The 57,671-nt window shown below is 51.6% G+C and carries 56 protein-coding genes, 1 tRNA gene and 1 rRNA gene (1 of these 58 running past the window's edge); 13 read left to right on the top strand and 45 right to left on the bottom strand.

Annotated features, from left to right (window positions below; genetic code table 11):
• The 25 genes from ACH6EH_RS17120 to rpsF form a co-directional block, all read right to left on the bottom strand.
• A protein-coding gene (locus ACH6EH_RS17120) for an MBL fold metallo-hydrolase (protein WP_138227506.1) crosses the window boundary here: on the bottom strand, positions 1-320 show its start. 484 nt of this gene lie to the left of the window's left edge; only the first 320 of its 804 coding nucleotides appear in the window; it begins with the start codon at positions 318-320; its stop codon lies beyond the left edge, outside the window.
• A 25-nt stretch (positions 321-345) separates the two neighbouring features.
• Positions 346-1,083, bottom strand: coding sequence for a two-component system regulatory protein YycI (yycI, locus tag ACH6EH_RS17115; protein WP_138227507.1), 738 nt, complete (start codon positions 1,081-1,083; stop codon positions 346-348).
• Positions 1,084-1,148: 65 nt separating this feature from the next.
• Positions 1,149-2,435 carry a YycH family regulatory protein gene (locus tag ACH6EH_RS17110; RefSeq protein ID WP_208203707.1) on the bottom strand — a complete coding sequence of 429 codons (1,287 nt, stop codon included), beginning with the start codon at positions 2,433-2,435 and terminating at the stop codon, positions 1,149-1,151.
• Positions 2,432-4,261 carry a cell wall metabolism sensor histidine kinase WalK gene (walK, locus tag ACH6EH_RS17105; RefSeq protein ID WP_483875085.1) on the bottom strand — a complete coding sequence of 610 codons (1,830 nt, stop codon included), beginning with the start codon at positions 4,259-4,261 and terminating at the stop codon, positions 2,432-2,434. Before walK ends, ACH6EH_RS17110 begins: the two co-directional genes overlap by 4 nt.
• Before the next feature lie 8 nt (positions 4,262-4,269).
• Positions 4,270-4,992: a response regulator YycF gene (gene yycF, locus ACH6EH_RS17100; RefSeq protein WP_397333219.1), complete on the bottom strand. Its 723-nt coding sequence runs from the start codon at positions 4,990-4,992 to the stop codon at positions 4,270-4,272.
• 235 nt (positions 4,993-5,227) lie between these two features.
• Entirely contained in the window at positions 5,228-6,814 is a 1,587-nt protein-coding gene (locus ACH6EH_RS17095; protein WP_397333218.1) for a peptidoglycan DD-metalloendopeptidase family protein, read from the bottom strand.
• Between the two features lie 207 nt (positions 6,815-7,021).
• Entirely contained in the window at positions 7,022-7,678 is a 657-nt protein-coding gene (locus ACH6EH_RS17090) for an ICP22 family protein (protein ID WP_397333217.1), read from the bottom strand.
• A 245-nt stretch (positions 7,679-7,923) separates the two neighbouring features.
• Entirely contained in the window at positions 7,924-9,210 is a 1,287-nt protein-coding gene (locus tag ACH6EH_RS17085) for an adenylosuccinate synthase (RefSeq protein WP_138227512.1), read from the bottom strand.
• Positions 9,211-9,451: 241 nt separating this feature from the next.
• Positions 9,452-10,816, bottom strand: a complete 1,365-nt coding sequence (gene dnaB / locus ACH6EH_RS17080; RefSeq protein ID WP_138227513.1) for a replicative DNA helicase — start codon at positions 10,814-10,816, stop codon at positions 9,452-9,454.
• Entirely contained in the window at positions 10,816-11,259 is a 444-nt protein-coding gene (rplI, locus tag ACH6EH_RS17075; protein WP_397333216.1) for a 50S ribosomal protein L9, read from the bottom strand. The genes dnaB and rplI overlap by 1 nt, the downstream gene beginning before the upstream one ends.
• Positions 11,256-13,247, bottom strand: a complete 1,992-nt coding sequence (locus ACH6EH_RS17070; protein WP_138227515.1) for a DHH family phosphoesterase — start codon at positions 13,245-13,247, stop codon at positions 11,256-11,258. Before ACH6EH_RS17070 ends, rplI begins: the two co-directional genes overlap by 4 nt.
• 11 nt (positions 13,248-13,258) lie before the next feature.
• The gene (locus tag ACH6EH_RS17065) at positions 13,259-14,185 is read right to left on the bottom strand and encodes a DUF2232 domain-containing protein (RefSeq protein ID WP_397333215.1); all 927 of its coding nucleotides are present in this window, start codon (positions 14,183-14,185) and stop codon (positions 13,259-13,261) included.
• Positions 14,182-14,484, bottom strand: coding sequence for a MazG-like family protein (locus tag ACH6EH_RS17060; protein ID WP_138227517.1), 303 nt, complete (start codon positions 14,482-14,484; stop codon positions 14,182-14,184). The genes ACH6EH_RS17065 and ACH6EH_RS17060 overlap by 4 nt, the downstream gene beginning before the upstream one ends.
• Positions 14,485-14,645: 161 nt before the next feature.
• Positions 14,646-15,086 (bottom strand): CBS domain-containing protein, encoded by a 441-nt coding sequence (locus ACH6EH_RS17055; protein WP_138227518.1) that lies wholly within the window; start codon positions 15,084-15,086, stop codon positions 14,646-14,648.
• A gap of 237 nt (positions 15,087-15,323) precedes the next feature.
• Complete coding sequence (locus ACH6EH_RS17050) at positions 15,324-16,337, bottom strand: LCP family protein (protein WP_397333214.1); 1,014 nt, start codon at positions 16,335-16,337, stop codon at positions 15,324-15,326.
• A 260-nt stretch (positions 16,338-16,597) separates the two neighbouring features.
• Positions 16,598-17,551 carry a D-alanyl-D-alanine carboxypeptidase family protein gene (locus ACH6EH_RS17045; RefSeq protein ID WP_397333213.1) on the bottom strand — a complete coding sequence of 318 codons (954 nt, stop codon included), beginning with the start codon at positions 17,549-17,551 and terminating at the stop codon, positions 16,598-16,600.
• A 161-nt stretch (positions 17,552-17,712) separates the two neighbouring features.
• The gene (locus ACH6EH_RS17040; protein WP_138227521.1) at positions 17,713-18,678 is read right to left on the bottom strand and encodes an ABC transporter ATP-binding protein; all 966 of its coding nucleotides are present in this window, start codon (positions 18,676-18,678) and stop codon (positions 17,713-17,715) included.
• On the bottom strand, positions 18,675-19,652 hold the full coding sequence (locus tag ACH6EH_RS17035) for an ABC transporter ATP-binding protein (RefSeq protein WP_397333212.1): 978 nt from the start codon (positions 19,650-19,652) through the stop codon (positions 18,675-18,677). Before ACH6EH_RS17035 ends, ACH6EH_RS17040 begins: the two co-directional genes overlap by 4 nt.
• An 11-nt stretch (positions 19,653-19,663) precedes the next feature.
• Positions 19,664-20,587: an oligopeptide ABC transporter permease gene (gene opp4C / locus ACH6EH_RS17030; protein WP_208203700.1), complete on the bottom strand. Its 924-nt coding sequence runs from the start codon at positions 20,585-20,587 to the stop codon at positions 19,664-19,666.
• Positions 20,588-20,599: 12 nt separating this feature from the next.
• Positions 20,600-21,562 (bottom strand): ABC transporter permease, encoded by a 963-nt coding sequence (locus ACH6EH_RS17025; RefSeq protein WP_397333211.1) that lies wholly within the window; start codon positions 21,560-21,562, stop codon positions 20,600-20,602.
• Between the two features lie 71 nt (positions 21,563-21,633).
• Positions 21,634-23,394, bottom strand: a complete 1,761-nt coding sequence (locus ACH6EH_RS17020; RefSeq protein ID WP_397333210.1) for an ABC transporter substrate-binding protein — start codon at positions 23,392-23,394, stop codon at positions 21,634-21,636.
• Positions 23,395-23,989: 595 nt separating this feature from the next.
• Positions 23,990-24,670 (bottom strand): SOS response-associated peptidase, encoded by a 681-nt coding sequence (locus ACH6EH_RS17015; protein ID WP_397333209.1) that lies wholly within the window; start codon positions 24,668-24,670, stop codon positions 23,990-23,992.
• Positions 24,671-25,145: 475 nt separating this feature from the next.
• Complete coding sequence (gene rpsR / locus ACH6EH_RS17010) at positions 25,146-25,418, bottom strand: 30S ribosomal protein S18 (RefSeq protein WP_138227527.1); 273 nt, start codon at positions 25,416-25,418, stop codon at positions 25,146-25,148.
• A 20-nt stretch (positions 25,419-25,438) separates the two neighbouring features.
• On the bottom strand, positions 25,439-25,927 hold the full coding sequence (ssb, locus tag ACH6EH_RS17005) for a single-stranded DNA-binding protein (RefSeq protein ID WP_138227528.1): 489 nt from the start codon (positions 25,925-25,927) through the stop codon (positions 25,439-25,441).
• Between the two features lie 43 nt (positions 25,928-25,970).
• Positions 25,971-26,255, bottom strand: a complete 285-nt coding sequence (gene rpsF, locus ACH6EH_RS17000; protein WP_138227529.1) for a 30S ribosomal protein S6 — start codon at positions 26,253-26,255, stop codon at positions 25,971-25,973.
• A 279-nt stretch (positions 26,256-26,534) separates the two neighbouring features.
• Here rpsF and ACH6EH_RS16995 point away from each other — a divergent pair, with 279 nt between their 5' ends.
• Positions 26,535-26,732 carry a YjzC family protein gene (locus ACH6EH_RS16995; RefSeq protein WP_397333208.1) on the top strand — a complete coding sequence of 66 codons (198 nt, stop codon included), beginning with the start codon at positions 26,535-26,537 and terminating at the stop codon, positions 26,730-26,732.
• 474 nt (positions 26,733-27,206) lie between these two features.
• Here the strand turns inward: ACH6EH_RS16995 and ACH6EH_RS16990 are convergent, their stop codons facing one another.
• The 6 genes from ACH6EH_RS16990 to ACH6EH_RS16965 all read right to left on the bottom strand — a co-directional run bounded on the left by ACH6EH_RS16990 (position 27,207) and on the right by ACH6EH_RS16965 (position 30,167).
• Complete coding sequence (locus ACH6EH_RS16990) at positions 27,207-27,680, bottom strand: type II toxin-antitoxin system PemK/MazF family toxin (protein WP_397333207.1); 474 nt, start codon at positions 27,678-27,680, stop codon at positions 27,207-27,209.
• Between the two features lie 25 nt (positions 27,681-27,705).
• Complete coding sequence (locus tag ACH6EH_RS16985) at positions 27,706-27,903, bottom strand: hypothetical protein (RefSeq protein WP_397333206.1); 198 nt, start codon at positions 27,901-27,903, stop codon at positions 27,706-27,708.
• A gap of 611 nt (positions 27,904-28,514) precedes the next feature.
• Positions 28,515-28,605 (bottom strand) — tRNA-Ser (locus ACH6EH_RS16980).
• Positions 28,606-28,711: 106 nt separating this feature from the next.
• Positions 28,712-28,930 carry a DUF951 domain-containing protein gene (locus tag ACH6EH_RS16975; protein WP_138227531.1) on the bottom strand — a complete coding sequence of 73 codons (219 nt, stop codon included), beginning with the start codon at positions 28,928-28,930 and terminating at the stop codon, positions 28,712-28,714.
• A 77-nt stretch (positions 28,931-29,007) separates the two neighbouring features.
• Positions 29,008-29,874, bottom strand: a complete 867-nt coding sequence (locus ACH6EH_RS16970) for a mechanosensitive ion channel family protein (protein ID WP_397333205.1) — start codon at positions 29,872-29,874, stop codon at positions 29,008-29,010.
• Positions 29,875-29,918: 44 nt separating this feature from the next.
• The gene (locus tag ACH6EH_RS16965) at positions 29,919-30,167 is read right to left on the bottom strand and encodes a putative Se/S carrier protein (protein ID WP_138227533.1); all 249 of its coding nucleotides are present in this window, start codon (positions 30,165-30,167) and stop codon (positions 29,919-29,921) included.
• Positions 30,168-30,302: 135 nt separating this feature from the next.
• Here ACH6EH_RS16965 and yyaC point away from each other — a divergent pair, with 135 nt between their 5' ends.
• A complete protein-coding gene (gene yyaC / locus ACH6EH_RS16960) occupies positions 30,303-30,908 on the top strand; it encodes a spore protease YyaC (protein WP_138227534.1) in 606 nt (201 codons plus the stop codon).
• Here the strand turns inward: yyaC and ACH6EH_RS16955 are convergent.
• From ACH6EH_RS16955 to rpmH, 13 genes are all read right to left on the bottom strand, one after another.
• A complete protein-coding gene (locus ACH6EH_RS16955) occupies positions 30,880-31,380 on the bottom strand; it encodes a DUF4446 family protein (RefSeq protein ID WP_397333204.1) in 501 nt (166 codons plus the stop codon). The two genes, yyaC and ACH6EH_RS16955, sit on opposite strands and share 29 nt — an antisense overlap.
• 35 nt (positions 31,381-31,415) lie before the next feature.
• On the bottom strand, positions 31,416-32,564 hold the full coding sequence (locus ACH6EH_RS16950) for an aminotransferase class V-fold PLP-dependent enzyme (protein WP_397333203.1): 1,149 nt from the start codon (positions 32,562-32,564) through the stop codon (positions 31,416-31,418).
• Positions 32,565-32,667: 103 nt separating this feature from the next.
• The gene (locus tag ACH6EH_RS16945) at positions 32,668-33,513 is read right to left on the bottom strand and encodes a ParB/RepB/Spo0J family partition protein (protein ID WP_138227536.1); all 846 of its coding nucleotides are present in this window, start codon (positions 33,511-33,513) and stop codon (positions 32,668-32,670) included.
• On the bottom strand, positions 33,506-34,267 hold the full coding sequence (locus ACH6EH_RS16940; RefSeq protein WP_138227537.1) for a ParA family protein: 762 nt from the start codon (positions 34,265-34,267) through the stop codon (positions 33,506-33,508). Before ACH6EH_RS16940 ends, ACH6EH_RS16945 begins: the two co-directional genes overlap by 8 nt.
• Positions 34,268-34,483 (bottom strand): hypothetical protein, encoded by a 216-nt coding sequence (locus ACH6EH_RS16935; RefSeq protein WP_397333202.1) that lies wholly within the window; start codon positions 34,481-34,483, stop codon positions 34,268-34,270. It lies immediately after the preceding gene.
• Between the two features lie 33 nt (positions 34,484-34,516).
• Positions 34,517-35,335 (bottom strand): nucleoid occlusion protein, encoded by an 819-nt coding sequence (gene noc / locus ACH6EH_RS16930; protein ID WP_397333201.1) that lies wholly within the window; start codon positions 35,333-35,335, stop codon positions 34,517-34,519.
• Between the two features lie 464 nt (positions 35,336-35,799).
• The gene (rsmG, locus tag ACH6EH_RS16925) at positions 35,800-36,522 is read right to left on the bottom strand and encodes a 16S rRNA (guanine(527)-N(7))-methyltransferase RsmG (RefSeq protein WP_397333231.1); all 723 of its coding nucleotides are present in this window, start codon (positions 36,520-36,522) and stop codon (positions 35,800-35,802) included.
• Positions 36,523-36,525: 3 nt separating this feature from the next.
• Positions 36,526-38,418, bottom strand: coding sequence for a tRNA uridine-5-carboxymethylaminomethyl(34) synthesis enzyme MnmG (mnmG, locus tag ACH6EH_RS16920; RefSeq protein WP_397333200.1), 1,893 nt, complete (start codon positions 38,416-38,418; stop codon positions 36,526-36,528).
• A gap of 118 nt (positions 38,419-38,536) precedes the next feature.
• Positions 38,537-39,913: a tRNA uridine-5-carboxymethylaminomethyl(34) synthesis GTPase MnmE gene (mnmE, locus tag ACH6EH_RS16915; RefSeq protein WP_397333199.1), complete on the bottom strand. Its 1,377-nt coding sequence runs from the start codon at positions 39,911-39,913 to the stop codon at positions 38,537-38,539.
• A 148-nt stretch (positions 39,914-40,061) separates the two neighbouring features.
• Positions 40,062-40,841, bottom strand: a complete 780-nt coding sequence (jag, locus tag ACH6EH_RS16910) for an RNA-binding cell elongation regulator Jag/EloR (protein WP_397333198.1) — start codon at positions 40,839-40,841, stop codon at positions 40,062-40,064.
• Positions 40,838-41,710 carry a YidC/Oxa1 family membrane protein insertase gene (locus ACH6EH_RS16905; protein ID WP_397333197.1) on the bottom strand — a complete coding sequence of 291 codons (873 nt, stop codon included), beginning with the start codon at positions 41,708-41,710 and terminating at the stop codon, positions 40,838-40,840. The genes jag and ACH6EH_RS16905 overlap by 4 nt, the downstream gene beginning before the upstream one ends.
• A gap of 74 nt (positions 41,711-41,784) precedes the next feature.
• Complete coding sequence (gene rnpA, locus ACH6EH_RS16900) at positions 41,785-42,135, bottom strand: ribonuclease P protein component (protein ID WP_397333196.1); 351 nt, start codon at positions 42,133-42,135, stop codon at positions 41,785-41,787.
• A 186-nt stretch (positions 42,136-42,321) separates the two neighbouring features.
• Positions 42,322-42,456 (bottom strand): 50S ribosomal protein L34, encoded by a 135-nt coding sequence (rpmH, locus tag ACH6EH_RS16895; RefSeq protein ID WP_138227544.1) that lies wholly within the window; start codon positions 42,454-42,456, stop codon positions 42,322-42,324.
• A gap of 509 nt (positions 42,457-42,965) precedes the next feature.
• Between rpmH and ACH6EH_RS16890 the strand changes: the two genes are divergently transcribed.
• The 8 genes from ACH6EH_RS16890 (at position 42,966) to gyrB (ending at position 52,194) form a co-directional block, all read left to right on the top strand.
• Complete coding sequence (locus ACH6EH_RS16890; RefSeq protein WP_397333230.1) at positions 42,966-43,640, top strand: GntR family transcriptional regulator; 675 nt, start codon at positions 42,966-42,968, stop codon at positions 43,638-43,640.
• A 140-nt stretch (positions 43,641-43,780) separates the two neighbouring features.
• Complete coding sequence (gene gntK / locus ACH6EH_RS16885; RefSeq protein WP_397333229.1) at positions 43,781-45,316, top strand: gluconokinase; 1,536 nt, start codon at positions 43,781-43,783, stop codon at positions 45,314-45,316.
• A 552-nt stretch (positions 45,317-45,868) separates the two neighbouring features.
• A complete protein-coding gene (gene dnaA, locus ACH6EH_RS16880) occupies positions 45,869-47,215 on the top strand; it encodes a chromosomal replication initiator protein DnaA (RefSeq protein ID WP_138223893.1) in 1,347 nt (448 codons plus the stop codon).
• A gap of 196 nt (positions 47,216-47,411) precedes the next feature.
• The gene (dnaN, locus tag ACH6EH_RS16875; protein ID WP_397333195.1) at positions 47,412-48,554 is read left to right on the top strand and encodes a DNA polymerase III subunit beta; all 1,143 of its coding nucleotides are present in this window, start codon (positions 47,412-47,414) and stop codon (positions 48,552-48,554) included.
• Between the two features lie 39 nt (positions 48,555-48,593).
• Entirely contained in the window at positions 48,594-48,809 is a 216-nt protein-coding gene (yaaA, locus tag ACH6EH_RS16870) for a S4 domain-containing protein YaaA (RefSeq protein WP_397333194.1), read from the top strand.
• A 54-nt stretch (positions 48,810-48,863) separates the two neighbouring features.
• Entirely contained in the window at positions 48,864-49,976 is a 1,113-nt protein-coding gene (recF, locus tag ACH6EH_RS16865; RefSeq protein WP_397333193.1) for a DNA replication/repair protein RecF, read from the top strand.
• Between the two features lie 13 nt (positions 49,977-49,989).
• Positions 49,990-50,241, top strand: coding sequence for an extracellular matrix regulator RemB (gene remB, locus ACH6EH_RS16860; protein ID WP_397333228.1), 252 nt, complete (start codon positions 49,990-49,992; stop codon positions 50,239-50,241).
• Between the two features lie 42 nt (positions 50,242-50,283).
• The gene (gyrB, locus tag ACH6EH_RS16855) at positions 50,284-52,194 is read left to right on the top strand and encodes a DNA topoisomerase (ATP-hydrolyzing) subunit B (RefSeq protein ID WP_397333192.1); all 1,911 of its coding nucleotides are present in this window, start codon (positions 50,284-50,286) and stop codon (positions 52,192-52,194) included.
• A 66-nt stretch (positions 52,195-52,260) separates the two neighbouring features.
• On the opposite strand, the gene ACH6EH_RS16850 is transcribed toward gyrB, so the two are convergent.
• Positions 52,261-53,046 carry a YheC/YheD family protein gene (locus ACH6EH_RS16850; protein ID WP_397333191.1) on the bottom strand — a complete coding sequence of 262 codons (786 nt, stop codon included), beginning with the start codon at positions 53,044-53,046 and terminating at the stop codon, positions 52,261-52,263.
• 350 nt (positions 53,047-53,396) lie between these two features.
• Between ACH6EH_RS16850 and gyrA the strand changes: the two genes are divergently transcribed.
• The 3 genes from gyrA to ACH6EH_RS16835 form a co-directional block, all read left to right on the top strand.
• Positions 53,397-55,892 (top strand): DNA gyrase subunit A, encoded by a 2,496-nt coding sequence (gyrA, locus tag ACH6EH_RS16845; RefSeq protein WP_397333190.1) that lies wholly within the window; start codon positions 53,397-53,399, stop codon positions 55,890-55,892.
• A gap of 168 nt (positions 55,893-56,060) precedes the next feature.
• Entirely contained in the window at positions 56,061-57,173 is a 1,113-nt protein-coding gene (locus ACH6EH_RS16840; RefSeq protein WP_397333189.1) for an HD-GYP domain-containing protein, read from the top strand.
• Positions 57,174-57,471: 298 nt separating this feature from the next.
• Positions 57,472-57,671 (top strand): 16S ribosomal RNA (locus ACH6EH_RS16835); the annotation flags it as partial.

Below are 57,671 nucleotides of genomic sequence, written 5' to 3'. Positions count from 1 at the left end.
TCATCGCTCTGCAGCACAATCCGGTTCTCCTCCGCAATGTTGCCAATCGAGCGGTTCATGGCCTCCCAGGTCTTCTCATTGGCATAGATCGGCAGATTGTATTTCCGCGCGACTGCGCCGAGACCCTTAATATGGTCAGAATGCTCATGCGTGACCAGAATGCCGTCGATCTCCTCCCCGGACATCTCCCGCTCCTTCAGCAGCTCATCAATGCGCCGGGCACTGAGGCCGGCATCAATAAGCAGTGTCGTATCCTCGTTCCGGACGATCGTCGCATTGCCTGTAGAGCCGCTCGACAGTACGGAAAAAGATATCGCCATTTCTTCCACTCCCTTTATGTTTGCTTTATGGCTTCTTCGGTGTAAACACATCCCCGCTGATGCCCTGAACGTAAATCATTTCCCCGTTATCCAGCGTAAACCGCCATGCAGGAGCTGCCAGCTCCACTTCCGTATCGAACATCTGCCCGTAGTATCCCAGCTGGATGTCCTTCACGGACGAACGCGGCGGGATCACATTCCGCTCAATCAGCGTACTGAGCGCCTTGGAGGCCGAGAGCACCTTCTGCTCCTCCACATCTCCTGTCGGCTCGATCTCCAGCACCGGCTCACGGTAGAACTCAATCTTCTGGCTCTCGTGAAACAGCTCCAGCTCTACATTGAACAGCGGCCACTGGCCATGTACGAGCGGCCGGTAGACGAATGTACTCTCCCGGTCTGACTGCGGATCATGGCGGTATTGCTCCAGATCCGCAATCTGATTCCCGATCGCACTCTGCAGCTCCTTCGGCTCACCGTAGATGAGCCGGGTATCCACCGGCTGCTCCAGCGGCACCGGATCACCCTGTGCGCCGGGACGGTAGGTATATGATATTTTGGGCAGCTGCGGCGTTTCAGCCGGGATGGGACTGAGCACCTGAATCCGGTTCTCCTCCATCATGCGCTGGGTCGCCCCGGACAAGGAGGTAAAGTCCGGACTCGCGCCCGCCCGATCGCGCATATCCATCCAGAGCTGGTAGCCCAGCACCAGATTGAGCAGCAGAAAGGCGTAAATCAATACGTTTTTGGCCCGTCCCCAATCCATCCTCCGTCCTCCTTCTCGCTAGGTGTGTTCAAGGCTACTGCGCAGCAGGGTGCTGACCGCTGCCGTTACAGTCCACTAAGATCCGTCAAGCTGCCATCGGGCTGTACAACGGCCCAGACGGGCGTCAGCACGAGGGTGTTCCCGGTCAAGGCAGGCCGGTAGGCGGGCTGCAGGCCGGCAATGGACACATTGTCCGGCAGCTGTGACAGCACCTGCCTTAAATCCTCACCGCCAGGCAGATGATCCAGACGCTTCTCCTTCTCTACCGGCTCTGCATACAGGAGTGAGCGCTCATAAGAGGTCACCGTCCCCTGCTGCAGCTCCAGCGTCATAAGGCCGTAGTTCAGTCCCGGGGTGTCCAGTACGGGAAGACCGAGATCGTACCGCTGAAACTCGACCCGGCGGCTGTCCTGAACGTCTTGCGTCCGGCTCAGCCGATAGCTGCCGCTCCAGCCTCCGTGCTGATTGACGAAGCTGATCGCCGTCAATACGTCCCGTCCGGGATTGTTCTCGCCGGTAGGCGGCGCGGCGGGATCTGTATAGTTAATCCGGTATTGGCTCTCATCCACCTGGAGGCTCCGTTTGCCGTCTGTGTAGATTTCCGAGCCGTCCCGCTCCCGAATGTTCCGCGTAATGCCAGGGTCAAAGAACAGGCTTCGCTGCATCTGCTCTACCGTATAGCTGTTCATCGTCAGCTCCAGCGAGACGATCGGCAGCGGCTCCTCCGGAATATAGTAGGCAGCATCCTCGCTTAGCGTATACGGCACCCAATCCTGCCCGAAATCCACGAGCTGTCCGATATCCTGCGCTGTTAAATCGGCCTGGGCCGCTTCATACACAACATTTCCTTCCGTACTGAAAAAGAGCACATGCACCTTCGGCTCACCTTCTACGCTGTACAGCCACATTTTGTGGATGCTTTCTCCCTCGAACAGGGAGTCCGGCGTAATCTGCATCACCCGCTGCAGCAGCGTAACCGGCATGCCGGAGCCGAAGTTCAGCTCAATCCCCTGTGTCGCACGGCGAAGGGCAGACCAGTCCATATTGCTGACGCTCCGCCGCTGAAAGCTGTCAAAGGTGCGTCCCTTAATCCGGTTATAGATCAGGTCATAGAACATTTGGCCGGGATAGAACACCGTATGCTTGTCCTCCCCGAGGTGAACGACCATATTTTTCGGATAGATCAGATTCTCGGTCCGCTCCTCCGGTCCCATCTCGTCTGTCTCGATGTAGGAGCTTCCCGATTGCACGACCGATTCACTACCTGGCAGGCGGTAGATGAGGAAATAGCTCTGGATCAGACTACACAGCACCAAAAAAGCCAAAAATGCCGTCTTCACGCGCTCCATCATGCGCTCTTGCCTCCTTCCACCACCAGCGGCAGCGTAAAGGTTACCTTGGTGCCTTGCTCCAGCTCGGAGTGAAGCGTAATATGGCCCCCGTGGGCCCGTACAATTTCCCGGGCAATGGAGAGACCCAGACCCGTTCCGCCCATATTGCGGGTACGGGCTTTATCCACCCGGTAAAAGCGTTCAAAAATCCGCTCCAAATCCTTCTTCGGAATCCCGATCCCGGTATCGCTGACTGACAGGGACAGCATACCCTGTCCTGTTAAAGCCGCTTCCATCGTAATCTTGCCCCCGTCCGGGGTATATTTCAGCGCATTGGAAATGAGGTTGTCGAGCACCTGGTCAATGCCATCGCGGTCCAGCATGGCGTGAGAGATACCCTCCTTCACATCAATAACGGCTGTAATGTCCTTCTGCTGCATTTGAAACGAGAACCGGTCCTCTACATCCTCCAGCATTTCCACAATGTCCACCTTTTGCTTGCGCAGCGCGGCTTCTTTGGAATCCAGGCGGGATAGATGCAGAAGATCCGTGACGAGCCGGATCATCCGCCCCGTCTCGTTCTGAATAACGTTCACGAACCGGGACGCCAGCTGGGTATCCTCCAGCGCGCCGTCTCCCAGCGCTTCCGTGTAGCTCTTGATCGTCGTCAGCGGTGTGCGCAGCTCATGCGATACATTCGCTACGAATTCCCGGCGGGAGGACTCCAGCTGCTCCTGCTCCGTCACATCCTGCAGCACCGCAATCGTGCCGGTAATGCCGGTGTCGCGCCGGTGAATAGGTGTAAAAGTCACCCGCATTGTCAGCGCCGGGTCCCCTTCGCGCGGCGCAATCTCCAGCAGCCGGGAATCGAGCCCTTCTCCCCGGGAGAGCGCATCTCCCTCCGGCTGGGCAAGGCCCAGCAGGGCTGATATTTCCTGTCCGGCAAGCTCCTCGCCCTCGACGCCGAGCATTTGCCCCGCCCGCCGATTCATCAGAATGACGCGCCCAGACTCATCGGTTGCAATCACGCCATCGCTCATGTTGGTCAGAATGGACGCCAGCTTCTCCTTCTCCTCCTCGTTCTGGGAGAGCGCCTCCCGCAGGCGGCTCGTCATATAGTTGAAGGCCTGGCTAAGCTGTCCGATTTCGTCGCTGCCGAACACCGGTGTTTTCTCGGTAAAGCGTCCTTCTGCCACCGCCCGTGCATGCTTTGTCAGCTCTTTGATCGGGTGGGTGATCGTATGCGACAGAATGACACCGAGCACCGCCGTCAGTCCCAATGCCAGCAAGATCCCGGATATAAAAATATTATTAATCCACTGCATCGTCTCATACAGCTCGTTCATACTCGCTACAATATAGATGGCTCCGACGATCTTGCCATTGTAAATGACCGGCTTCGCCACAACCTTCTTGCGAATACCGTCATCATCCAGAATGTTCTCTTCATTATCACGAATCCCCTGCAGCGCGCGGCTGACCACCGTCTGGGTGTTCTTGTTGCCGACATACTCCGCCTGGGAGGAGAGGGAAGTCGTAAGCACGCGCCCCGTCGCATCCAGCACCTGAATTTCAGCGCCATCGAGATTAAACAGGTTGTTGACCATAATTTGCAGGCTCTCTACGGGATCCTCCTCACCATCGGTTCCGCCGGCCAGCGTCTTCGCGGCCAGGACAGACATCAGCTCCGCCCGCTCCTGCAAATCCGTCGTAAAATTGCTTGTCAGTGAATTTTTCATCGCGCTGACAAAATACACACCGATCAGCTGCATCGCAATCAGAATGAGCAGCACATAAATAATAATGACCTTCGCCTGAATCGTGCGGAAGAAGGAGAGCCACTTCATGGACAGGCTCACTTCTTGGGACTGCGCATCACGTAGCCCAGCCCCCGCCTGGTCAAAATATACTCCGGCTTGCTCGGATTCTCTTCGATTTTCTCCCGCAGACGGCGGATGCTGACATCCACGGTACGGACATCGCCAAAATACTCAAAGCCCCATACCGCCTGCAGCAGATGCTCTCGTGTCATCACCTTGCCGGCGTTCTTCGCCAGGTAATAGACCAGCTCATACTCGCGGTGGGTCAGATCCAGCGCTTCCCCGCTCTTGTAGACCATATACATGTCGGTATCAATGAACAGCTCCAGCAGCCGCAGCCCCTGCTCTTCTCCGCCCGGTGCCGTGCCGTTCTGCTCTGTCGAGGGGCTCTTGTGCTGCCGCCGCATCTGGGCCTTCACCCGGGCCAGCAGCTCTCTTGTGCTGAACGGCTTGGTCACATAGTCGTCCGCACCCAGCTCCAGCCCCAGCACCTTATCAATCTCCCCGTCCTTCGCGGTGAGCATAATGATCGGTGTCTGCAGGCCGGCAGCCCGTACCTCGCGGCATACGTCCATGCCATCCTTGCCCGGCAGCATCAGATCCAGCAGCATCAGATCCGGATGACGGGACAGCGCCAGCTCCACAGCACTGATGCCATCGAACGCGCAGATGACGTCATAGCCTTCTTTTTCCAGATTAAACTTTAAAATATCAGCGATGGGCTGCTCATCATCCACCACCAGAATCGTTCCCTGCATGTGCTTGTTCACCCCAACCCTTCACTTGAGCCGTAGTTGACCCTATTTTACCATACCTGCTTGTCCCTGACATCAGGGAGGGCGGGGATCCCTTCTGCTCAGAGCGCAGTCACTCAGAAAGCTTCCTTACAATGAGAAAACCGCCCCTGGCGGGAGCGGTTGTCTCTGGTTAAGTTATGATATATAAAACCAAAAATGGCTTATGTCGTGTTTGGTAGTGTCAGTATATCACAAGTTATAGGTACTGCATAGGGTTTAGTTGATTTCCGTTCTTGCGAATTTCGAAGTGCAAATGTACGCCGGTGGAGCGCCCTGTACTGCCCATTATGCCGACCTTGCCGCCCTGTCTTACAGATTGGCCGACCGAAACGGAGATGCTGCTCAGATGTCCATATAGAGTCTGATAGCCATTGCCATGGTCGATCAAGACGGCCTTGCCGTAGCTGCCTTGGGTCCCTGCAAAAATAACCTTACCAGGCGCCGAGGCCATAATCGTGCTGCCGCCTACCAAATCAATGCCCTCGTGCTTGCTTCCCCATCTCGGGCCGTAAGCGCTCGTAATGCGCGCACCGCTCACCGGCCAGGCGAACATCTTGCTTGAAGACGCGGAAGCTGCGGCCACGGTCTTCTTCTCGACCTTGGTGCCTTTATATACGACCTCCGGCAGAGCCGGCTCCGTCACCTCCTGGCTCACCCACTGCTTGGAAACAACTTCGCCATTCTCCTTCGTGACGATATAGCTCACTTCCTTGACGCCATCCCGTCCGGGACGCACGACCTTCCGCTTGCCAAGCGGCAGCTCGTCACTGGTACGCACAATCGTCTCCGGCTTGCTCGGCATGTCCTCTGTCACGGTCTCTACCGTGCGGACGGTGAGCGGTGCCTTCGGCGAGGTCAGCTTCAGCTCCATACCGATCCCCACATATTTCTCCTTGAGGCCGGGATTCAGCTGGAATACCTCCTGGCTGCTCATGCTGTGCGCCTGGGCGATGGAGGAAACGGTATCTCCCTCCCGCACCGTGTACGTGATCGGCTGCTCCTTCGCTGTCGTCAATGCAGCAACAGCCGCTTCGACATCCAGCACCTTGTTAGGGTCCGCCTTGACGCCGGATACCGAGAACTCCTCCATAATAGAGACAGAGGCGTTAGCAGCGCTGGAGCCGGCGCTCGTCTTCTGCAGCGGCAGCGCCGCCTTGGCAGAGCTGCCGGCCTTCTCTTTAGCAGCGTTAGCTGCAGGCGCATATTTGGCCTTCGCTGCCTCCAGCACAGCCTGTGCGGCAGCCTGATCCTTCACAATAGCGACCGTCTGCCCATCCAGCTTCAGCTCCACGCCGCGGGCGTATGCTTTCAGCATCCCGTCCAGCTTCGCCAGCGTCTCCTCGGCGTGGATCTCCGGCTTGTAATCCCGTTCCATCCGGGTCGTTATGGCATCCGTATGCAGCACCATATCTACCTCGGGGTATTTCTCATCATAATATTGCTGCTTCAGCCCCAGCAGCTTCTCCAGCTCGTCATCGCTGTTGATGGCACCCACCAGATCTCCATGAACGTAGACCTGATAAAAGGGAACCGTATTCGCATTGACATACTCCCGGCCCCCCAGAAACGCTCCGCCTGCGGCCAGCAGAATCCCAGCTGTAATATAAATAACCTTTAGCTTCCGGCGCTTTGAGCTTGAAGCCGGAGTAGCCGGGCTGTTGTCAGGCTTCGCCTTTGATACGGGTAGCCCATGCTGCTCCTGCAGCCCCTCTGATGGAGCGGATGACGTCTTCAAACGGTCCTGAAGACGCTGAACCCACTTGAATATCTGGAAACGCTTCATACTGTTCTCCTTTATTCCTTGTACATCCCGTGTAAGAAACCGTTATATTCTATCATTAAGCTGCGTCTCTGCAACGATTGCTTTAAAGGTGTCAAAATTTTAACTTTTTACTGCCTCGTTAACTGTACCACAGCACGAAGTTTCGAAGCAAGTCTGCAAAAAACGACAAAAAGCCTGCGTTTTCAGCAGGCTTCCTTCTTCATCAGGCTATTTCAGCATATCCATCAATCTCTTGAATTCCTCTGGGCTCAAATACGCCGAGATGCCCTTCTCGATCTCCTCCAGCTCCAAAGCCGTTAATCCATTCTCCATCGCGGCAGAAATCCGCTGCATCTCGGACTGGGGCAGCTTGGTCATCAGCAGCGTGAAGATCTCTTCCTTCTCGTCCGGCGTCAGGCTGCTCTTCTTCTCTCCTAAATCATCCGGGCTCATGACAATTTCCTGATCCTCCAGTGTGCCCGGCTCCTTCTCCACGCTGCCCATGACGGGCAGCGAGCCTTCCGGTGCCTCATCATGATCCCCCGCCTCACTGCCGCTGCCGGCAGGAACATCTGCTCCCGGCCCGCCACCAGGTTCCGCCGGTTCCCCATCTGTTGCCGGGGATCCGTCAGGTACGCTGTCGGCATGAGCTTCGGCCTCGGCTCCGCTGCCACCCTGCTCTTGATGGTCTCTGTCACTCCCGGAGCCGAACATCGAGCTGACGATTCCTCCGAAGCCCAGCGGCTGTCCTTCCAGCTCGATATTGAAGCTGGTCAGCACGGCTTGAAGATACGTGCTGACGATCCATCCTGTCGTCAGGATCGTCAGACTGCTGATGAGTACCGCAGCCACGCTGATTTTGATCAGCCATCGCAGCATGCGCATAGATAACTCCCCTCCTTCCCGTGTACTTCTTGTACACGGCTCGTCCTTCCTCTCTACTCAGTATGGACGGACGACTGAAGGTTCAACCTCTTAAGTTGTCTAGGGGAGTGTTTTTTTATGCGCAATCGACGGCCAAAAAAAGACCCGCCGGAAGCATAAGCATCCGAAGCAGGCCTTTTACATTTAGATCTTGATTGATGCTGCCATGACCCTAGAAGCTCACGTCCACGGCAGTGTTACCGTCATTATACGTAGATCGGTGCAATCTGGTTCGTCTGCTCCCGGTTACGGCCCACGGAGAAAATAGCAATCGGAATACCGGTCAGCTCGGCGACACGCTCAACATAGCGGCGAGTGTTCTCCGGAAGGTCATCCATCGTCTTCGCACCGGTAATGTCCTCGCTCCAGCCTGGCAGCTCCTCATATACCGCTTCACACTCGGCGAGCATGTTCAGGCTTGCCGGATAATGCGTGATCTCTTCACCGCGGTATTTGTACGCGATACAGATTTTCACCGTTTCCAGTCCGCTCAGGACGTCGAGAGAGTTCAGCGACAGTCCGGTGATGCCGCTGACGCGGCGGGCATGGCGGACGACTACGCTATCGAACCAGCCGACGCGGCGGGCACGGCCGGTCACGGTGCCGTACTCATGTCCTTTTTCCCGGATAAAGTCACCGATCTCGTTGTTCAGCTCTGTCGGGAAAGGTCCATCGCCCACACGCGTCGTGTAGGATTTCGCAACCCCGATCACCTGCTGAATCTTGGACGGGCCTACCCCCGAGCCGATGCATACGCCGCCAGCCGACGGGTTGGAGGACGTCACATACGGGTATGTACCCTGGTCAATATCGAGCATAACGCCTTGAGCGCCCTCGAACAGCACCTTCTTGTCATCGTCAATCGCATCGTTCAGGACAACAGAGGTGTCCTTGACATAGCGGCGAATCTGCTCGGCATATTGCAGGTAGGTTGTCAGTACCTCTTCCACGTCCAGCGCCTGACCGCCGTACACCTGGGTAATCACCTGATTCTTCTCGTTCATCAGATGGCGGAGCTTCAGCTCGAATTCCTTCGCATCCATCAGATCTGCAATCCGAATGCCGTTACGAGCCGCCTTATCCATATAGCACGGGCCGATCCCTTTACGGGTCGTTCCGATCTTGTTCGGTCCCTTACGGTCCTCTTCCAGCGCATCCAGCACCATATGGTACGGCATAATAACATGCGCGCGGTCGCTGATCACCAGATTGTCTGTGCTGAAGCCGTTCTCGTGAATGTACTGAATTTCCTCCAGCAGCGCCGCCGGGTTAATTACCATGCCGTTGCCAATGACGCAAATCTTATCCGTATAAAATACCCCGGATGGGATCAGGCTCAGCTTGAATTTCTTATCATTAATCAGAATGGTATGGCCGGCGTTATTACCGCCCTGGTAGCGGGCCACCACGTCAGCGCTTTCCGCCAGATAATCCGTGATCTTCCCTTTTCCTTCATCTCCCCATTGTGTTCCCACAACGACTACCGTTGACATATTCATTCCTCCGCCCGGTGATGTTCACCATATATTATTTATTATTTCATATCATATACACATCTACATAAAAATCTGAACGTAGCCGCAGCAGCCGGTCTCTTGGGACCGTATTCAACCTGCCGCAGATCTGCCGCCCTTGGGCAGCAATACCAGTGTAACAGCCTCTTTTTTTTATGTCAAATCAAAAACGAACAATCGCACATTTACATGTACGATTGTTCGGAATTGGGACAGGCCGCTATCCGGCTGCAAAGGCGTCGGCATGCGTGCGCTCATAATTGACGAACTTGTTGAAATTTTTGAGGAACACGAGCTCGACCGTGCCGACCGGGCCGTTACGCTGCTTGGCGATAATAATCTCGATAATGTTCTTTTTCTCGGTCTCCTGATTGTAGTAATCATCCCGGTACAGGAAGGCGACAATGTCGGCATCCTGCTCGATGGAGCCGGATTCCCGCAGATCACTCATCATCGGACGCTTGTCCTGCCGCTGCTCGACACCCCGGCTGAGCTGGGAGAGGGCAATGACCGGAACCTCCAGCTCCCGCGCAATCTGCTTCAGTGTACGGGAAATTTCAGATACCTCCTGCTGGCGGTTCTCTCCGGCCTTGCCGCGGCCGTGAATCAGCTGCAGGTAGTCGATCAGAATCATGCCGAGCCCTTTTTCCTTCTTCAGGCGGCGGCACTTGGCGCGGATATCCGCCACCGTTACCCCTGGTGTATCGTCGATATAAATCTCCGCCTCCGACAAGGCTGCAATGCCCATCGTCAGCTTCGACCAGTCCTCATCGCCCTTGAAATCTCCATTCCGCATGACGCCCGCATCCAGGTTCGCCTCGGCGCAGATCATCCGCTGCACCAGCTGCGGTGCAGACATCTCAAGACTAAAGATGGCGACGGTCTCTTTGGCACGAATGGCGACATTCTGCGCAATGTTCAGCGCAAAGGCAGTCTTGCCGACGGACGGCCGCGCAGCGACGATAATAAGGTCGTTTCGCTGAAAGCCGCTCGTCATCTTGTCCAGATCCACGAACCCGGATGGAATGCCGGTCGTATTCCCGCGGTTCTGGTGAAGCGTCTCTACCTTCTCGAACACTTCCATCAGCACATCCCGGATGGCAATAAAGCCGCTGCCCGACTTGCGGTTGGAAATTTCGAGAATGCGGCGCTCCGCCTCGCTCAGCATGCCCGACACATCTTCCCCGCCGGTATAGCCCTCGCTGACGATCTGAGTCGCCGTGCGGATCAACCGCCGCAGCATCGATTTCTCCTCAATCATCTGGGCGTAGTAATCTACGTTCGCAGCGGTGGGTACCCCGTGTGCCAGCTTCGCCAAATAGCTGACGCCGCCGATCTCCTCCAGCTGCCCTTTATCCTGCAGCCTGGAGGTGAGGGTTACCAGGTCGATCGGCTGGCCTTCCTCGCCCAGCTGCACCATGACCTCATAGATCATCTGGTGCGACTTGTCGTAGAAGTCCTCACTCTGAACCCGCTCCATCGCGGTGATGAGCGCTTCACTTTGCAGCAGCACCGCGCCGAGCACCGCCTGCTCTGCTTCCAGATTCTGGGGAGGTACCCGATCGAAATAAGCTTCTCCGCTCATTATTCCTCCGTAATCTGTACCTTGAGGGTCGCCTTCACCTCAGGGTGAAGCTTCACCGGTACCTGGGTAACGCCCAATGTCCGGATGGGATCGCTTAGCTCAATCTTGCGCTTGTCAATTTTCAGCTTCTGGGCTGCCAGCGCCTCTGCAATCTGCTTGCTCGTAATTGCGCCGAACAAGCGGCCGCCTTCCCCGGATTTCGCCTTTAGCACAATCGTCATATCCTCCAGCTTCTTGCCGAGCGCTACCGCCTCGTCCTTCTCCTGCTGCTTGCGCTTCTCCTCGGACAGGTTCTGCTGCTCCAGCGTCTTCATGTTGCCGTCCGTCGCCGGACGCGCCACACCGCGTGGAAACAGGAAATTCGTTGCATACCCTTCAGATACTTCCTTCACTTCGCCTTTCTTGCCTTGGCCCTTCATATCTTTTATAAAAATAACCTTCATTCAAATAACCCCTCTTTCGCTTCAATATCAGCCAGCACGTCCATCAGCTGCACCTCTGCCTGCTCCAGCGTTGTATCCAGCTGTACCGCTGCATTGGTGAGATGGCCGCCGCCGCCCAGCCGCTCCATCACCATCTGTACGTTCATGCGTCCCATCGACCGGGCGCTGATGCCAATCCGTCCGTCGGTCCGCTCGCTAATGACAAAGGAAGCCTGGACATCGGTCATATTCAGCAGCATATCGGCGGCCTGGGCAATAAGCAGCTGTGAAATCTGCTGCCCGGAATGCGTCACGGCGAGCGCGATATGTCCATATACCATTCTAGCATGTTTGATGATCTCTGCCTTAGCGATAAATTCTGTCAAATCTTCTTTTAACACCCGTTGAATCAAAGCGGTGTCCGCTCCGTGGCGCCGCAGGAACCCGGCGGCCTCAAAGGTCCGCGAGCCTGTATGCAGCGAATAATGCTTCGTATCCACGGTAATGCCGGCCAGCAGCACGGTCGCCTCCAGCGGCGTCAGGGACACCCGCTCATGAATATACTGCAGCACCTCGGTCACGAGCTCACAGGCCGAGGAGGCGTAAGGCTCAAGGTAGACCAGTACGGCATCATTAATAAATTCCTCGCCCCGCCGGTGATGGTCGATGACAACGACCCGGCTCGCCTGCTTCACAAGGCGCGGCTCCATCGTCATGGACGCTTTATGAGTGTCTACCACCACCAGCAGGGAGTGCGGCGTCAGCAGCTGCAGCGCCTGCTCCGGAGAAATAAAGCGTCCGGAGAGCTTCTCCTCCTTGCGCACCTCGTTCATAATGCGCTGCACGGCAGGATTCAGACCCTCCAGCACGATATGCGCCTCCACATTGTACAGCTGCGCCGCCTTCAGCACCCCGATGGACGCTCCAATCACGTCCATATCCGGCAGCTTGTGGCCCATAATAATGACGCGGTCGCTCTCCTGCATCAAATCGCGAAGCGCGTGTGAGATGACTCGGGCGCGGACCCGGGTCCGCTTCTCCACGGCGTTCGATTTGCCGCCGTAGAAGGATAGGCGCTGACCTGCTTTTACCGCGGCCTGATCGCCGCCGCGCCCCAGCGCCATATCCAGACTGGACTGCGCCAGCTGACCCAGCTCTGTGACATCATCGGCGCCAAAAGCCAGCCCGACGCTCAGCGTCAGCGGCACCTTCAGATCCGCGGTCATTTCCCGCACCTCATCCAGGATCACGAACCGGCTGTTCTCCAGCGCATCCAAAGACCGCTTGTTCAGCATCATGAGAAACCGCTCGGAGGAGAGCCGCCGGAGATACACATTGAACTCACGCGCCCAATCCGTGACCTGGCTGCTAACTCTGGCGAGCAGTGCGGTCCGCTGCTGATCATCCATGCCCTGGCTGGCCTCATCCACGTTATCCATCATCATAATCCCGATGGCGAGCCGTTCCTCTTCATAGGTCTGGCGCAGATTCACAAGCTCCGTAATTTCATCCAGGTAAATCAGCCGCTCGTCCGGTATGACAGTAGCGCCGTAGTATTCCTCATCATGCGACAGCTCCAGCCGAACCTCCTTGGGCAGGCCTTCCTTGGATTCCTTTTTCTCGCGCAGCGTATCCACCAGCTCCGGAAACAGCTCTGCAAGCGGCATTCCGACCAGATTGCGGTGCGGAAACATCCCCCCGACGAACTGATTGCTCCATTCTACCGTCTTGTCCTCACTATAAAGGATAATGCCAAAGGGAAGGGAGCTTACAGCCTCCCCTTCCACCCTGCGGATGCGAAAGGATAAATCTCCGATGTATTCCACCAGATCCCGCCGCGCCTTCATCTCCGCCTTCAGCATGCCGTAGCCGCTGGCCAGGGAAAGGAACAGGCCGATCAAGCCCAGCCAGGTATTATAAGCCGATATGAAAATCACGAGCAAAAGGACCAGAGCAAACGCCCAGACGGTATAATAGCCGTGCCAGCGTTTCTGTAGAAATTTAGGCATGACTGATCACCCTATCTTTTGTTTTTACTAAATGCCTGGCGCAGCGGAAACACCAGATCCAGAATGCCGATAATCTGCATCGGCGGGAACAGAACAATCGGAATGGCTGACAGGATCGGCAGGATCGGATGCCACTTCCGGTTATCGGCCAGAAAGAAGAAGAAGCCCAGCGCCTGAATCATAAAGCACAGCTGCAGCAGCGGCGTGGCGTTAACGACAATGACCTCCAGGAACCGGCTGTCCGAATCCTGACTCGCAAAATCCAGAATGACGACCAGAAGGTAATACCAGATCAGCGAGCGCGGCAGTCTCCAGTCCTTGGCACGCTTCAGCGCCGGTACCGAAACCCCCATCCGGTTCAGCACCGGGCGAGCGATCGCATGCGTAATAGCAACAATCAGAAGCGAGCTGAGAATCATGGCAAACGGCAGCATCATCTGGGTCATGCGGCTAATAGCTTCGCTCTGCTCGGCGGTCCAAGTCAGGCCTCCAGTCAAAGCGCCGCTGCTGCCCATATCCTCCAGAGGCTGCGTGGTCATGGTGACGATATCATCTACATACTGGTTCACATCCAGCTGGAAAAACGCCGTTCCGACTACTAACAGCAGCACCAGCTCCAGCAGCAGCGCCGCAAGGCCGTAGCGGAGCACCTTCATCGCCGGCTCCTGCTTACGGTACAGCTGTCCCATAATGACGCCCGGAACCAGGAAGAACGCAGCCATAACTAGAAAAATCGGGTGAATCAAAGCCACTGCGAGCCAGACCGGCACGATGTGGAGCATGAATAATTTTAGAGGCAGTGCAGCGAATAGAACGGCAACCGGCACAACGAGCAGAAATGCAGTTACCATGGAAAACGGTGTAAGTAACGACAGCAGCAAGAGTAAATAAATGATGCTCCAGACTGCAGGCGCAAAGCGCTGTTTCAATAGGTTCACCTCTTACGCAAATGTTCTTGGAGTGCTGAAATATCCTGATACCAGTCCTCCAGCTGATGGCCTTCCTGCTGGTGTTTTTTTAGCTTTTCAAGTAGGAGCCCATCCAAATCCTTGTAGGACATTCCCAGTCTGCGCCCCAGTATGTAAGAGCTCATCATGAGGCTGGCCAGACTATCCCCAACCTTACCGGTGCTTCCTTCCCACAAGGCCTTGAACAGCCGGGACACATTGTCAACGACCTCCGTCTTCAGCCACTCAATGACCTTGGCTCTCTTGGCAACATCCAAATCCTTTGGCAAGCCTCATCTCTCCCGTGAAAAAGCTTTATTGCTGATTATAGCATAAAAGCGCCTTCCCCACACCAAGCGAGCGGGGAGCAGCAGTCTCGAACATACAGCACGAGCCTGCGCCGCTTGAATTTCAAAGTGCGGTCGCAGGCCCGATTCTTGGCTCATGGTCTTCAGGACGAGGCCCCGCTGGATTCAGCGGCAGGCTCCCGGGAAACGAATTTTTCACAATATTCAATGACCTGGCTGCGGCGGACGATGCCGATAAAACGGTTCATATCATCCACTACCGGTACAAAGTTCTGCACCTTCGCCAGGTTGATCAGATCCTCCATATTCGCCTCGATCGAGACCGGCTTGATCTCCATCCGCAGCGGAACGTCCCGCAGCGAGAATCGGGAGGAATTCTCAAACGTGATCTGGCCATCCGAGTTTTTCATGTACCACAGCAGATCTCCCTCCGTCACCGTCCCCGCATACTGTCCGTCCTTATCCAGAATCGGCACCGCCGTATATCGGTGGTACTCCATCCGCTCCAGCGTTTGCCGCAGCGTGGAATCCCAAGTCAGGCAGACAACCTCCTGCTTCGGCAGCAAAAAAAACGCGATATTCATAATTCCTGAATCCTCCTTCTAAACACGGACGCTCTTGTTCAGATGTCCGCCGTCGCTCTTTTTTCAATCTATGCGACCGTACGCCACCGTATGGCGTGAATTTGCAAGCGCTTTATTATTGCAATCTTTCTCCAACACATTTCGGCTTACAGGACACAAAATCAGCAGCCAGACAATCCGGACTGCTGATTTAACTCATCCTGCACTATATCAGTCCGTATGATCCGGCCTGCTTCATTATTCTTCCGCTTCTACAGTTTTCTGCTGCTGAGGCTGTTCCTCCGCTTCTGCTTCCGGCTTCATGAGTTGGGACTCTGGCGTGTCCGGATTCATCCAGTTGTCGATCATATCCTTGGCAAGCTGAACATCCTCTTCATAAGCTTCATTATAAAAAACGCCGCCATAGCGCACACCTTCACCCATAATCGTCATTGTGGTCATTTCCGGCTTGCCGCCAGCCATGAGCTGCTTCGCCAGGTCCACCATAAATTTAGGCTGCATATCCGTCTGGAAGTTCTCTCCCATAACCTCGATATACTCCGGCACTCTGCTGATCTGATCCAGCTCCTTCAGCCGCTTGGCTACGGCATCGAGGAATACCTGCTGCCGCTTCGTCCGGTTATAATCACTATCCTCACGGTAGCGCACGTAATTGAGCGCATCCTCTCCGTAATAGACAGGCTGATTCGCCTTGATCGTGAACTTATCGTGATTCCAGCCTTTGTTCACAATGTCCTTGCCAATCGGCAGCTCCACGCCGCCCATAGCGTCAATGACGTCCTTCAAGCCCTGAAAGTTAATCGAAGCATAATAGTTAATGTCTTCATCCAGAAATGCTTCCATCGTGTCCAGCGCCATCTGATGGCCGCCAAAGGCAAAGGCATGCGTGATCTTGTCTTTATGTCCGCGGCCGACCATTTCCACATACGTATCCCGCGGGACCGAGATCAGCAATATATTCGATTCCTTCGGACGTACCACCGCCATAATCATCGTGTCGGAGCGTGCCGGTTCATCCTCCCGCTGATCGCTTCCCAGCAGCATGACGCTAAACGGCTCGCTTTGCAGCACCGCCGGCTCCGGGGCCTGCTCGCTCTGCAGCGGCTTGTATGAGTGCTGCAGCGAGTTCTCCACCTTATCAGCCATGAACAGGTCAAAAGCCAGCACGGTCAGTTGGGAGCGAAACAGAAACGCCAGCCCGCCGAGCAGCATAACTGCGGCCAGGGTGATATATATCATTTTCCTCTTCATGAGTTATATTCCTTCTTTTTTTATAAAATAATAGCTTGGGGCTGACTGATTTCCATGTTTGCGGAAGCTACTCTTTCGCCGCCTCCTTTCATTCATTAAACGAATATGCGCCCTGATGACGCATCATGACCGGCGTGTTCATTGCAGGCTGCAAGACCGTCCGCCGGGGCATCACTTTTATTGTAAACGATGTTGAGTCTTCCTGTGAAGGGATCGGTAAAACTTCCATAATTCATCCACAATTACGTACCTGCCATAGATTAAAAAAGAGCAGCCGTCGCCTTCTCCGGATGGAGCCAGTCGTTCAGCCGCTCTTGCAATGTCATATTCTTGCTGAAGCCATAATCAAACAGCCTCCGCGTCTCTTCAAACCGCTGCTCCCTACTGCCCGTACCGAGCACGACAGCGATCAGGCGGGTGCCGCCTCTCTGGGCTGTGCCTGTGAAGCAATACCCCGACTGCTCTGAGTAGCCGGCCTTCAGTCCGTCTGTTCCTTCATAGGCATAGGGACCAGCCATGGATGGAAGCATCCAGTTGTTGCTGCTTAAATATAAGTCCTTGCCCGCGATCTTGATCTGGGTCTGGCTTGAGGTGTCCAGAATTTCGGGGTACTGCGTAATGAGATGAGCCGCCAAAAGGGCTGTATCTGCCGCAGTCATTCGGGTGCTGCTTGCAGCCGGCTTACTTCCGTCTTTGCCGGGGTGCTTCTGCTGTGCCTGTGCGGATGGATAAAATACCGTTTGCGGCGATAATCCCAGCTCCCGGGAGCGCTGATTCATCAGGTGAACAAAATCCTTCTCCGTGCCAGACATATGCTCCGCCAGAGCCATTGCTGCATCCTCGGCAGAGTAGAACGCGACGCCTTGAAACAGCTCCTGCACCGTCACGACCTCACCGGCTTGAAGCCGCAGGCGGTTGCCCTGGGACTGACTCGCTGCCAGGCTGACCTTTACCTTGTCCTCCCAGTGAATAACACCTGAACGGACGCCATCGAGCACGAGCAGCTGTGTCATCAGCTTCGGCATGCTCGCTGAAGGCAGTGGAGCATTCTGATTATGGCTATACAATATTCGGCCGCTCTGTAGATCCAGCAGTACGACGGCCTTGGCCTGCGTCTGTGGCCGTTTGCCGGAATCGGCACCGGCAAGCATCAGAGAGCCTGCCGGGAAAGCAATCAACATCATCATCACTACCCAAAACCACTTTTTCCTCATCGCGTAACCCTCCATACTATATAGACGGTTGAAAAGCGGTTTTGGTCTTCTTTTTTTCACATTTTTTTAAAGTTTTTTTGGACAGCAGGAGCATGGGCGCTGCCAGAACACAAAAAACAGCGGCGAGGATTCGCCGCTGCTCTCAAAACCTATGAATATATTTATGCAAAATGGCAGGCTACAAAATGATCGTCGCCCATGTTCCGGTATTCCGGCACCTGCTGTTTGCAAATGTCCGACGCCAGCGGACAGCGGGTGTGGAACTTGCAGCCGGACGGCGGATTCGCCGGGCTCGGGATATCGCCTTTCAGCACGATGCGTTCCCGCTTCAATGTGGGATCCGGCACCGGAATCGCTGACAGCAGCGCTTTGGTGTACGGGTGCAGCGGATTGCGGAACAGCTCATCCTTGCTCGCCATTTCCACCATAGAGCCCAAATACATAACGCCGATCCGGTCACACAGATGCTCTACCACGCTGAGATCGTGAGAGATAAACAGATACGTGAGCTGCTTATCGCGCTGCAGATCACTGAGCAGGTTAATAATCTGTGCCTGGATGGATACGTCCAGCGCAGATACCGGCTCGTCCGCTACGATAAATTCCGGGTTCATAATAAGCGCGCGGGCAATCCCGATCCGCTGACGCTGACCACCGGAGAATTCATGCGGGAACCGGTCGTAGTGATAATCGGCCAGTCCGCAAATTTGCAGGGTCTCAATGACCTTCGCCTTCAGGTCCTTGCGGCTAACCAGCTTGTGGTCCAGCAGCGCCTCGCCAATCGCTTCCCCGACCTTGATTCTCGGGTTAAGGGAACTGAACGGATCCTGAAATACGATCTGCATCTTCGTACGCATCTCGCGCATTTGTTCCTTCGACAGGCTGTGCAGATCTTTGCCGTCAAAAATGACCTTGCCTTCCGTCTTCTCCAGCAGGCGAAGAATCGTCCGCCCGATGGTGCTCTTGCCGCAGCCGGATTCGCCAACCAGGCCGAAGGATTCGCCCTTGCGAATCGAGAAGCTGACGTCATCAACGGCTTTTACGTCACCGACTTTACGCTGAAACACGCCGCCGTGGATGGGGAAGTATTTTTTAAGATGATCGACCTCGAGCAGTACTTCACTCATTGTGCTTTCCCCTCCTCTTCATACAGCCAGCAGGCGACTTTATGACCACTAGGGTCTGTACCAAGCGGCGGCTCCTTCTCCACGCAAATATTCATGCAGAACTCGCAGCGGTCATGGAAGTGGCAGTTGTTGCCAAGATCGACCGGATTCGGTACGGAGCCCGGAATGGAGTACAAGCGCTCCTGGCGCTGGTTAATAATCGGCTTAGCCTTCAGCAGACCCTTGGTGTACGGATGCTTCGGATTCTGGAACAGCTCGATCATCGGTGCCTGCTCAATGACCTTGCCGGCATACATAACTACCACGTAGTCTGCCATTTCGGCCACAACACCCAGATCATGCGTAATCAGCATAATGGATGTGTTAAATTTCTTCTTGATATCACGCATCAGATCCAGAATCTGAGCTTGAATCGTCACGTCAAGAGCCGTTGTCGGCTCATCCGCGATGAGAAGCTTCGGATTACAGCTCAGCGCAATCGCGATCATGATCCGCTGTCTCATACCGCCGCTCAGCTCATGCGGATAGGACTCATAGATCTTCTCCGGACGCGGAATGCCGACCAGGTTGATGAGCTCGATGGCACGAGTGCGAGCTTCTTTCTTGCTCACCAGCTCATGCAGCATGATCGGTTCAATGATCTGCTCCCCGATCGTAAGCACGGGATTCAGGGACGTCATCGGCTCCTGAAAGATCATCGCAATCTCGTTCCCGCGAATCTGGCTCATATCACTTTTATTTAATTTCAGAAGGTCTTTGCCTTCGAACAGGATTTCTCCACCCGTTGGCGGTGTATCAATCAGCCGCATCAGTGACATGGCCGTTACACTTTTGCCGCAGCCGGATTCACCGACCACACATACGGTTTCGCCTTCTCGTATCTTGAAGCTGACATCGTCAACGGCTTTGACAGTGCCCGCAGATGTATGAAAATGCGTTTTTAAATTGCGAAATTCTACTAAATCTTTTGCCATGAGCGCATCTCCTACTTCTTCATTTTTGGATCCAGAGCGTCACGGAGACCGTCACCGATCAGGTTGATCGCCACCACGGTAATGAGGATACACATACCGGGCGGAATCCAAAGCCAAGGTCTTTTGCGGAAATCAATCAGGCTGTTGGCAGCCGAGATCATATTTCCCCATGACGGCGTCGGAGGTACCACGCCAATACCCAGGAAGCTGAGCGCCGATTCGGAAATAATGGCCCCCGCGACACCCAGTGTAGCTGTAACGATAATAATCGGAATTGTATTCGGCATCAAATGACGGAAGATCTTCCGGCGGTCCCGCAGACCGAGCGCTTCTGTCGCCTGCATGAATTCCTGCTCCCGCAGGGTCAGAATTTGTCCGCGCACGAGGCGGGCAATCGTCGTCCAGCCCAGAATACCGAGAATCAGCATCAGGAAGTAGATCCGGTCAGCCGGGTCTACCTTCAGGTCAGACAGAATCGCACCCAGGATAATCAGGATCGGGAGCGATGGAAGCGCCATAAAAATATCCGCAAGACGCATGATCACGGTGTCCGCCAGCTTGCGATAGAAGCCAGCCAGTGCGCCCAGTGTAGCGCCGATGAGGATGGAAATCCCCGTCGCTACCAAGCCTACGGTCAGAGAGATTCTGCCTGCCAGCATCAGGCGCAGCAGGATATCCCGGCCCAGCTTGTCTGTACCGAGCCAGTGCTCGGCATTAGGTGCCAGGTTCTTGTTCTTGACGTTATAATCATTCAGCTCATATGGTGAGAACCACGGTCCCACGAAGCTGAACAGAAACATAAACACTAATATCAAAAGTCCAATCACAGCCAAACGATTGCGCGCAAAACGGCGAAACGCAATTCTCCACGGAGAATCCGGCTGCTTTACAGGGACTTGGGTTTTCGTATCAAGAGGTGCAGCCTCCAGGGACAAAATAATCTCCTCCTACTTTAAACGGATTCTTGGGTCTGCGGCGCCATACAATACATCGGAAATCAGGTTTCCGATCAAAGTCAGCACGGCCAAAAAGATGGTGAAGCCCAGCATGAACGGATAGTCACGCACGTTGATGGATTCCAGATAAACCTGGCCAATACCCGGCCATACGAAGACTCTCTCCAGAATAATCGCACCGCCAAACAATGCAGGCAGCTCGAAGCCCATCAGCGTAATTGCAGGCAGCATGGCATTACGCAGCGCATGCTTGAATATCACTGTCCGTTCCTTTAAGCCTTTCGCGCGCGCGGTACGAATGTAGTCCTGACGAATAACCTCCAGCATGCTTGTCCGGAAATAACGGGTCAAGCTTCCTGTACTAAGCATCGTCAATACCAGAACCGGCAGGAAGGCATGCTCAACAACGTCCCAAATATACCCGAAGCCCGTCGCTTTGGAGCCAGCCGTTGTCATTCCGCCGACAGGGAACCAGCCCAGTTCCAGCGAGAACACCTTAATGAGCAGAAGACCGATAAAGAAGGATGGTAGAGACATAAATAAGAAGACTAGCAGCGTTACAATTTTATCAAAAAAGGAGTACTGAAATCTAGCCGAGAACACCCCGGCAAATATAGCCAAGATCCAGCTTAACACCAAGCTGGCAAATGCAATAATGAATGAGTTCCATACATAGTTATCAATTACTTTTGTTACAGGCTGTTTGTGCTGGAGTGAGTCTCCAAAGTTTCCTGTTGCCATGTTTCCGGCCCAGGTGAAATAACGCTCAACCGGCGGCTTATCCAAACCATAAATAGCCCGAAGCTCGGCTTTTTTCTCAGCCGTCATACTCGGACTGTTCTTTGCAGTGATATAGTCGCCTGGCACCATAGCGGATATGGCGAAGACAAGTATGGAAATCCCGATCAGTGTCGGGATCATCTGCAGCAGCCTCCGGATGATATACTGCTTCATAATCTTTCCTCCCGGCATATAAGTGGATATGCTCAGTCCTCGCGGACTGAGCATATCCTTCCTAGATGTTATTATTCAAGTGTTGCTTGGTACAGGCTGTAAGGGAAATCCTTATAAGCGGTAATGTCCAGACCGTTTACACGGCTATTGATCGCCCAGCCATCACGTCTTTGATACAGGAACAGGTTCGGAAGATCCTTGTTCATTTCTTGGTACATTTGCTTGTAGATCTCAGCGCGTGCTTCAGGACCGCCAAGCTCCATTTTACCTTTTTGCATCAGCTCATCCACTGTAGCATTGGAGTATCCAGTATCATTCTGTGCACCGTCTGTAATGTAAACGGTGTTGTCTGGATCTGGAGTCAGTCCCCATGCTGCGAAGAACATTTCAAAGTTGCCTTGGTCTTTCTTATCCATGATGGCGTTGAAGTCCAGCGTTTCCGCTTTGATTTCGATGCCCAGGTCTTGATAGTTTGCAGTCATGATTGGAAGCAGTGCTTCTACAACCGGGTTGTCTGCTGTTGCAGAGAAGTCGATGGTGAATTTCTGTCCGTCTTTCTCCAGCACGCCGTCTGCACCTGCAGCCCAGCCTGCTTCTGCAAGCAATTCTTTCGCTTTTTCCGGATCGAAGTCATAAGTTTCTACGTTCTCATCTGTGAAAGCCCAAGATACGCTGGATTCCGGAATGTTCAGCGGGTTGGCATAAATGCCGTAGATGCTTTCAACGATCTCTGCACGGTTCAGGCCGTACATCAGAGCTTGACGAACCTTTTGGTCTTGGAACTTCTCTACATTGTGGTTAAATGCTACATAGCCGTAACCGTTCGTAGGGAAGATGTTCAGATCCAGGAAGCCCATCATCTTCACTTCTTCTACGTTATCTTCACTTACTGTAATCATGTCCATATCGATTTCACCGGACTGCAGCATTGGAAGCATAGTTTCATCCGTTGTTGTTTTGTAAACCAGGTTCTTGATCTTCGGAGCGCCTTTGAAGTAGTTCTCGTTCGCTTCGAATACAACCTCTTGTCCTGGGGAGAACTTGGTCATGATGTAAGGACCGCTGCCCAGTGGCTTGTCATGCAGGGTTTTCAGGGAATCCATGTCGCCTTTTTTGAAGTCCTTGCCATAGTAGTGCTCAGGAATCAGGGCAACATCACCCAGGTAGTCACGAGTCAACGCTGTAGCTTCTTCTACAGTAACTTCTACAGTCAGATCGTCAATGACTTTAATACCGGAGATTTCAGTAGCATCTCCTTCTTTATATTCCTTGGAGCCCACGATTTTCATAGACATCATGTCGGACTCACCATCGTAAGCTGGATCAAGCATAATTTTCATTGCGAATACATAGTCGTTCACGGTCATTGGCGTGCCATCGGTGTACGTTACACCTGGCTTCAGCTTGAAGGTGTACTTCAGGCCGTCCTCGGACACGTCCACGCTCTCTGCCAGGCTCTCTGTGTAAGTACCGTCACCGGATACTTCGAGGAAAGTGTCAAAGATGGTGTTGACAACGTACTTGTCATACGCCGTTTGCCAGAAGTATGGGTTGAATACCCCTTTTGGAGAAGTCATACCAACGATCAGCGTATCTGTACGATCCGTAGCGGTAGTCGGGTTTGCAGAAGGATCTTCTGCTTCGAAATAACCATAGCTTTCTTCTTCGCCTTCTGAAGGTTCCTCTGTGTTTTCCCCTTCGTTGTTAGCAGGCGCCTCTTGCTGTGTTCCAGTGTCCCCTGACTCTTCAGCACTGTTGCCGCCGGAGCATGCAGCCAATACAGAAACAGCCATCAACAGCATTACCAGCAGCAGCGACATTCTTTTCTTCATGCTTAATCCTCCTTCAAAATAATGGTGCTTATCAATTATCAGGATAATTTGGAAATTACCCATACATAATGACAAAGCGAAAGCTTGACGACGATGGAATCATGACTCCCCTTACAGTTCAGAAAATATACCAATGGTCAATTAGTTGCAACGACATTCACATATCTTCTCTTCTGTAAAATTAATGTTATGATACGTGTAAAATTAGATGACGTCAATCACTTTTTTGAAATTTGATATAAAAAATGTTTCCCAGCGCGACTTTAAGACCTCTTCGATCGGCTTTAAGCTCCATGAATAGCCTTCATAATTTCAGAAATGTCTGCTAATACTTCGCAAATACATCTTCCTTTCATTTCATTTCGGTTTTTTTTGAAGGTTTACGTTAACTAATATAACATAAGGTGCCTGGTAAATTGCTTATTATTTTGACGATGTAAAGAAAGATTAAGCTTTACGTAAAATTCAGGTGTGGATTTTTATCGTTTACGCGGTAAAGGTTCTCTTTTGTATCTGTCGGTGTAACGTTTAATTCATTATTCTGAAAAAAGAAGCCCCAATGCCGCTGGAGCTCCTCCTCATCTGAAGCTGAGTCCTACACCGATTTCACCCATGCTGCCTTTAGGTCCATCTCCTCAATGCACTGCTGATGGTCATGCAAATCATTGGCGATCAGTGGAGTTACCGGATACATGCTCATCGGTGCCTCGTACGTTCTGAGCTGGCGCTGCAGCCGCTGAATGCTGGCGTTCTCCGGCTGCAGCCAGGCCGCGATGCCTTCGCTTGACAGAATCGCCGGCATACGCGGCTCAAACTCGCGGATCGCCACATTCGCATCTGTCATCAGCATGGTGGAGGTGCGGGTCTCCTCGCCCTTCGCGTTTCTCCATACCTCGTACAAGCCGGCTACACCAAAGGGCTCGTGATTCTCAGTCACAACGCGCACCGCATATCTTCGCTTGCCTACCGTTCTCCAGTAGTACAGTCCGTTACAAGCGATGACGCAGCGGCGCTGCTCTACCGTCTTCTTGCTATAGGTGGGGTTGGCATAGACCGTCTGAAGGTCCGCATTAACCGCATCCCTCCCCCAATAGGGCACCAGCCCCCAGCGATACTCATCAAGCACCAGATTACCCAAGTGATCCAGCATCATCACCGGCATGCTCTGCATCGGGCTAATATTATACCGGCTCTTGTAAGGGTAAATGACCCGTCTGATGTCAAAATGATTCTGTATCTCGTCCAGCGACGCGGACATGGAAAAGCGTCTGCACATGATGTTGTCCTCCTTTTTTCCATAGCATTTGGATAAATGAGGAATTCTATGCATGTGCTGTGAATGTCCTTCCTGAGTGGACACTTATGATGCATTCGAAGGTGTGGGTCAGAGACCATGCTCATGGCATGAATGCCAGCATTCAGATTGAGGTTAGTTTAGGAGCATATATAAGAAGGAAAATTTTTGACGGTACTCCTATCTCATCTTTGGGAATCCCCATTCTTCCTTTAATGGAGCCGATTTTCGTCCTCGGACGTCTACTGATTTCTATACTTTGTTTACGATCGCTAAGCATCTGCCAGGGATGCCATGAGTTGCGGCTATGTATAGGGTACTGCCCCGGCGTGACATGGCATGTCCGGTTGTCTACTTGGGATAGACAAGAGAGGAATGGAACCCGGATGGGCGTCTTCAAAAAGAAATAAAAAAACAGCCTGCCGCAATGGCAGACTGTTTCGTTCTGCAGAGTCTATTACTCTGTAGTGTATGGAAGCAATGCGATTTGACGGGAGCGTTTAACCGCAATCGTCAGTGCACGCTGGTATTTCGCGCTAGTTCCAGTCACACGACGTGGCAAAATTTTGCCGCGCTCGCTGATGAACTTCTTGAGGAGATCGATATCTTTATAGTCAATGTGAGTGATCTTGTTCACAGTGAAGAAACATACTTTACGACGCTTGTTGCGGCCGCCACGGCGTGCCGGTCTTTTGTCGTTGTCTCCGCCTTCTCTTTGCTTGAAAGCCATGTGTTGTCAGTCCTTCCTTATTAAAATGGCAAATCATCATCCGAAATATCGATCGGTTTTCCTTCATCGGAAAAAGGATCCTGATTGTTGCGCGAGTAACCTCCACTGTTCCCCCGGTTTCCGCCGCTATTGCTGCTTCCTCCGTTGTAGGTGGATTCCTCACGTTGTCCGCTGCCTCCGCCGCTGTCACGGTTCGATTCCAAGAAACGGACATTATCTGCAATAACTTCAGTCACGTATACACGCTTACCTTCGTTATTCTCGTAATTCCGTACTTGAATGCGTCCTTCTACAGCCGTCAGACGGCCTTTACGCAGATAGTTCGCACAGGTTTCCGCGAGCTGTCTCCAGGTTACTACCGGGATGAAATCCGCTTCGCGTTCCCCGCCTTGTCCAGTAAACGGACGGTCTACGGCAAGCGTAAACTGAGTGACCGCAACCCCTGCTGGTGTATAACGCAGCTCAGGATCCCGGGTTAGCCGGCCGATCAAAATGACACGGTTCAACAATCCAATCCCCTCCTTAGAACGAATTCAATTACAAACCCACGTCTTAGGCTACGTCGTTTGTGATGAGATAACGAATTACTTCGTCAGAAATTTTCATGATACGCTCAAGCTCGGTAACGACTGCAGGCTCTGCAGTAAAGTTAACCAGAACATAAACACCATCACGGAATTTCTTGATCTCATACGCAAGACGGCGCTTACCCATTACATCATGCTTCGTAATTTCTCCGCCGTTGGAGATGATGCCTTGGAATTTTTCGACTGCAGCTTGAACAGCTTCTTGCTCAATGTCAGGACGAATAATGTACATCACTTCGTATTTGCGCATAACTTTCACCTCCTTATGGACTTCGGCCCCCAATCCAGGTTGGGAGCAAGGAGCGAGCGTAAACTCGCACCATAATATAATACCAGAACGGATGATCGAAAAGCAAGGATAATTGCCATTTTAGCATGATTATTTCTGAAGCCTCTGCTCCTTCTCTTGGTCCTATTCCCTTTTTACATAAGATCTTTTCAGGGACTGCCTCTTCTTTCCTGCTATCAGGCTGCCCTTTCCGGGAAATCCTAAAGCGGTAATATTCATATCCTGATTAGGAGGCGATGCATGATGGGTGAACGCAGCAAATTTCGTGGCGGTGACAAAGCGCCTAACAATGGTATCTATATTGAGGTCGGAGAGAATGACCATATCATGGGGATCCAGGACCCCCATCAGATCACGATGAAGGCAGGAGACACCTTCCCGGATGTATCCAATGAAGATCGGGTATGGAAAAACAAACGTCACGTCCAGCCCAAATAATTGCGCTGAGGCACGTATAATCTGCGTCAAACGGGTCACAATATAATCAGGCGGTGCAATGAGAGAGGTGTGGTTCCGTTGGATGATTCAGCCGAATTACGCATAGGATCCAGCTCTGCACTTAAAGCATGCGGAGGGAATTAGCTGAAAGCTTGACCACTGGACAAGTGAAATGCTCTTCACCGAAGTATCGCAGCATGTGTTAGTTCTGATTCGACAACATCACATGCACCGTCTAACCAGCAAGAGAGGCCTGAAAGGGCCTCTCTTTGTTATGCTTAATGTGACTACATGCAAAAATACCTGTGCACTAACGTTCAACGTAGCACGCCTTTTATTTTCACTGTCGTTAAAGAATTCCTTTCCGATTACGGTTATACAAATTATACAAAACAAACGGAACCACCCGCACAAAGGCTGATGATTCCGCAAAGATTAATTTTGGTCTTACCTAGTTATAACCAGGTAGTATAATTAAGCTTCTTCTTCCAAGACTCCGAGTTCTTCAAGTCGTTTTATGACTTCGTGCTCAATGATTTGCTGTATCGTTTCACTTAAACTTAAAGTTGAAATGAGTTGAATATCAATTTTGGTTAAATCTTTGGGGTTAACAATGCCGACCAGTCTCTCTAAACGACTACGAGTAACAGATTGTATCTGGTTGACCATTATAAAACTATCGCGATCAATCATGCCAGGATAGTCTGCTGCACGTATGATGACATCCGAAGATATCGTGATCTTCTGTTCGCCGCTGCTCTCATAAAGAGAAGAAATAGGTATAACTACCACAGTATTTCTTGGGAAAGTACTATCAAACATGACGACAGCTCTATGGTCTCCCCTCAATATCCTGGAAGGACGCCCCGCAAGAGGATGCTCGCCACTAAAATGAACGAAAAACACTTCTCCTCTTTGGAAATTACGATTATCGCTATAGACTGGCAAACGACATTCTCCCCTATAAAAGAATTTAGCCTTCTAGGAGTCGTTCTTGTTGCTGTTTAAACTTAAGACGCTTCTTTTCCTTTTCGTCCCCAGAAATGACTTTACTGAAATCAATCCCCGTTTCTCTTTGGAGTTCACGGAAAGCTTGATTCAAAACAGACTGTTGTCTGTTATTCATGACGAATCGGCTGGACTTTGGTTTCAACTGAATAACCTTACCCATTAAAATCACATCCTTAAGTTAATGGCTCTAATTCATTATAGCATACAAGGGGAGAATCAGGGTGTATTATTCCCCTAACAATGCTTTATTACCCTAGTTGATTATACTTATACAATTTATAACAGTTTATTCACCTAACCAATTAAGAGTCACAAAATTAATGCGCTAGGTCGTACGAGAGCCTGCGTACATATACGTATACCCTTTTTCGGTACTCTTATCTCCGCCGAGTAACGATGTGACTTGCGGATTTGACATCATGCCCTGATGCCCTATACCAGAGGAGCCTATCGACGTACCTAGCCGCGTATCGTACGCTCCTTTAAGTTATTGGCGCGCTTAACTTTAATTACGAAGTCGACCGCCTCTGCAAGCATATATGACGGAGGACCAACGTTAATTATTGGATTGCGCATATTTACCGTCTTACGTCCGTTTTTTTGTCTATAACGCAAAAATACCCCCTACGCGATAATCACGTAGAGAGTATTCCGAAATCATTAAGGCGCGCTTCGCGACGCAATCAGCTAGCGCCTTATCGTATGTAAATCGATCAGCTTACGCCTCACATAACGTACTGTAAACCGCACAACAGCGGGCTGTAACATAAGTGGCGGAAAGGGTGGGATTCGAACCCACGCACGCCTTGCGACGCCTAACTGATTTCGAGTCAGCCCCCTTGGACCTCTTGGGTACCTTTCCACAGCAAGATTTATTGTATCATGGAATGCTTAGCTTGTCAAAGGGTTGGTTGGTGGATCGGCCACCTTGGCGGCGGCGCCAGCACGACGCCGCCGATCCCGCTAACCTACAGCGTTCCCTCGTCAGCAGGCTGTTCCTTGGAGCGCAGCACCTTTTTCATATTTTTCTCAAACTTCAGCCTTGGCACCATTACACTATGCTGACACTTTGTACATTTGATGCGGATATCCATCCCCATCCGTATAACTTCCATCTCATTATTGCCGCAGGGATGCGGCTTCTTCATTTGTACGATATCTCCCAGCTGGAACACCTTCCGCTCCATCTCCAGATCCCCCTTTTTCTTAAACCCCTTCACTTGCTGTTATCTTTAAAAACGCACTATGCCACGCCCCGTCCGTCTTAACCCTCCATCGACTTTAGCTCTCTCACTTCAATCGCTTCCTTGATGGCCTGCAGCATAGCCCGCTCCACTTCTTCCTTACCATTAGGCCGGCACTCCGCTGCAATCCGAACGACATATTCAGCTGTCGTAAGAGATTGAACACCCAGCACCTCAGGCTGACTTCTGATCGCCTCCACCTGCTCTTCAAGACCTGTAAGTGCTAGTTTAATCAAAGCCAGTGTATCCTGCACACTTTTCTCATTCTTGACCGGCAGATCCACTACCGCGAGGGAGTTGGACAAGGAGTAGTTCGTCAGGCTTGTAATCAACCCATTCGGGATCATATAGGTTTCTCCGCCTAAGCCCTTAATCCGTGTTGTACGAAGACCAATCATTTCTACAGTGCCCCGGAACTCTCCGCTCTTGATCACATCGCCGACCGCAAACTGATCTTCAAAAATAATAAAGAATCCCGTAATCACATCTTTAACCAGGCTTTGCGCCCCGAAGCCGATTGCAAGTCCCAGCACTCCCGCACCGGCAAGCAGCGGCCCCAGATCGAAGTTAAACTCTGACAAAATCAGCAGAATCATTACAAAGTTGCACACGACGGACGTAACATTCCGCAGCAGCTCTCCCACGGTGACAAAGCGCCTTGGATTCACACTAATCCGACTCTTCTGCTGATTCTCCAGAAACCGCTGAATCAGCCGGTTGATGACCCCGATAATAAGACGCGTAAGAAGGATAATGACCAGAATCCGTATGGCTCCAAAAGCAATGGCCAGCCATAAATCCGGATCACTCATTTTGTTCCAGAATCGCTCGCCTATACTGAGAGCCTCATCCACCGTCTTCTCTGCTTTCTGCTGAATGGTCAACATTGAAGACTGCACCATTGGCTATCTACCCCTCTGACTTTGAAGTCTTAGATGCTTGAATAGCCTCCATTAGAAAGAGGCTTGAAGATTCCCCTGATCTCAACCTGTTCAGAAACGATGATGGACTGCACTTCCTCCAGCTCCGTCTCCGGAAACTGGATCGAGAGCGCACAGCCCGCTGTTATTTCTTTGGGCGTTGGAAATATGTCCATATCAATGTCCTTATACTCCAGCAGCATTTCTGTACGCAGCGCCTGCTGTGTAGAATCAAACGCAATAATTAATAATCCTTCCATCCTGCATCCCTTCTCTATCCCAATATACCCCTCTATTGAATATTGCAATCTTTCTTTTTTACCCCTATACCAAGTATAAAAACAAGCTGCCATCCATATACTGATACTACCATTTGCAGATGAAAGGAAGATTCCATGAAACGTCCCGTAAACAGCCCGTCCCTTCCGACTACACCTAGCTTGAAATTATCACATAGCGACCCTGAAATCCACCCTGCTCTGATTCATCGTCTGCTCTATCATTTATCAGCCGGGGTGGGCTGCCGTCCCCTGGTAGTTGTATGTATCGGAACGGATCGCTCGACAGGGGACTGTCTCGGACCGCTCGTCGGCACCGCCCTGGCCCGCTATCACAGCAGCATGTTTCATCTGTATGGAACCTTGGATGATCCTGTGCATGCCATGAACCTGCAGGATACACTGAGCATGATCTACAGCACGTACGATAACCCCTATATTATCGGTGTAGACGCATGTTTAGGCCAAACTGCAAGTGTCGGTTCCATCCAGATCAGCGATGGTCCCCTGAAGCCGGGAGCCGGCGTAAATAAAGAATTGCCGCCGGTTGGCGATATCCATATTACAGGTATCGTGAACGTCGGCGGCTTTATGGAGTATTTTGTTCTGCAAAATACAAGATTGAGTCTCGTTATGCGTTTATCCGATATTATCGCGAGCTGCTTGTTCTGTGCAATGAAAGACTGGCATCGCTCTAATCTTCTTGCAGCGCAAGACGGATAGCCTCTTTCTCCTCCGGGGAAAGAGTATGTGACGACTCGCTGTTCTTGACCGGCTTGGCATATACAAAGGAATTGTCCCGATTGTATAACCCTGTCAGCACCAAACCGTCTCCCTTCTTGCTCAGCAGCGCAAGGGAGAAGCTCAGATCGTTGCCGCGTTCACCGAACGCATTGTAACGAACAATACCGGTTCGGGTCTTGATCCCGAGCAGCGCAGTCCCAACGCTTGCCAACTGTTCACGATGCTGCCCCTGCTCTTCCTCGATAGCATCCAATTGAATCTTGAGATTGAGGAGCAGTGACTCCAGGTCCTCTACGCCGCTGCCGGACATCATGGCATTATATTTTTTAGACATGCGGCGTATTTTCAAGCCTTGTACCAACACGATGATCCATAGCAGCAGGATGACCAGAACGGCTCCCGCTGCGACCCAGTGAAGCTGTTCAAGAATCCATTCATTCCATTCAGACATGCTTCTTCATTCCTTCTCCCATCAAAATCTGCGGTCTATGCCAAAATTTCTTTCACAGCCTGGATTAACGTCTGGACATCCTGCCTGCTCGTCCCCATGCCTACACTTGCCCGCACTGCCCCGCTGCGCTCCGTTCCGGCTGCCTGATGTCCCAGCGGGGTGCAATGCAGCCCGGATCTGACGGCAATCTCATATTCCCGATCTAATCGAAAGGCCAGCATCGCCGGGTCCATTCTTTCCGTCACAAAGGATACAATGCCTGTCCGTGGCTTGCCTGCGCCCGGTCCCAGCAGCTCTACGCCCGGGATCGAGCCCAGCCCCTCCAGCATAAGCTGTGACAGCTCCCACTCGTGCCGGTAGACCTTCTCGATCGTCCACGCCCGCACCTGCTCTATACCCGCCTGCAGGCCGGCAAAGCCAGCAGTATTCGGGGTTCCTGCCTCGTAACGGTCAGGCCTCACATCGGGCTGCTCCGGGGCCTCTGACTGCCCTCCTGTGCCTCCATGCCATTGAGGCTCTAGCTCGATCTCCGGAGAGAGATACAGCCCGCCGGTTCCTTGCGGTCCCAGCAGTCCTTTATGCCCGGGGAAAGCCAGCATCCCGATGTTCATTTGCTTCACGTCAATGTCCAGCATGCCAGCACTTTGAGCGGCATCCACCAGCAGCACAGCCCCATGCTTCTCAGCCAAGGCACCCATCTCCGCAACCGGAAGAATGGAACCCAGCAGATTGGAGCTGTGGCTGCAGACGACCAGTGAGGTGTTACTGTGGAAAGCTCGCTCTAGAGCCGATAATTCCAGTTCACCCTCTGGACTGACCGTAACATAGTCCACTTCAACACCTGCCGTACGCTTTAAATACTCCAGCGGCCGCCGCACTGAATTATGCTCCACCATTGTAGCAATGACATGATCTCCCGTCTTCACATATCCCTTTATAGCCAGGTTTAGCGCAGAGGTTGTGTTGGAGGTCAAGATGATGTCATTGGGATTGTTCACTGCAAACAGACTTGCCAGACTCTGGCGGGTCCCAAACAGCACGCGTGAGGCTTGAACGGCCATTTTATGACTGCCCCGCCCTGGATTTGCGCCAGCCTCATCCATCGCTTTCTTCATCGCTTGGATTACCGCCGGTGGCTTCGGCCATGAGGTCGCTGCATGATCTAGATAAATCACGAAGCCCATCCACCTCCTCTTAATTCCAGAGAAAAAGACATCTCGGCTCCTCTCCATTTCAGGAACACCGACATGCCTTTCTCCATCCAGATGTGATATTCCGCTTTCGTTGTTAATTTCCTAACAGCTCCAGCAATCGTTCCAGATCCTGTTTGCTGTAATAGTTAATTTCGATTTTGCCCTTGTCCTTGTTGTGCTTAATTTTCACGGTTGTCTTAAAATGCTCCCTCAGATTTTCTTCCATATGATCGATGAAGGGATCCCGCTTCTTGGTCTTGAGCGCCTTTTCCTTCTCGGAAGCTTTACGGTCTACATTCTGAACCGCTTCCTCCAGCTCTCTGACGCTCCACTCCTGCTGTACACATTGCTTTGCCAATTGATTCACTAGCGCGGGCTCCTTCAAACCGACAATAGCGCGAGCATGGCCCATAGACAGTGTTCCACGTGAAACATATTCCTTCACTTCATCGGGCAGAGATAGCAGCCTTAGAAAGTTGGCGATATGAGAGCGGGATTTACCCACCTTAAGGGACAGCTCCTCTTGCGTTAAGGAGAACTGCTCCATCAATCCCTGATACGCTACCGCAACCTCCATTGCATTCAGGTTCTCCCGTTGAAGATTCTCAATCAGAGCAATCTCCATAACCTGCTGATCACTGAAAGCTCGAACTACAGCTGGAATCGTTGCTTTACCACAATACTGGGAAGCTCTGAAGCGGCGTTCACCGGCAATGATCTCATAGCCCTTCAAAACACTGCGGACTATGATGGGCTGAATGACACCGTGCTGACGAATGGATTCAGCGAGCTCCTGGATTGCCTCATCATTAAACGTTTTTCTGGGCTGATAAGGATTAGCCCGAAGCTGACTGAGCGGGATCTCAACAACCTTGTCATCCTCGTTAATCGACAAGGATGGAATCAGCGCATCCAGCCCTTTTCCCAAACGTTTACTCATAAGAAACCACTTCCTTTGCCAATTCCAGGTATACCTCCGCCCCTTTAGAGCGGGGATCATACGTAATAATCGACTGACCGTGCGACGGGGCTTCACTCAAACGAATATTGCGTGGAATAATGGTCCGGTACACTTTTTCCTGAAAATATTTCTTCACTTCCTCGATGACCTGGATGCCCAGATTCGTTCGTGCATCCAGCATCGTCAACAGAACACCTTCAATTTGCAGCGACGTATTTAAATGCTTCTGGACAAGCCGAACCGTATTTAGCAGCTGGCTTAATCCTTCTAGCGCGTAATATTCACATTGAATCGGAATGATGACGGAATCGGCTGCAGTCAAGGAGTTAATCGTCAGGATCCCCAGCGAGGGTGGGCAATCGATCAGAATATAATCGTACATCGGCTTCACCAGAGACAGAGCCTTCTTGAGGCGAACCTCTCTGGATATCGTCGGAACCAGCTCAATTTCCGCTCCTGCCAGCTGAATGGTCGCCGGTATAATATGTAGTCCCTCTATGTTCGTCGGCTTGATCGCATCCTTCGGATGCACATCATTAATAATGATATCGTAAATACAGTTCTCTACATCCGCTTTATTAATCCCGACACCGCTTGTCGTATTGCCCTGGGGATCAATGTCCACTAGCAGCACCCGCTTGCCGATGGAAGCCAGTCCTGCACCCAGATTTACAGAGGTCGTCGTTTTACCGACTCCTCCCTTTTGGTTTGCTATCGCAATTGTTTTTGACACTTACTTCACCTCAATGTAGGAAGACTCTTCAAATGGGCTGCAGGAGGCCTGATGATCTCCAAATTCCTGCCTTGCTGTCTTGATCCATGCTGTCCTCGCCCGTTCCAGGAGCATGACCGCCAAGCCGTCATACGTCACCGCCGGGCAGGGGTTAGACTCACTCCCCTTGTCCAGGCGGCCTGCCTTCCCAGGGACACACCATTCATGGCTTCTCAAGCTTTTGAATTCGTTATTACGGCCGTTCGCATCTTATCTCTTAGGAATTTGAATCACGATTTCGTAATGATCCTCATGGTCATTCTCTGTCGTTTTGATCGACATACCTGAACCGGACACCATATCAATGGACTGACGGATCGTGTTCAGTGCCAATCGCACGTCCTTGCTGTAGGAAATACGCTTTGATTTCTTCGCCTTCGTCATTTCCTTGTAAAAAGCAATACGGGCCTCCGTCTGCTTCACGTTCAGTTCCTTGCTAATAATCTCTGCCAGCACCTTGATCTGAGTCTCTTCTTGATCTAAGGACAGCAGTGCACGGGCATGGCGCTCTGTAATCTTGCGCTCCATCAATGCATTCTTCACATCTTCAGGCAGCTGAAGAAGACGGATCTTATTAGCAATCGTAGACTGGCTCTTACCCAGGCGCTGCGCCAGACTTTCCTGAGTTAACTGGTGCAGATCAATCAGCTTCTGATAAGCAACCGCTTCCTCAATCGAGGTCAAGCCTTCCCGCTGCAGATTCTCAATCAGGGCAATCGAAGCGGCCTGAGAGTCGTTAAAATCCCGAATGATCGCCGGTATGGTTTCCAGACCCAGCTTCTTCACCGCTCGCCAGCGACGCTCACCAGCAATAATCTCATAGACTCCGTTGCGCATGCGCACGACGATCGGCTGAATTACGCCATGAGTCCGAATCGTCTGAAGCAGCTCATCAATCTTCTCATCATCAAAAATGGTTCTCGGCTGATATGGACTGCTGACCACATCGTTGACTGGTATCTGCTTAACCTCATCCCCCGGAGACCGATCCGCCGTTAAACCAAATAACTTCGAAAATTGTTCTTTCATCCCGTATATAACCACCTAATTTCATGATTGCATGGACAGCTGCCACGTTGCGAAGCGTGTCTGCTCCAGTTGCTTCCTGCGCGGCCTGCCTTGCCTGATATTACTCATGGTTCCACTTGTTGTATGAAATGGTTCAACGATCTATCCTATTAGCTGCGCTACACAGTACAAATTGATCATGAAGCTGTGAATGTCTCACTTGGCACTCTTTAGAACGATCAGCCTCTTCAAGCTCAAAGTCATTCATTCTAATGCACAGAGACATATTCCGCTTTCAATCTACCACTCTATTCTACCACTAATTGTACGATAATCCTATTCTAGAGTCTCCCCTTTTTTTCCTTCATTTCTGTGACAATGCCATCTATTCCATTCACTTAGCGGCACTCCCTCTCTTCCTAACGACCATAAATCAGCAATAAAAAAGAGAATGTTTCACGTGAAACATTCTCTAATAGGAGATGCTATAACAGCGGCGACTTCACTGCCATACCCGGCTTTCGCGGATATTTAGCAGGTGTTGCGGCCATTTTATCAATAATTACAATGTGGCGGGCAGATTCTTCAACCGGCAAGGTGAAGGAGTGCACCTTCTTCAGCTTCCCTCTAAGCTCTTTCAAGCTTCGGGAAGCCTCCTTGACTTCTTCTGCAGGATCGCTGCCCTTCATAGCGGCAAACTGACCGCCAACTCTCGTGAAGGGGAGACAGAATTCGTTGAGAAGGGTCATGCGGGCAACGGCTCGTGCAGTCACAAGATCAAACCCATCGCGGTAAGGCAGCTTCCGAGCAACCTCCTCTGCCCTGCCGTGAATAAGCTCTACCTGCTGCAGACCGAGCTGCTCGGTCACATGCTTCAGAAACTGAATACGCTTGTTGAGCGAATCCACAATCGTCAGCTTGATATGAGGAAAAGCAATTTTAAGTGGAATGCCGGGAAATCCTGCTCCTGAGCCAATATCCGCAAGTGTAGATATCGACTTCACATCCAGATGAAAGGCCAGGCTCAGCGAGTCATAAAAATGCTTCGTGTACACCTGATCCCGTTCTGTAATGCCCGTCAAATTCATCTTCTGATTCCACTCCACCAAAATCCGGTAGTAGCTCTCAAACTGCTCCAGCTGAGCAGCGCTGACTTCAATCCCTTGCTCCTTCAATAGAGAACTGAAATGGTCCTGAATGTCATCCATCATTTAAGCTGTTCCTTTCGCAGCCGTTACCCGGTTATAGTGCTCCAGGTACACCAGCAGAATGGAGATATCTGCCGGGGTAACCCCACTGATCCGCGAGGCCTGGCCGATGGAGATCGGACGAATTTTGTTCAGCTTCTGTCTTGCTTCCATCGCGAGACCATGAATGTCCTCATACTCAATATTTTCCGGAATCTTCTTCTGCTCCATCTTTTGCAGGCGCTCCACATGACCTAGCTGCTTCTCAATATAACCAGCATACTTGATCTGGATTTCTACCTGCTCCTTCATCTCCTCATCCAGTTCTGCCTCCGAGGGGGACAGCTTCTCGACCAGTCCATAGGTTACTTCTGGACGGCGCAAAATGGTGAGTAGCGTGCTTCCATCCTGGATTGGGGCTGAGCCCACAGACTCCAGCAAGGCATTTATTTCCGATGGCTTCACTTTTGCTGCCTTCAGACGCTCGATCTCCTGCTCGACCAGCTCTTTCTTGCGCAGGAAGGCCGCATAGCGGTCTTCGGACACAAGCCCGATCTCATGACCAATTTCCGTCAGACGCAAATCGGCATTGTCATGGCGAAGCAGCAGACGGTATTCTGCCCGTGAGGTCAGCAGGCGATACGGCTCGTTCGTCCCCTTCGTAACCAGGTCATCAATCAGAACGCCGATGTAGCCCTGGGAACGACTCAATACGACCGCTTCCTTACCCTGTACCTTGCGTGCAGCGTTAATGCCTGCCATAATCCCCTGCCCTGCTGCTTCCTCATAGCCGGAGGTGCCATTGATCTGTCCTGCAGTAAACAGACCCGGCAGGCGCTTCGTTTCCAGCGATGGCCACAGCTGAGTCGGCACCATCGCATCGTATTCAATCGCATAGCCATTACGCATCATTTCCACTTTTTCCATCCCCGGGATGGAGCGGAGCACCGCTAACTGCACATCCTCGGGCAGACTCGTAGACAGGCCCTGAACATAGTACTCCTTCGTATTCTTACCTTCCGGCTCCAGGAAAATCTGATGCTTTGGCTTATCGGCAAAACGGACAATTTTATCCTCAATCGATGGACAGTAACGCGGACCCGTGCCCTCAATGACACCGGAGAACATCGGGGCGCGATGCAGGTTATCATTAATAATCTGATGCGTATCCAGTGACGTGTAGGTCAGCCAGCAAGGCAGCTGCTCATTGTCCGAGCCCTTTGTCTCATAAGAGAAGAACTTGGGTGTATCATCCCCAGGTTGGATTTCTGTCTTGGAGAAATCAATCGTATCCTTGTGGACTCGCGGCGGCGTCCCCGTCTTAAAGCGCACCAAGTCAAATCCAAGCTCCCGCAAATGCTCTGCCAGCTTGACCGATGGCTGCTGGTTGTTAGGGCCGCTTTCATACATCAGCTCGCCCATAATGACCTTGCCGCGCAAATAAGTGCCTGTCGTCAGCACGACCGACTTCGCCCGATACTCCGTGCCGGTCTGAGTCACGATGCCGACACACTCCCCATTCTCGACAAGAAGACGGTCCACCATGCCCTGGCGAAGCGTGAGCTTCTCTTCCTTCTCCATCGTCTCTTTCATCGTATGCTGATAAGAGAACTTATCCGCTTGAGCACGCAGCGCATGCACAGCCGGACCTTTACCCGTATTCAGCATCCGCATTTGAATAAAGGTCTTGTCAATATTGCGGCCCATCTCACCGCCTAGAGCGTCGATTTCACGCACCACATGACCTTTCGCCGGTCCGCCAATCGATGGATTACATGGCATAAATGCAACCATATCCAGATTGATCGTTACCATCAACGTATTCACACCCATGCGGGCAGAAGCAAGTGCAGCTTCGACACCGGCATGGCCTGCACCAACGACGATCACGTCATAAGTGCCACCTGCATAACTCATGGTATATCCTCCTCATATTGTTGTACTAACTCACGACACTCAGATCAATCTATATTTAAGGCTGTCATTCTCAGCCCCTAAGTCATGTCATATATCCCAAAATCATGTGGGTTTACAATCATTTTCCCAAACAGAATTGGGAGAAAATCTGGTCGATCAAGGAATCGCCAACCGCTTCACCCAGGATCTCGCCCAGCTGCTCCCAGGCCATCCTTACATCAATTTGGATCATATCAATCGGAATCATCTGATCAGCCGCGTCATAGGCTTCCTGAAGCGATCTTCTCGCCTTCTTCAACAGCGCAATATGACGGACATTGCTAACATAGGTCAGATCGCCGCCTTCAATCTTCCCGCTGAAAAAGAGTCCGGAAATGGCCTCCTCCAGGGAATCAATGCCTTCCTCCGCCTTCACCGACATCGGCACAATCAGCTCATCGGCATAATATCGCCGCACAATATCCAGATCCAGCTGCTGCGGTAAGTCCATTTTATTCAATATCACAATGCATTGTCTACCGCGTATTTGTTCCATCAATGCCAATTCATCTTCGTGCAGCGGCTCACTGGCATTGAGGACGAGCAGAATGAGATCCGCTTCGTTCACAGCATGTCTGGAGCGCTCGACGCCGATCTTCTCCACCACATCCATCGTCTCACGGATTCCGGCTGTATCCAGCAGCTTCAGCGGAATATTGTTAATCGTCACAAACTCCTCAATGACATCGCGCGTAGTGCCCGGTATATCCGTTACGATCGCTTTATTATCCTGGGCGAGTGTGTTCAGCAGAGAGGATTTACCGACGTTGGGGCGTCCCACAATCGCTGTGGTGATGCCTTCGCGCAGAATTTTTCCTTCTTGCGCCGTCTTGAGCAATCTGTCAATCTCATTCATGACGATCCCGCTCTTCTCTTTGATGAACACGGAGGTCAAGGACTCGACATCATGCTCCGGGTAATCAATGTTGACTTCAATATGGGCGAGTGTCTCCACCAGCATATATCGGAGGTCCTGAATCCGGCGGGACAGACTGCCCTCCACCTGTTTGAGCGCCACGGAAAAAGCACGGTCCGACTTCGAACGAATCAGATCGATGACCGCTTCCGCCTGGGACAGATCAATGCGTCCGTTCAGGAACGCCCGCTTCGTAAATTCTCCCGGCTCGGCCAGCCGCACCTCGCGCTGGAGCAGCAGATCCATAACCCGTTTGACGGCGATGACGCCGCCATGAGCGCTGATCTCTACCACATCCTCTGTCGTAAACGACCGGGGAGCACGCATCACAGTAACCAGCACCTCTTCAAGCTTCTCTCCAAGCTCCGGCTCTACAATATGACCGTAGTGAACCGTGTGAGATTCCGCTAAAGACAGCGGGGTTTTGCTCTTAAAAATGTGTTCCACTTCCTGTATAGCTTCAGGTCCGCTGACCCGAATTATAGCAATGCCGCCTTCACCGACTGCCGTCGATATCGCCGCAATTGTATCACTGAGCATGCTGTAAAGCCCCCTGTTCTCTATATCATCATCGGCTAATGGCCGTTATCCTGTCATCTTAAAGCTCTTTGTTCAGCCTGCCTTTGTGTCTTCTTAAAAAAACAATGACCCCTTCACTGGTCAAGGAGTCATTGCGATGGAATCTTCTTTACGACCGCCGGCTGCTAATAACAACACGGCGGTTCGGCTCATCACCCTTGCTGTACGTCTTCACAGCAGCGTGATTCTGCAGTCGTGCATGAATGATCTTGCGCTCTGAAGCCGGCATCGGCTCCAGCGCTACTTCCTTCTTCGTACTGACCGCCTGCTTCGCGAGCCGGTCCGCCAGTCCCTCCAGCGTCTTCTGCCGGCGGGCCCTGAAATTCTCAGCATCCAATACAATTCGCAGATAGCGGTCAGCGTAGCGATTGGCTACAATGTTCGCGAGATACTGTAGCGCGTCCAGCGTTTGGCCGCGACGGCCGATCAGCATGCCGAGATCATCCCCGGAAATGTTCAGGGTCGTTTGATCATGGCCGTGCTCCACGTGCACCGTAATACTCAGCCCCATCGCCTTCGCGGTCTCTATGAGAAAGCTTACTGCCTCCTCAAAGGGATCGTTATCCTTTGCCGCTTCCGGTGAGACTGTTGCTGTCGGCGCGCGGTCTGCAGTTGCCTCTGTTTCAGAAGCATCCGGGACTTCCACAGCTGTTGCTGCTTCATCCTGGGTGGAAGCATATGCCTTATTGTGATCAAGTGAGTCGCCGCGGGCAGGTTCAGCCTGAAGCGTAAGCTCTACCTTCGCTTCCCGGCTGAACCATCCCAGGAATCCTTTGGACGGCTGACTTAAAATTTGAACCGATACCTGATCCCGGCTGGCAGACAGCCGGGCAAGTCCTTGGTTGACAGCATCCTCAACGGTTTTTCCTGTTGCGACGAGTTTATTCATCTTGATTTCTTGGCTCCTTTTTTCCCTTTTTTCCCGTTCCGTGGCCCTTTGCTCTTGTTCTGAACGGAGGAAGTCGTGGCCGCCGCTACATTCGCGGTAAGTACAGTCTTGTCATTGTTGCGGTATAAGAAATAGTTCTGCACGATCGTATACAGATTGCTGTAGAACCAGTACAACGGCAGTGCCGCCGGGAACTGGAACGACATTACGAAGATCAGGATCGGATATACGAACAGCATGAACTGCATCACACCCATCTGAGGAGACGGGTTCATCTTCATCATCATCTTGGTTTGCAGGTACGTTGTTGCAGCAGCCAGCACCGGCAAAATAAACAGCTTGTCCGGTTCGCCAAGCTGCATCCACAAGAATTCATGAGAGCGAAGCGGTCCGTTAAAGTAAATGGATTGATATAACGCGATAAAGATCGGCATCTGCACGATCAGCGGCAGACAGCCCGCCATCGGATTTACCTTGTTCTCCTGGAACAGCTTCATCGTTTCCATTTGAACCTTCTCCGGCTGATCCTTGTACTTCTCCCGAATCTTCATCAGCTCCGGCTGAATAGCCTGCATGGCCTTGGAGCTTCGAACCTGCTTCAGCGTTAACGGCAGGATCAAGGTGCGGACAATCAACACCATCACAAGGACGGAAAAACCGTATTCCCCGTTAAACCAATCGGCAAAGGTGTCGAGACCTAGAGTAAAGTAATACACGACGTTGCTCTGCCAGAAGCCTCCATTCTTCAGGTCGTCAATGCTGCGCATCTGGTCTTGACCAGGAGCACATCCTGACAGCACCGTCATGGACAGCACCAGCAAAGCGGTGAGGAGGATCCATTTCCCTCGTCTTGTCTTTGTTAGCGACACTTCATAACCCCTCTCTTAACCATTCCATTCCAACGTAAATCATACCATATTTATATGCACAAATAAACACAAGCTCACCGCTTCCTAGCCTTTAACAGTGACGATTTGCGCAACACATGCAATACACTTTTCTCCAGCTCCTGATAGGATTTGCCGAGGGCTCCCTTCCGGACAATGAAGATCAGGTCGATCTGCTCTATAATCTCATCCTGATGATGGCGCACAATTTCTTTGACCAGCCGCCTCATCCGGTTGCGGACAACCGCGTTGCCCACCTTTTTGCTGACCGAGATCCCCGCGCGAAACTGCTCAACCTCTTTTTTGCGGGACCAATACACCACAAACTGATGGTTGGCAAAAGATTTACCATGACGATAAACGCGGCTGAAATCGGCCCGGTTCCGTAAACGCAGCTTCTTTTCCATCCGTCTCTCCCGGTCTGCCGGCTCGTAATGAAGGAAATATAATATTCCCTGCCTCCGGCAAGTTTCTACTATATAAAATAGTATCGGCACCGCAACAGCTTTATAAACGGTCCTTCCTCTTTTATAAAGACTGCCACCATGCTCTCAAGAAAAAAAGACCACCGCAGTGGTCTTCAGGGCCCAGCATTAAGCGCTCAGTACTTTTCTGCCTTTCTGGCGGCGGTTAGCCAGTACTTTACGTCCATTCTTGGAGCTCATTCTTTTACGGAAGCCGTGAACTTTGCTGCGCTTGCTTACATTCGGTTTAAAAGTCTGTTTCATGATGGTTGCACCCCCTTACAGGAATCTGATCTTGTCATATTCAAGCATAAACGGTCTTCATTCAAGAGATCGTCGCAATTGAAAACATTCCATACATCTCACAGAAAACACCTTTATATATTTAATCATACTAAATCACTGAAGTCAATGCCCAAAGTAAGCTCGTATCTCTTCGGCTCCAAAAAGTTTTCCACAGCTTCAGCCTCCTTCCGGCAAGGTTTAGAATTATCCCCATGTGGATAATTATTTTTTTCGGAATTAGATGCTATGTCCGGGCTGCGTGGCTGGTTCAAGCCAGTAGCCTGATCCCTTCTACAAGCTATAGACTAGGGTAGTCATTTTAAGTTGGCAGTCTAGGTGAAGGTATCATACGTTCTATATGACCGAACGTATGGACGTTGATGCACGGCAACAGTGATGGCTTGATCCGGCTGCGGCGCCCTTGCTCAAGTTGTGGTAAAATAGGGTATCCCTATTTTTAAAAGAGGAATGGATGGAAGCTCATGAATGTGCAATACCCAGTAAGCTGGCTGCAGGGCGCTTCGCTTGGGGAGAGAATTTCCTGCGAGCTCCGGCTGCAAATCATTAAAGGTGTGCTTTCTCCGGGAGACGTGTTGTCAGAGAACCGGATTGCGGGTCATTTCGGAACGAGCCGTTCTCCTGTGCGGGAAGCGTTCAGAACGCTGTCAGCGGAAGGCCTGATCACGCTGAAGCGGATGGGCGCTGTGGTTCAGGGCATGAGCCAAAAGGATGTCGAGGAGCTGTATGATGTCAGGTACCTGATCGAAAGCTTTGTGCAGAGCCGGATGCTGATGAACGGTCACACCGTATGGATGGATCAGCTTCAGCATATCTTAGACCGGATGGAGCTAGCCGCGAGGCACCGCGATCCCGTGGAATTTTCCTTTCAGGATATAGCATTTCATGAGATGGTGGTTCTAGAGGCGAAGCATCAGCGGATGCTGCATTTATGGAAAAGCATTCGGCCCATCATCATGACGGTGATGCTCATTACAACCGAGCGGATTTTTCAGGAAGGCGGCACACGGCTTGAAGCCGTGCTGCACAAGCATCGACTTTTACTGGACTCGCTGAAATCCCGCGATGAGGCCCGGCTGCAGGCTGCGGTGAAGGAATATTTTGAAGATTCACGCCGTACCCTCCATCAAAGCTTTCCCGGCTAGGTTGCAACAGGCGTTCCCTCAAGCAGAATGCTGTTCATCAGTCTCTACACTGCTAATCAGGTTGTCGACAAGTATACATAGGATTAAACTCTACTAAACATTCAGTAAAGGAAGGTAATAAATCTGTGAAATCACAATATATGATCGGCGTAGATATCGGAACGACCAGCACGAAAGCGGTACTCTTTAAGGAAAATGGTGATTTTGTCGCCAAGGCCGGTGAAGAATATCCCCTGCTCACACCGACTCCTTCAATTGCTGAACAGGAGCCGGAGCAGATTTTTCAGGCGGTTATTGCTTCCGTGAAGGACGTCATGCTGCAGGGCGGCATTGATGCTTCAGAGGTTATGTTCGTCAGCTTCAGCTCCGCTATGCACAGTGTAATCGCGATGGACAAGGACGGGAAAGCGTTAACCCGTTGTATTACCTGGGCGGACAACCGGAGTTCGGACTGGGCAAGTCGCCTGAAGAAGGAGATGAACGGCCATGAGCTGTATCTCCGAACCGGCACGCCCATCCATCCCATGTCTCCCATCACCAAGCTGATGTGGCTGAGCCAGGATGAGAAAGAAATTTTTGAGCGGACGGAGAAATTTATTTCGATTAAGGAATATATTTTTTACAAGCTGTTTGGAAAATATGTCGTCGATCACTCTATTGCATCCGCTACGGGGATGATGAATCTATATTCATTACGCTGGGATCAGGAAGCGCTGCGCATTGCTGGCATTCAGGAGTCACAGCTCTCAGAGCTCGTACCGACGACACATGTCATGCAGGGACTGAATGCCGGCTATGCCGCAGCCATGCTGCTCTCCCCCTCTACCTCTTTTGTAGTGGGAGCGAGCGATGGTGTGCTGTCCAATCTGGGCGTCGATGCGATCAAGCCTGGCGTTGTAGCCGCCACGATCGGCACAAGCGGGGCAATTCGTACCGTGGTGGATCAGCCGATGACCGATCCCAAGGGGCGTATTTTCTGCTATGCGCTCACCGAAGACAAATGGGTGATCGGCGGACCGGTGAACAATGGCGGGATGATCTTCCGCTGGGTGCGTGATCAGCTGGCTGCTTCGGAGATTGAAACGGCCAAACGGATGGGCATCAGCGCCTATGATGTTCTGACCAAAATCGCGGAGCGGGTGCCGCCAGGCAGCAATGGACTGCTGTTTCACCCCTTCCTCACCGGAGAACGGGCCCCGCTGTGGGATCCTAACGCCCGCGGTTCCTTTTTCGGCCTGACGCTGAATCATCAGAAGGAGCATATGATCCGCTCCGTATTAGAGGGCGTCATCTTTAATATGTACACCGTCCTGCTAGCCATGGAGGAACAGGTCGGTCGCCCGTCCATCATTCATGCGACCGGCGGCTTTGCCCGCTCCCCCATCTGGAGGCAGATGATGGCCGATATTTTTGATCAGCAGGTGATCGTGCCGGAAAGCTATGAAAGCTCCTGTCTCGGAGCCGTCGTGCTGGGCCTGTACGCCACCGGCCGCAGCAGCAGCCTCGACATCGTAAGCCAGATGGTTGGCGGCACCTTTGAGCATCGCCCGGTAGAAGAGAACGCCGCTGTCTATAAGAAGCTGCTTCCGATTTTCATCCGTATTTCACGCAAGCTGGAAGAGGATTATGAGGCCATTGCGGAGTTTCAGCGCAGCCAGGAGCAAGCCGGCTTCTAATATTTCAAGATTCCCCTGCTTTTCATCCAAAAGCGGCGGCCGCACTTCGGTGCGGCCGCCGCTTTTTTTGCTCCCATCATAAACGCTTCTCTCAAACCATAATCCTCAGTTACCCACAGGCACTCACACGACTCCATTCATCCACAGGACGACATGATCCCCATTTCCTCCTCTTTGTTCCGGACAAGCTGTGTACAAATTTTATCGCTCTTCCTCAAAAGATGTCGAAAGCTGAACAGCTTATAAACAATATGTAGTGGTGTGAATAATAATTATGCACAACGTCTTGAATTTGTGGATAAATTCCTTCCATGCATTGAAAACAGGGCGCTCTTTTGCTATGATGATATTACTTTTGGATGTGAATATGTGAATGTACCCATCATATTATTAACAGGCTGTGGATAAAGTTGTGAACAATTTCAATTTATCCATCTTTTTTTGTTTTTATAAAGGTCTAGCTCTGGGGATAAATCTACATCATTCATTTTCTTTCGACAATTGTACTGTGGCGCCTGGCGCCGGATTTGGAGATTTAAAGGAGTGACGGTTTTGGAAAGCCATACTTCCGAACTATGGCAGCAAATCTTATCGATCATACAAACCAAGCTGAGCAAGCCGAGCTTTGACACTTGGTTTAAAGCCACCAAAGCAATGACGCTGAACGATCACTCCGTCATCATCTCCGCCCCAACCACCTTTGCGGTGGAATGGCTGGAAAGCAGATACACCAAGCTGGTCAGCACAACGGTGTATGAAGTGCTGGGCAAGGAGGTGGATGTACGCTTTGTGATTGAGGAGGTCAAGTCGGCGGAGCCTGCACCACAGCAGCCGGCACCGGCTATGCAGGTGTCCAGCGATGAGATCCAGTCGCATATGCTGAACCAGAAATACACGTTTGATACCTTTGTCATCGGCTCGGGGAACCGTTTTGCCCATGCTGCCTCACTGGCTGTCGCGGAAGCGCCGGCGAAGGCGTACAATCCTCTTTTTCTATACGGGGGAGTAGGGCTGGGGAAGACCCATCTGATGCATGCGATCGGACATTATATTCTGGAGCACAATCCAAGCAGTAAGGTGGTATACATCTCCTCCGAGAAGTTTACCAACGAGTTCATCAACTCCATCCGGGACAACCGGGCGGAGAGCTTCCGCAACAAATACCGCAACGTCGATATTTTGCTTATTGACGATATTCAGTTTCTGGCGGGGAAGGAATCGACCCAGGAGGAATTTTTCCATACGTTTAACGCGCTGCATGAGGAACGGAAGCAGATTATTATTTCCAGTGACCGGCCGCCGAAGGAAATTCCGACACTGGAGGAACGGCTGCGCTCCCGCTTCGAATGGGGACTGATTACCGACATTCAGCCGCCGGATCTGGAGACCCGGATCGCCATCCTCCGCAAGAAGGCCAAGGCCGAGAACCTGGACATTCCGAATGAGGCGATGATGTACATTGCCAATCAGATTGATACGAACATCCGCGAGCTGGAAGGCGCGCTTATTCGCGTGGTTGCCTATTCCTCTCTGACGAATCAGGATGTCACGACCCATCTGGCTGCCGAAGCGCTGAAGGACATCATTCCTTCGAGCCGTCCTAGAATCATCACGATTCAGGACATCCAGCAGAAGGTTGGCGAGTACTATAATTTAAGGCTTGAGGATTTCAAGGCCCGCAAGAGAACTAAGGCTGTCGCATTTCCGCGGCAAATTGCCATGTACTTGTCCCGCGAGCTGACGGATTACTCCCTGCCCAAGATCGGAGAGGCTTTTGGCGGACGTGATCATACTACCGTCATCCATGCTCATGAGAAGATCACGCAGTCGATCAAGGCCGACCAGGAGCTCTTTAAAGTTATCAACAACATTACAGAGAAAATCAAAAACCCTACCTGAACAAGTCCAAAGCCTATGCACACTCTGTACACATGTGGATAGGCTTAATTTTATGGGGTTTATCGAGCTTATCCACATATTCAGTGCCCCTACTACTAATACTATTAATTAATAAAGATATATCCATAGAGAAGACGATGCTTTCCGGCAATGCTTAATCATCCGTGCTTCTTCAAATTGCTCAAGGAGTGAAACTATGAAAATCAGTATCCTCAAATCATTTTTGAACGAATCCATTCAACATGTATCCAAAGCCATTTCCAGCCGTACGACGATTCCGATTCTGAGCGGGATTAAGCTGGATGTGAACCGCCAGGGGGTTACCTTAACCGCGAGCGATACGGATATATCGATTCAATCCTTTATCCCGGCTGAGGATGAGAAGCAGACCATTGTGCAGGTGGACCAGCCCGGCAGTGTCGTGCTGCCTGCTAAATTTTTCGTGGAGATTATTAAGAAGCTGCCTTCTTCCGAGGTGCAGATGGAGGTTAAAGAGAACTTCCAGACCTTTATCTCTGCAGGTGCTACCGAAATTCAGATGGTTGGCCTGGACCCTGAAGAATTCCCGGTACTGCCAAGCATTGATGACAGCCAAAGTGTCTCTGTCCCTGGCGATCTGCTCAAAAATATGATCAAGCAGACCGTCTTCTCCATTTCCACACACGAGACGACACCGATTCTAACCGGCGTGCTCTGGAATTTGTCAGAGGGGGAGCTGAAGTTTACGGCAACGGACCGTCACCGCCTGGCTACCCGCTCTGCCAAGCTGGATGGCGTTGAGGAGATGAAATTGAACAATATCGTTATTGCAGGCAAAACGCTGAATGAGCTGAGCAAAATCGTGCCAGACCAGAACACCCTCGTTGATATTGTCGTTGCTGACAATCAGGTGCTGTTCAAAATCGATCGCGTGCTCTTTTACTCGCGTATTTTGGACGGGATTTACCCGGACACTACTAGAATTATTCCGACTACGCACAAAACAGAACTCATTCTTGACACCAAAAAGCTGAGCGAATCCATTGACCGTGCTTATTTGCTGTCCAAAGAGGAGAAAACAAATATTGTGCGCATGCAGACGATGGAGCATGGAGGCATTGAAATTTCATCGAGCTCCTCCGAGCTGGGGAAGGTTCGTGAAGAGCTAGAGCTGGCAGAATTCAAGGGCGAGCCTTTGAAAATCTCATTCAACTCCAAATATATGCTGGACGTGCTGAAGGTCGTTGAGAGCGAGCAGCTGATGATTGCCTTTACCGGTGTGATGAGCCCGATTATTCTGAAGCCTCTGGATGACAGCCGCAGCATGTATATCATCCTGCCGTACCGCACAACCAACTAAAAAGTTATCCCCAGATCAGCGGGACCGAAAGGATCAGACATGAAATTAATAACTATCCACAGTGAATATATTAAGCTGGATACATTTTTGAAGCTGGCGGATTGTGTATCCACAGGCGGCATGGCCAAGGCTCTTTTGCATGAGGGCATGGTGAAGGTAAACGGAGAGAGCGAGGAGCGCCGAGGGCGGAAGCTGTATCCGGGAGATCAGGTCGAGGTGGAGGATTGCGGAAGCTTCCAGGTCGCTGCACAATAAGAGGGAAGCTGCTAAACACCTAAATGCGGCGACAACAATAGGGAGTGAATCCGCTTGTTTGTGAAAAACATCCGTTTACAGCACTATCGCAACTATGAGCACCTGCATCTGGATTCCTTCGGAGACGTTAATTTAATCATCGGTCAAAATGCACAGGGCAAAACCAATCTGGTGGAAGCCCTGTTCGTTCTTGCCCTGAGCAAAAGCCACCGCACCTCCAAGGATAAGGAGCTGATCGCTTTTGATCAGAGCCATGCCCATATGGCCGCCGAGGTGGAGAAGAAATACGGCAGCCTGAAGCTGGAGCTGTCGCTTTCCACACAGGGGAAGAAGGCACGCATTAACGGGCTGGAGCAGCGGAAGCTGAGCGACTTTATCGGAACGCTGAATGTGGTTATGTTCGCTCCGGAGGATCTCGAAATTGTAAAAGGTACACCCGGCATCCGCCGCCGGTTTCTCGATATGGAGATCGGGCAGGTAACGCCAAGCTATCTGTTTCATCTGCAGCAATATCAGAAGGTGCTGCTGCAGCGCAACAATCTGCTGAAGAGCTTATGGGGGAAGGATGCCTCCCAGCAGGGGATGCTGGATATTTGGAATGCCCAGCTTGTTGAGCACGGTGTTAAAATTGTAAAGAAGAGGAAACAATTTATAAAAAAGCTGCAAAAGTGGGCGGAAAGCATCCATCAGGGGATTACGAACGGCCTGGAGGAGCTGCAGCTGCTATACCTGCCTTCGTTCTCCAATACGGAGGAAGAAGATGAAGCTGTCTTATTTGAGGCGTTTATGATAAAATTATCACAAGTGAAAGATCAGGAAATCAGACGCGGCATGACGCTGGCCGGTCCTCATCGAGACGACCTGGCCTTTTATATAAACGGCAAGGAAGTGCAGACGTATGGATCCCAGGGTCAGCAGCGGACAACCGCGCTGTCCCTTAAACTCGCGGAAATCGAGCTTATTCAGGAGGAGATCGGAGAGTATCCGGTGCTGCTGCTGGATGATGTGCTGTCGGAGCTGGATCCGTACCGTCAGACTCAGCTGATTGAAACCTTTCAAAGCAAAGTACAAACGTTCATAACGGCGACAGGCGTAGAGAGCCTCAATACTGATAAATTAAAGGATGCCCGTATTTATACGGTTCACAGTGGTCAGGTGGACCTTTAAGGAGTGAATTTCAATCTATATTCATTTGGGTGGCGAGAAGATTATCCGATCCTCCGAGCTGGTTGGCATCTTTGATGTTTCGATTGAGAAGTCCTCAAAGGTCTCCAAGCAGTTCATTACGCATGCCAAGCAAAACAAGGTGGTTGAGTTTATCGGCGAAGAGGATCCTAAATCCATTGTCGTGACCAAGGGCATCGTTTACTATTCTCCAATTTCCTCGGCTACGCTCAAGAAACGAGCAAACTTATTTATTGCGAACGCTTAACGATCGCTACTGGCTTAACAATCTGTAAAAGTAGGTGAAGGCATGTCTATGAATCAACCGGCTTATGATGAGAATCAGATTCAGGTGCTGGAAGGCTTGGAGGCCGTCCGCAAACGTCCGGGGATGTATATCGGATCCACCAGTGAGAAGGGGCTGCACCACCTGGTCTGGGAAGTGGTGGATAACAGCATTGATGAAGCGATGGCCGGCATCTGTGATGAGATCGAGGTTATCGTCCATAAGGATAACAGTATTACGGTCATTGATAACGGTCGCGGTATTCCGGTCGGTGAGAATGCCAAGCTGAAGAAATCCACGCTGGAGGTCGTCATGACAGTGCTCCATGCCGGGGGTAAATTCGGCGGCGGCGGCTACAAGGTGTCTGGCGGTCTGCACGGCGTCGGCGTCTCGGTCGTGAACGCCTTGTCGAGCAAGGTGGTCGTTAAGGTTAAACGCGATGGCCACGTGTATCAGCAGGAATACCATCGGGGTGTTCCGCAATATGATATTCAGGTGATCGGGGACAGTGATGAGCATGGCACCACCGTGACCTTCCTGCCGGATCCAGAGATTTTTACAGAAACGACAGAATACAATTACCAAACGCTGTTGACTCGCATCCGCGAGCTGGCCTTCCTGAACAAGGGCATTGCCCTTTCCTTGATGGATGAGCGCACGGGAGTCAGCAACCGGTTCAAATATGACGGCGGCATCATTGAGTACGTGAAATTTCTGAATGAGAACAAGCAGGCGCTGCATGAGGAGCCGATTTATGTAGAGGGCTCCCGCGACAATATTCAGGTTGAGGTGTCCCTGCAGTACAATGACAGCTACACCGAGAATATTTACTCCTTCGCCAACAACATCAACACGCATGAGGGCGGAACCCATGAATCTGGCTTCAAGAGCGCCCTCACCCGGATTATTAATGATTATGCCCGTAAAGCCGGCCTGATCAAGGACAACAGCGGCAATCTGACCGGAGACGATGTGCGTGAAGGCTTAACCGCGATTATCTCGGTCAAGATTCCGGAGCCGCAGTTTGAAGGCCAGACGAAGACGAAGCTGGGCAACAGTGAGGCGCGTGGCATCGTGGAATCCCTCTTCTCAGAGAAGCTGCAGGAATTCCTGCAGGAGAACCCGTCGGTATCCCGGCGGATCCTGGATAAAGCGCTGCAGGCCTCGCGAGCTCGTGAAGCAGCCCGTAAAGCGCGGGAGATGACGCGCCGCAAGAGCGCTCTGGAAGTCAGTGCATTGCCGGGCAAGCTGGCCGACTGCTCCTCCAAGGATGCTTCGATCAGTGAGCTGTACATCGTCGAAGGCGACTCCGCCGGCGGATCTGCCAAGCAGGGCAGAGACCGCCATTTCCAGGCTATTTTGCCGCTGCGGGGGAAGATTCTGAACGTCGAAAAGGCGAGGCTGGACCGTATCTTGTCCAATACCGAGATCCGGGCGATTATTACGGCACTTGGTACCGGCATTGGCGATGATTTCGACCTGGATAAAGCTCGTTACCACAAGATCATTATCATGACGGATGCTGACGTAGATGGAGCTCATATCCGTACTCTGCTGCTGACATTCTTCTACCGGTACATGCGCAAGATTGTCGAAGCGGGCTTCGTGTATATCGCACAGCCGCCGCTGTTTAAGGTGGAGCGCAACAAGGTGGTCCGTTATGCGGGCACGGAGCGGGAGCGGGATGAAATCATCGCCGGCTTCGGAGAGAACGCCAAGTTCAACGTTCAGCGCTATAAAGGTCTTGGTGAGATGAACGCAGCGCAGCTGTGGGAGACGACGATGGACCCTGAGAGCCGCACGATGCTTCAGGTTACGATTGAGGATGCCATTCTTGCGGACAGCATTTTTGATACCCTCATGGGGGATAATGTTGAGCCGCGGCGGGACTTCATTCAGGAGCATGCCAAATCTGTGCGTAACCTGGATATCTAGATATATGGTGTAATGAGCAAAGCGTGCCCTATCCGAAACGGAAAGCGGCACGCTTTTTTTGCGGCTTTAGAGCTTGCGGCGCCCGTAGGCAAGCGCGTATTTTTTGACCTTGCGGTAGATGGCTGGATTTTTAAAAAACTTCTTGAAAGGGAATAGCGCCGGCTTGGTGTTGACCTCCAAAATCCAAATGTGAAAGCGCTCGTCGATGGCGATGTCCAGCCCAATCTCCTTCAGATTGCGGTATTTCTTCTGTAGCTGCCCTGCAACCTGAACGCCCAGATCCTTCAGCTTACGGCGAAGCTGCTCGGCCTCCTCGGGATTCATATGGTCTTTCATCAGGCTTCTGAAGTGGGCGGTCGTGCCTCCGCTGTGATGGTTCGTGATGATTTTCTGGTGCGCGGCAACCCGGCCGATCATTCCGGTGCTTTCCCAGCTGCCGGATGGCGTTTGCTGCGTGAGCACCCGAAGATCGAAGGGACTTCCGTTCTTTTTCAGGAGTGTAATGCCCTTCTGAATGATATATTCCTTGCCTCCGCACAGATGGACTACAGCCCGGTGCAGTGCGTCGAGCTCTTTATACACTTCTGTTTTGGTTTCATAGCGAAGAAGGTAGTGAACGGCATTTGCGCTGGTATGCTCTTCAAGTAGGCCTGAAGCTTTTTCAACACACATGACGCCATTACCGTATGTCCCCTGATCTGGCTTGATATATACAAGGATGTGGGCGTCGAGCATATGCTGCAGCTCGTTGTAAGAGTAGATAGCCGTGTCCGGTACGTAGGAGGCCAGGCTTTTGTTAAGAAGCAGGATTTTTGTTTTGGCCCATTTGCTGGAAACGCGTTGTACAGTCAACCTTGCTCATTCCTTTCCGGTTTCATTGGGGTCAGGTCTCTTGAAAAGTCAGGACAAGGACTGCAAACAATGGTATAATATAAAGATGCGAAGATTTGCATTTCTTTTCGAAGAATTATTCAAATCCCTTGCTTTGCAGTGTATGTGAAGATGGATGCAGAAGGCAGGGCGTATCCCTAGCCTGAAGCCAAAATTACAGTTTTCATAGGCCGGAGTGCGTTGACGTTTAATTGTACTCTTTTTGTGAAAGTAATATAATTATGGGTATATGCAGACGTTTTCACGGTTACTTTTCTGCTTTTTTCACATAGATGAGGGCATGGTTGATAGGAAAATGAAGGAGGCCCAGCATGGCGGAAGAAAATTTCTCCCAAATTAAAGATCGTGACATCGGTACGGAAATGCGTGAATCCTTTATGGATTACGCGATGAGTATCATTGTCAGCCGGGCTCTGCCAGACGTGCGTGACGGACTGAAGCCGGTACACCGCCGTATTTTGTACGCGATGTCCGAGCTTGGCATGGCGCCCGATAAACCCTATAAGAAGTCCGCAAGAATTGTCGGTGAGGTCATTGGTAAGTATCATCCGCACGGTGATTCTGCGGTCTATGAATCCATGGTACGGATGGCTCAGGACTTCTCCATGCGCTATATGCTGGTCGACGGCCACGGTAACTTTGGCTCCATTGACGGAGATATGGCGGCTGCAATGCGTTATACCGAAGCCCGTCTGTCCAAGCTGGCAATGGAAATGCTGCGGGATATTAATAAAGAAACGATTGATTTTGCACCAAACTATGACGGAGAAGAACATGAACCGGTTGTGCTGCCGGCCCGCTATCCGAATCTGCTGGTCAACGGCGTATCGGGGATCGCGGTCGGAATGGCTACCAATATTCCACCGCATAATCTGGGTGAAGTCATCGACGGCGTTCAGGCACTGATCAAGAATCCGGACCTTACGCCGCTGGAGCTAATGGATTACATTCAGGGGCCGGATTTCCCAACCTCCGGTTATATCGTAGGGCGCGCCGGCATTCGCCAGGCTTACCAGACCGGCCGGGGCTCAGTGACGATGCGCGCGAAGGCTACCATTGAGGAGAACAACCACAAGGCCCGGATCGTGGTGCATGAGATTCCTTATCAGGTGAATAAGGCGCGGCTGGTGGAGAAGATTGCAGAGCTGGTGCGCGAGAAGCGGATTGACGGCATTACAGATCTGCGCGATGAGTCCGACCGTAACGGGATGCGTATTGTGATCGAGCTCAGACGCGATGTGAATCCTAACGTGGTGCTGAATAACTTGTATAAGCATACTGCGATGCAGTCTAATTTCGGTATCAACATGCTCGCGATCGTGAACAATGAGCCGAAGATCCTGAACCTGCGCGATGTGCTGCACCATTACCTGGATCATCAGGTGATCGTTATTCGCCGGCGTACAGAATTTGAATTAAGAAAAGCAGAAGCACGAGCTCATATTCTCGAAGGTCTCCGTATTGCGCTGGATCATCTGGATGAGGTTATTGCTTTAATCCGGGCTTCACAGACCACAGAGGCGGCACGCGAGGGCTTGATGGAGCGCTTTGGGCTTAGCCATGAGCAGTCTCAGGCCATCCTGGATATGCGTCTGCAGCGCCTGACAGGTCTCGAGCGTGAGAAGATCGAGAATGAATACCAGGAGCTGTTGACCAAGATTGCCGAGCTGAAAGAAATTTTGGCTAATGAATCTCTTGTGCTGCAGATCATCAGCGATGAGCTGGAAGAGATCAAGTCACGCTTTAATGATGACCGTCGCACAGAGATTATTGTGGGCGAGGATAGCATTTTGGATGAGGACCTGATTCCACGCGAAGAGGTTATCATTACGATCAGCCATACTGGCTATATCAAGCGTCTGCCTGCCAACACCTATCGGAGTCAGAAGCGCGGCGGCAAGGGCGTGGTCGGTATGGGGACGAAGAGCGAGGATTTCGTGGAGCACCTGTTCGGTACCAATTCGCACCACTATCTCATGTTCTTCACGGATAAGGGCAAGGCGTACCGCCTGAAGGCGTATGAGATTCCGGAGCTGAGCCGGACTGCACGCGGAACCCCGATCATCAACCTGATCCAGATTGAACAGGGAGAGACCATTAACGCTGTTATTCCGGTAGAGAGCTTTGAGAACAATGACTATCTGTTCTTTGCCACCCGTGAAGGTATCGTGAAAAAAACACCGCTCGAGGATTATGTGAACATCCGTAAGGGCGGATTGATCGCCATTAATCTGCGGGAAGAGGACTCTCTGATCGATGTGAAGCTGACTGACGGCCAGCAGGAGATCATTATGGGTACCGCACACGGGATGTCTATCCGCTTCGGAGAGAGTGACGTCAGATCCATGGGACGGAGTGCAACCGGAGTCAAGGGCATTACGCTGGGCGACGGGGATTCTGTCATCGGCATGGATGTGGTGGACAAGGAGCTGGATATCCTGATCGTTACGAGCAAGGGCTACGGCAAACGTACACCGGTCTCAGACTATCGTTCCCAGACCCGCGGCGGACGCGGCATCAAGACGATTAATGTAACGGAGAAGAACGGTCCTGTTGTCAGCCTGAAGGTCGTGAAATCGGAAGAGGACCTGATGGTGATTACCGCTAGCGGAACGATTATCCGTACAAGCATGGAGGGCATCTCTACCATGGGCAGATACACCCAAGGCGTCCGCTTGATTAACATTCGCGAGGATGACCATGTGGCGACCGTCTGCCGTGTAGATAAGAGCGAGGAGCCTGCTGAGGATGAGGATGAAGATGCTCCATTTGAAGGAGACGAGCCTTCGACTGAGCAGGATATGTAGGCAGCAAGAGAGGGGCATGGGTGCTGGAAGCATCCATGCTTTCTTTTTTTTACGTGAGATAAGCCTTGTGCAGATGGATCAGGTAGTAATATACTATGGATAAATAAGTAAAAATTTGTATACCAAGCGCAAGGAATCCGTTGACAGAACAGGTGGAGAGGTTTAATCATGACGATCAAATCCGTTAGTGATTTAAAAGCCGGAGTCAAATTAACCCAGGATGTACATACGCCTTTGGGCGGCCTTTTGATGCAGAAGGGGAAGATTTTGCTGCCCCGGGATCTGGACGTTCTCAAAGCATTTATGGTGCAGCAGGTCGATATTGAAGGTGCCGAGGGGGATGGCAACAAGATTCCGGCCGTAAAGACAGCAGGACAGAAGCCTTCGCTGCTGTTTGCTGACCCCGATGTGAGTCCAGAAGCCCAAGAGCAGTCCTTCAAGAAGGATCTGCCCCTGCATGAAGAATACGATAGAATGCTGACGCTGGTGAAATCCTGCTATCAATCCGCCATTGCTGGCGAGCTGCGCATCTATGAGGTCCGAAAGCAGATGGAGCATCTGATGGAGCACCAAAAAGAGTATGATGTTCTCAAATTTGCTCCACGCATGACCAATCGTAATGATTATCGATACCATAATGCGGTTCTGTGTGCGCTGTCTTCGTACAAGCTCGCCCAATGGCTGGGCCTCCCGTCGAAGGACTGGATTCAGGTCGCCTTTGCAGGACTGCTGCATGATATCGGAAACGTAAGGATTGATCCTCTGCTGCTGAACAAGCCGAACCGCCTTACCGGGGAAGAGAATGAGGAGATGCGCCGGCATACCACGTACGGCTATCAGATCCTCAAGAATGTAGCCGCTATTAATGAGGGCGTACGTCTTGCCGCGCTTCAGCACCATGAGAAAGTGGACGGTTCTGGCTATCCTCTGAAGCTGGACGGAAGCAAGATTCATATCTATTCCAAGATTGTGGCCGTGACTGACATTTTCCACGCGATGACGCTGGACAAGTTCTATGGCAGCGCGCAGTCCCCATACCTGGTCCTGGAGCAGATTCAGCTGGAGGCATTCGGCAAGCTGGATCCCGTCATTGTACAGACCTTTATTCAAAAGGTAACTGCACTGCATCATGGAACCAAGGTTAAGCTCAGCTCGCAAAAGGTAGGAGAGATTGTATTTACAGACAGCCAGCACCCCACACGTCCAATGGTATCTATTGAGGGACAGATCATAAATTTGATGCAGCAAAGGCAGCTCCATATTGAGGAAGTTATTTCCTGAGCTAACTAGGTTGACTCTAGCCGTGATGCTGTGATATATTATTTCTTGTCGCTTCGAGCGATGATGTTAATCACAGCATCCATCAAATTTAAAAAGCCTCAAAAAAGTGCTTGCTAAGTTGGTTGGAACGTGATATACTATAAAAGTTGCTGAGACGAGAGGTTGTCGGAGCGACAGAAACAGAATTGATCTTTGAAAACTGAACAACGAGTGAGTTAAAGCGATCTTGCCTTCGGGTGAGATCAACAATGAGATTTTATAATCTCGTCAGTTTTGAAATGAGCAATTGAACTCAACTTTCATGGAGAGTTTGATCCTGGCTCAGGACGAACGCTGGCGGCGTGCCTAATACATGCAAGTCGAGCGGAGTTGATGGAGTGCTTGCACTCCTGATGCTTAGCGGCGGACGGGTGAGTAACACGTAGGCAACCTGCCCTCAAGACTGGGATAACTACCGGAAACGGTAGCTAATACCGGATAGTTGATTTCGCTGCATAG

This window comes from Paenibacillus sp. JSM ZJ436 (assembly GCF_044383795.1).
Classification (GTDB): domain Bacteria; phylum Bacillota; class Bacilli; order Paenibacillales; family Paenibacillaceae; genus Paenibacillus_AQ; species Paenibacillus_AQ algicola.
The sequence above is the reverse complement of the archived record's forward strand: the minus strand, read 5'-3'. Positions and strand labels throughout refer to the sequence as shown.

Bases quoted from the DNA above. Each gene is read 5' to 3' on its own strand.
- rpmH (WP_138227544.1), bottom strand. From the start codon at position 42,456: ATGAAACAGACTTTTAAACCGAATGTAAGCAAGCGCAGCAAAGTTCAC.
- dnaB (WP_138227513.1), bottom strand. From the start codon at position 10,816: ATGAGCGGAGAAGCTTATTTCGATCGGGTACCTCCCCAGAATCTGGAA.
- ACH6EH_RS16970 (WP_397333205.1), bottom strand. From the start codon at position 29,874: ATGTTGACCATTCAGCAGAAAGCAGAGAAGACGGTGGATGAGGCTCTC.
- rsmG (WP_397333231.1), bottom strand. From the start codon at position 36,522: ATGGATGACATTCAGGACCATTTCAGTTCTCTATTGAAGGAGCAAGGG.
- ACH6EH_RS17090 (WP_397333217.1), bottom strand. From the start codon at position 7,678: ATGCGCATGCTGCGATGGCTGATCAAAATCAGCGTGGCTGCGGTACTC.
- rpsF (WP_138227529.1), bottom strand. From the start codon at position 26,255: ATGCGCAAATACGAAGTGATGTACATTATTCGTCCTGACATTGAGCAA.
- ACH6EH_RS17015 (WP_397333209.1), bottom strand. From the start codon at position 24,670: ATGTGCAGACGCTTTTCCATGTCCGCGTCGCTGGACGAGATACAGAAT.
- ACH6EH_RS17055 (WP_138227518.1), bottom strand. From the start codon at position 15,086: ATGAATATCGCGTTTTTTTTGCTGCCGAAGCAGGAGGTTGTCTGCCTG.
- gyrA (WP_397333190.1), top strand. From the start codon at position 53,397: ATGGCGGAAGAAAATTTCTCCCAAATTAAAGATCGTGACATCGGTACG.
- walK (WP_483875085.1), bottom strand. From the start codon at position 4,261: ATGAAGTGGCTCTCCTTCTTCCGCACGATTCAGGCGAAGGTCATTATT.
- yycF (WP_397333219.1), bottom strand. From the start codon at position 4,992: ATGCAGGGAACGATTCTGGTGGTGGATGATGAGCAGCCCATCGCTGAT.
- noc (WP_397333201.1), bottom strand. From the start codon at position 35,335: ATGAAAGAACAATTTTCGAAGTTATTTGGTTTAACGGCGGATCGGTCT.
- yyaC (WP_138227534.1), top strand. From the start codon at position 30,303: ATGAAACGTCCCGTAAACAGCCCGTCCCTTCCGACTACACCTAGCTTG.
- ACH6EH_RS17085 (WP_138227512.1), bottom strand. From the start codon at position 9,210: ATGTCAACGGTAGTCGTTGTGGGAACACAATGGGGAGATGAAGGAAAA.
- ACH6EH_RS16955 (WP_397333204.1), bottom strand. From the start codon at position 31,380: ATGTCTGAATGGAATGAATGGATTCTTGAACAGCTTCACTGGGTCGCA.
- rplI (WP_397333216.1), bottom strand. From the start codon at position 11,259: ATGAAGGTTATTTTTATAAAAGATATGAAGGGCCAAGGCAAGAAAGGC.
- ACH6EH_RS17110 (WP_208203707.1), bottom strand. From the start codon at position 2,435: ATGATGGAGCGCGTGAAGACGGCATTTTTGGCTTTTTTGGTGCTGTGT.
- ACH6EH_RS16995 (WP_397333208.1), top strand. From the start codon at position 26,535: ATGATGGGTGAACGCAGCAAATTTCGTGGCGGTGACAAAGCGCCTAAC.
- ACH6EH_RS16965 (WP_138227533.1), bottom strand. From the start codon at position 30,167: ATGGAAGGATTATTAATTATTGCGTTTGATTCTACACAGCAGGCGCTG.
- mnmG (WP_397333200.1), bottom strand. From the start codon at position 38,418: ATGAGTTATGCAGGTGGCACTTATGACGTGATCGTCGTTGGTGCAGGC.
- ACH6EH_RS17025 (WP_397333211.1), bottom strand. From the start codon at position 21,562: ATGAAGCAGTATATCATCCGGAGGCTGCTGCAGATGATCCCGACACTG.
- rpsR (WP_138227527.1), bottom strand. From the start codon at position 25,418: ATGGCTTTCAAGCAAAGAGAAGGCGGAGACAACGACAAAAGACCGGCA.
- ACH6EH_RS17050 (WP_397333214.1), bottom strand. From the start codon at position 16,337: ATGAAGAGGAAAATGATATATATCACCCTGGCCGCAGTTATGCTGCTC.
- ACH6EH_RS16840 (WP_397333189.1), top strand. From the start codon at position 56,061: ATGACGATCAAATCCGTTAGTGATTTAAAAGCCGGAGTCAAATTAACC.
- ACH6EH_RS16975 (WP_138227531.1), bottom strand. From the start codon at position 28,930: ATGGAGCGGAAGGTGTTCCAGCTGGGAGATATCGTACAAATGAAGAAG.
- ACH6EH_RS17045 (WP_397333213.1), bottom strand. From the start codon at position 17,551: ATGAGGAAAAAGTGGTTTTGGGTAGTGATGATGATGTTGATTGCTTTC.
- rnpA (WP_397333196.1), bottom strand. From the start codon at position 42,135: ATGGAAAAGAAGCTGCGTTTACGGAACCGGGCCGATTTCAGCCGCGTT.
- jag (WP_397333198.1), bottom strand. From the start codon at position 40,841: ATGAATAAACTCGTCGCAACAGGAAAAACCGTTGAGGATGCTGTCAAC.
- gntK (WP_397333229.1), top strand. From the start codon at position 43,781: ATGATCGGCGTAGATATCGGAACGACCAGCACGAAAGCGGTACTCTTT.
- yycI (WP_138227507.1), bottom strand. From the start codon at position 1,083: ATGGATTGGGGACGGGCCAAAAACGTATTGATTTACGCCTTTCTGCTG.
- ACH6EH_RS16950 (WP_397333203.1), bottom strand. From the start codon at position 32,564: ATGGGCTTCGTGATTTATCTAGATCATGCAGCGACCTCATGGCCGAAG.
- ACH6EH_RS17095 (WP_397333218.1), bottom strand. From the start codon at position 6,814: ATGAAGCGTTTCCAGATATTCAAGTGGGTTCAGCGTCTTCAGGACCGT.
- ACH6EH_RS16985 (WP_397333206.1), bottom strand. From the start codon at position 27,903: ATGGGTAAGGTTATTCAGTTGAAACCAAAGTCCAGCCGATTCGTCATG.
- ACH6EH_RS17035 (WP_397333212.1), bottom strand. From the start codon at position 19,652: ATGGCAAAAGATTTAGTAGAATTTCGCAATTTAAAAACGCATTTTCAT.
- yaaA (WP_397333194.1), top strand. From the start codon at position 48,594: ATGAAATTAATAACTATCCACAGTGAATATATTAAGCTGGATACATTT.
- gyrB (WP_397333192.1), top strand. From the start codon at position 50,284: ATGTCTATGAATCAACCGGCTTATGATGAGAATCAGATTCAGGTGCTG.
- ACH6EH_RS17070 (WP_138227515.1), bottom strand. From the start codon at position 13,247: ATGCCTAAATTTCTACAGAAACGCTGGCACGGCTATTATACCGTCTGG.
- ACH6EH_RS17040 (WP_138227521.1), bottom strand. From the start codon at position 18,678: ATGAGTGAAGTACTGCTCGAGGTCGATCATCTTAAAAAATACTTCCCC.
- dnaN (WP_397333195.1), top strand. From the start codon at position 47,412: ATGAAAATCAGTATCCTCAAATCATTTTTGAACGAATCCATTCAACAT.
- ACH6EH_RS17020 (WP_397333210.1), bottom strand. From the start codon at position 23,394: ATGAAGAAAAGAATGTCGCTGCTGCTGGTAATGCTGTTGATGGCTGTT.
- mnmE (WP_397333199.1), bottom strand. From the start codon at position 39,913: ATGCTCAGTGATACAATTGCGGCGATATCGACGGCAGTCGGTGAAGGC.
- ACH6EH_RS16945 (WP_138227536.1), bottom strand. From the start codon at position 33,513: ATGAGTAAACGTTTGGGAAAAGGGCTGGATGCGCTGATTCCATCCTTG.